Genomic DNA, 57,671 nt, shown 5'->3' with positions numbered 1-57,671 from the left:
CCTGGTTTTCTGCTTTTTCTGCCGATGCGTCTGCTTCTGCGGTTCCTGCATCCGCCATATCTTCCACAGTTTCTGCAGTGTCTATGGTTTCTACGGTTTCAGCCGCTTCAGCCATTTCTCCGGCATCGGCTGGGGCAGGTTCTTCGGCAGCCTCTTCCGGCTGCTCTGCCTCCGTCACGGTGGTTTCCGGTACTTCTTCGTCAGGTTCTTCTGCGGCGGTTTCAATCTCAGTCTCAGCTGTGTCAGCGGGCGCTTCTGCAGCTTCGGGCTGACCTTCCTCTGTTGGTGCTTCCGCGGCGGCTTCTTCGGCGGGCTCTGCTGCCGTAGAGTTGGCCTTGACGGCTTCCTGCAGGCGCTGGCTGAGTTTTTCCCCAGCTTCGGTCTTTGCTTCGCTTTCGGATGCTGCCTGCAGCATCTCTTCGGCTTCTTCCTCTTCCTCCGTCTCCAGGGTCAGCACTGCGCCGCCTGCGGCGGCCAGCTGTCTGTGCTCCCGTTTCAGCAGGTATTCATTGATGAGGGTCACCAAACCTGCAGCTACCAGCACCAGGGCGATGAGCTTGAAGTAATGGCCCTGATCCAGGAAGGGGGAGAGTATGATGGTGGCTCCGTTGACTCCAAAGGCCATCATGGCACAGAGCACCAGGGAAATCCATTTCAGCTCCAGACCGAAGAAGCGGCACAGCTTATATATGAGCAGTATGCTGACAGCCATGATAGCGGCTGTGACAACAAAAAAAGTCATAATGGCTCACTTCATTCCTTTTCCTATGAATCAAGGGGAAACTCCCTTGATTTATCCCATAACTCAACAATATTGTAGCGTTTTCAAGGGAGAATTGCAAGTCTACGAAAATGTCTGAATATACGCTTGGAGAAATTTGAAATTTTCTTTCATAAGCAGGGGGATTTTCGCCTGTCTTTATAGTATAATAAGAAGAAGAAAGGAAGATGTGCATGACAGTGGAAAGGGAGGCGCTCCTTAAAAGCGAGAACGGCCTGCATGTGCGTGTGGCCGCTATGCTGGTGCAGCAGGCAGAGGAGCTGGGCCGCCGCTTTGGGGTGCGGCTTTTTCTGCGCACGGAGAGCTCGCGGCCCCGGGAAATGAGCAATCTCATGAAGCTCATTGGCCTGAAGGTTTCCTCAGGGGACAAGGTCTTTGTGTCTGCGGAGGGACTCTCCCCGGATACGCCGCCAGAGCATTTGGAGCAGGCTGCGGATTCCATGCGGGAACTTTTGGAGAGCGATTTCGAGGAGCGGGGCGCTGAGAGGATCCATCAGGTGGACAGGCTGCTGCACGAAAACGCCCTCATGCAGCAGCGGCTGCAGATGATACTGGAGGCGGTGCAGGACGGCATCTGCGTGGTGGACAGCACCGGCGTCATTACTTACGTCAATCCCGCATATCTGCGCATCGTCCACAAGACCCCGGAAATGGTGGTGGGCACTAATGTCCACGAGACTGCTCCCGACGGCAACCGCTGCGGGGTGCTGAACTCCGGTATCGCCCGCATCGGCAGCATCAGCCATAAAAAGGACGGCACGACGCTTGTGGCCAATGTTACCCCTATCTTTGTAGAGGGGGAGATAGCAGGGGTGGTGTCCGTATCCAAGGATATCACGGAACTGCAGACTATGATGGAGCGTCTTTCACAGGTTTCTGCCCGGGCAGAGTATCTGGAGCAGGAGCTGCTGCGCACCAAGAAGACCGCTCAGGCTTTTGCCAATTACATAGGCAAGAGCGGCAAGGTGGTGGATGTGCTGGCTCTGGCCACCAAGGCGGCGGCTTCCTCAGCTACCGTGCTCATTCAGGGCGAAAGCGGGACTGGCAAGGAGGTCATTGCCGAGGGCATACATTATGCCAGCAGCCGCAGGCGCGCTCCTTATATAAGGGTCAATTGCGGTGCCATCCCCGGGGCCCTGCTGGAATCAGAGCTGTTCGGCCACGAGAAGGGGGCCTTTACCGGGGCAGTGAAGAAGAAGCTGGGCAAGTTCGAGCTGGCAGATGGAGGTACTATCTTCCTGGATGAAATCGGGGAGATGGACAAGAACATGCAGGTGAAGCTCCTGCGGGTGCTGCAGCAAAGGGAGTTCTACCGGGTAGGCGGCGAGGAGAATGTCCATGTGGACGTGCGCATTATCGCTGCGACCAATCGGAATCTGGAGCAGCTGGTGAAGGAGGGAGGCTTCCGGGAGGACCTCTACTACCGCCTGAATGTCATTCCTCTGGTTCTGCCTCCGCTCAGGGACAGGGTGGATGATATCCCCCTGCTGGTGGAGCATTTCATAGAGAAAATCAGCAAGGAGACGGGCAGGCCCGTGCAGGGCATCACCCCCGAGGCCATGACTCTCCTCATGCACTACAGCTGGCCTGGCAATGTGCGGGAACTGGAAAATGTCATCGAGCGTGTCATCACCCTGATGGACGGGGACCGCATAGAGACAGCTGCGCTGCCTTCCTATATCAAGGGAGACAGCAGGATAGCCGAACCGGCACAGGCTACGTCTTCTGCTGCGCCGCAACCAGTGGCAGGTGAGGAAGTCCGCACCTGGGAGGAGTATGAGAAGGAGATCATAGCTCATGCCCTGGATAAGGCCGGCAGCTTCAACGCGGCAGGAAAGCTGCTACGGATAAGTCATAAGACTGTAGCGGCCAAGGCCAGGAAGTATGGGTTGGTATAATTTACCAGGTTGGTATATTTTACCAGCGGACAATTCTGTTAGTAGGTAAAAATTACCAAAAAGATGTTAGTTCCACTTAAGTTTTTTCCCGCCTGCGTCTGTGCAGGCGGTGAAAATAGATGAATTTTCGGCCCTTTGCAGAAGTTGGCACGTTGCTTGCATATTTATTAGGCAAATGCTTCGGTGCGGGCTTCATCAGAGAGCCGAAAAGAAGCAGCAAACTGTAAGTTTTAAGAATGGAGAGATTTCAAAATGACTGAAGCAACTATCATGATCGAGAACAAGACCGGCATCCATGCACGTCCTGCATCCATCTTCGTGCAGACTGCAACCAAGTTCAAGTCCAAGGTTCAGATCAAGGCCAAGGGCAAGACTGTTGATGCCAAGAGCATTCTCATGATCATGAGCATGGGCCTTGTGAAGGGCACTGAGATGACCATTCTGGCTGATGGCCCGGATGAGGCTGAGGCAGTGAAGGCCCTGACCGACCTGGTGGCTTCCAAGTTCGGCGAGGAGTAATTTCAGAGGAATTGCTTCGGAGGCTCTCCCCAGAGATCCCGAGACAGGGGGCTCGGGGAGAGCCTTTATTTATGCCTTGCCCGTGAGGGGGAGGCTGTGCGGGAAACATTCCTAAATTTATGACATTGCTTTATTTTTAGTTATGTCTTTTTGATTACAGGGGGAAAAGAAAAATGGCAGTAACGATTCGTGGTAAGGGCGTTATCTCCGGTATCGCCGTGGGCAAGATCATGCTGGCAGGTCAGAACTTGGACGGCTACCTGGTGAACTATCAGCCGGGTTCTGTGGATGAAGAGAAGAACAAGGCCGAAGGCGCCCTCACTGCTGTAGCTGACATCCTTAGCGAGAGCGTAGAGCGCATGCAGAAGAACGAGGATCAGAAGGAGCAGGCTGCCATCATGGAAGCACACCGCATGATGGTGCAGGATCCTGCCCTCCATGACAGCATCATCAGCAAGATCGAGGAGCTGGGCAATGCTCCCCAGTCCGTGCTGAAGGCTGCTGAGGAGCAGGCTGCCATGTTCGAATCTATGGAGGATGAGTACTTCGCAGCCCGTGCCGTTGACCTCCGCGATGTGGGCAAGCGCATTGCCAAGTACATCCTGGGCGTCAAGGAGCCCGAGATTGGTGACGAGAAAGTCATCCTCTGCGGCCAGGAGGTAGAGCCCTCCGTCATCGCCGGCATGCCTACCGAGCAGATTGCAGGCGTGCTGCTGGGCGCTGGTTCCACCACCGCTCATGCCGTCATCATCGCCAAGGCTCGTGCTATCCCCACCGTGGTGGGCCTGGGCGAGAAGCTGGAGGCTATTTCCGATGGCGACCATGTCATCGTGGACGGCGAGCAGGGCGAGATTGTCATCAACCCCAACGAGGCTGAGCGCGCCAGCTACAACGAGAAGATCCAGAAGCAGAAGGAGCTGGCTGCCCACTATGCACAGCTCAAGGACCTGGAAGCTGTCACCACTGACGGCGTGAAGGTCGAGCTCATGGCCAACATCGGCTCCCACATGGACGTTGACAACGCCCTCACCTACGGCGCACAGGGCGTGGGCCTCTTCCGCTCCGAGTTCGTCTTCATGGGCCGTGAGGATATCCCCAACGAGGAAGATCAGTTCAAGGCTTACAAGGAAGCTATCGAGAAGTGCAAGGGCAACCTTTGCGTCATCCGCACCATGGATATCGGCGGCGACAAGCCCCTGCCGTACCTGAACATCCCCAAGGAGGAGAACCCCTTCCTGGGCTTCCGCGCCGTGCGTATCTCCCTGAAGCGCCGCGACCTCTTCCTGCCCCAGCTGAAGGCTATCCTGCGTGCAGGCGTTTACGGCAAGGCTGCCATCATGGTGCCTATGGTCATCAACGTGGCTGAGTTCAAGAAGGTCAAGGAGTTCATCGAGGAGGCCAAGCTGGAGCTGGAGCACGAGGGTAAGGCTTATTCCAACAGCGTGCAGGTTGGTATCATGGTTGAGACCCCGGCTGCTGCTGTCATGACCCCGGTCCTTGCCAAGTACGTGGACTTCTTCTCCATCGGCACCAACGACCTGGTGCAGTACACCCTGGCCTGCGACCGCGGCAACGCCAGCATCTCCGACCTCTACAACCACTTCAACCCCGCTGTGCTGAGCCTCATCCAGCGCACCATCACCAGTGCCCGCGAGAACGGCATCTGGGCCGGCATGTGCGGTGAGATGGCCAGCGACCCCAACGCCGCTGTGCTGCTCCTGGGCATGGGCATCAACGAGCTCTCCATGAGCGCTCCCTCCATTCCCCGCGTGAAGGAGAAGATCCGCTCCATCTCCTCCATCAAGGCCAAGGAAATCCTGGCTGACGTCATGAAGATGGAAGATGGCGACGAGATCAAGGCATATCTGGCCAAGGTTCTCTAAGAAATACTTTCCATATGAAATAAAGAATCCCGCCCGAGGCATTTGTACTTCGGGGGGGATTTTGCTTTGGGGAGTTGTTGACATAAAGCATGGTTCTGCTAGAATTGAAGCAAAGAGAGGATGTTCAGGCTGAAACGGGGTGAGACTATGAAGCAGCATTTTGTGATGCCTGTGGGGGTGGATGACTTCCGGCAGGTGCGGGAGAAATATTACTATGTGGACAAGACGGATTTTATCCGTAAGCTGATTGACGGCCATGCTCAGGCTACGCTGATAACCCGGCCCAGGCGTTTCGGCAAGACTCTGACTATGAGCATGCTTTACTACTTCTTTTCCAACAAAGATGCAGAGGCTAACCGTGTCCTGTTTGAGGGCAGTAGGGTAGAGCAAGCTGGTGAGCAGTATATGGCGGAGCAGGGAACGCGGCCAGTGGTGTTCATCAGTCTGAAGGATATCAAGGAAGATACATTTGAAGGCATGCTGGCAAGCTTCGCAAGTTCTATGCAAGGTATGTATCAGTCATTTCGGTGGCTGCTGGAAGGTGATGCCTTATATGCCGAGGAAAAAGAAGCATATAAAACAGTGCTGAACGGCAAGGCAGACAGGACTGAACTGCAATTTTCCCTGAAGCAATTGACGGCGTATCTTCATAGGTACTATGGCAAACAAGTTCTCGTGCTGATAGATGAATACGATGCCCCCATCCAATACGCTTGGGATTACGGCTATTATGACGAGGCCATTGTCTTTGTGAGGAACTATCTCAGCTCAGTGCTGAAGACCAATCCCCATCTGGACTTCGCCGTGCTGACAGGGGTGCTGAGGATTGCCAAGGAGAGCATTTTCAGTTCCCTTAATAATCTGGAAGTGGCAAGTGTAGCCTCTGGGGAATTTTTGGATGTCATGGGCTTTACTTATGAGGAAATCCAGAAGATGGCAGCAGATTTCAAAGTGGAAGACAAGCTGCCGGAAATAAAGACATGGTACGACGGTTACAACTTTGGTGGGCAGGAAATATACAATCCTTGGTCGGTTATATGCTATTTCAAGCAAAAGTGCCGTCCTGCTGCCTATTGGGTGAATACCTCCGGCAATGCTATCCTGAGGAAGATGCTTGAAAAGGCCACTGCAGCACAGATCAAGGCGCTGACAGATCTCCTGCATGGCAAAAAGATAACTGCCACCATTGATGAAGGAGTTATCTATGATGGCATCTACAAGAACAGCAATGCTCTCTTCTCCATGCTGCTGACCACCGGCTATCTCACCATGGTGGATTATCCCGATTATGCCGAGGGGGAAACCCGCTCTACTATGAGGATTCCCAACAGGGAAATTAGTTACCTTTTCAAGGGAGAGGTCATGGCACATCTGGAGAGTGTCACCCCTGATAATACCCTTTTGGGCCAATTGCTGGATAGCCTGCTCATGGGCAATGCCGAGGATTTTGCCGAAGGCTTATCAAATTATCTGCGGTTGATGGCAAGCTTTTATGATACGGCGGCCAGGGAAAGCTTCTATCATGGTTTGGTGCTGGGTCTGTTGGCTACCTTGATGCCCCGCTTCGAGGTGGTGTCCAACCGCGAATCCGGCTACGGCAGATTCGATGTAGCCATCTTCCCGTGCAAGAACCAGACCTCAGGCGCTCTGCTGGAGTTCAAGGTGGCAGAAAGTGAAGCGGAAATGCCGGAGCGGGCCAAAGAAGCCCTGGCGCAGATAGAGGTCAACCAGTATGCAGCTGAATTTGAGAGGCGCGGGGTAAAGAATTTTTGGCAGTATGGCATTGCCTTTTGGGGAAAGAAATGCCATATCGAAGCAAGAGGAAATTGAGTTCTACAGAGTGAAAGAATCCCGCCTGAAGCGATGGTGCTTAGGGCGGGATTTTTGGCAGGCAGGAATTTTCTTGTTTACGTAGAAATAGAATAACATGTTTTTCATGACAATTGCCTTGGAAGTTGGTACAATAGAGGCGGTTGTAAACATGTAATCTGTTATTCGGGAGGAATTTCATATATGAGCCTGATGGATAATATACGCAAAGTCACCCCCTATACTCCGGGGGAGCAGCCTCAGCGGAAGGTCATCAAATTGAATACCAATGAGTCACCCTACCCTCCTTCACCGCAGGTGGTGGAGGCCATCAGGGGCATCAAGGCATCGAAGCTGCGGCTATATCCTGACCCGGACTGCCGGGAGCTTCGTGAAGCTTTGGCGGAGGAGTATGGGCTGGAGCCGGAGCAGGTGTTCGTGGGCGTGGGGTCTGATGATGTGCTCTCCATGTGCTTCCTGACCTATTTTGCAGGGAAGAAGCCCATTCTCTTCAACGATATCACCTATTCCTTCTACGAGGTATGGGCTGACGTTTACCGCATCCCCTTCGAGACGGTGCCCCTGCGGGAGGATTTCTCCTTTGATCCTGCGGGCTTCATGAAGGAGAACGGTGGCATTGTCCTCTGCAATCCCAATGCCCCCACCAGCCTGGAAGGTGACATGGCGGATATTGAGAAAGTGGTGGCAGAGAATCAGGATTCTGTGGTCATCATTGACGAGGCCTATGTGGACTTCGGCGGCCGCACGGCCCTGCCGCTCTTGAAGAAGTACCCCAATGTGGTCATCGTGCGCACCATGTCCAAGTCCCGGGCCCTGGCAGGCCTGCGGGTGGGGTATGCCTTCGGCAGCAAAGAGCTTATCAAGGCGCTTCATGATGTGAAGTTCTCCGTGAACTCCTATACGCTGAATATGCCAGCTTTGGCCGCAGGCGTGGCCGCTGCCAATGACAGGGAGTATTTCGAGGAGACGGTGGACCGGGTGCTGGTGACCCGGGAGAAGACCAAGGAAGCCCTCAGAGGCTTTGGCTTCACGGTGCTGGAATCCCGCACCAATTTCCTCTTTGCCAAACCGCCTGCAGGCACTTCGGCAGAGTCCCTCTTTGAGAAGCTGAAGGAGAAGGATATCTACGTCCGCTTCTTCAACAAGCCCCGCTTGTCTGATTATCTGCGTATCACTGTCGGCACCGATGCCGAGATGGAGCAGTTCATCAAAGTATTGCAGGATGTGCTTTGAGGGCTATTTAGGCCTCCACCGTTTACGGGGGAGGTGGCAGCCGTAGGCTGACGGAAGGGGGGCGTCGAAGTCGTTTTTCGTCCTCTCATTCCACCTTCCCTGCGAGGGGGAAGGCTTTTACATCATCAACACCCGGTCTGTTGCTCAGGGCTTCAGGCCGGTTGTTTTATTTTGTGCATTTTTCTGCTGGCAAAGTTCATGTTCTGGGGGTATGATAGGGAGGAAAAGTTTAGGGAAGAGAGGAAAGATAATACATGATTGACTTGCTTGATGTCCATACCCATACCATTGCCAGTGTTCATGCCTACAGCTCCATCCGGGAGATGGCGGAAGCCGGCAAGCGCAAGGGGCTGAAGCTGTTGGGGATTTCTGACCACACTCCCTCCATGCCCGGCTGCTTCGGGGATTTTTACTTCTGCAATTTCAAGGTCATTCCCCGGGAGGCAGAGCAGGGTTATGGCATAGATATGGTCATGGGGGCGGAGCTGAACATCATCGACTATAGCGGCTCTACGGATTTGCGGGGGGAATTCCTTTCCCGCCTGGACTACGCCGTGGCCAGCCTGCACGACCCCTGCATCAAGCCCGGCACGAAGGAGGAGAACACCGCTGCCATCTTAGGTGCCATGCGGAATCCGAAAGTTAAAATTATCGGCCACCCGGACAATCCCAAATACCCGGTGGACTTTGAAGCTGTCGCCAGGGCTGCGGTGGAAAACCACGTGCTGCTGGAGCTGAACAACAGCTCCTACACCCCGGGAGGCTCCCGCAAGGGCTCCAGGGAATTGGCAGGGGAGCTCATGGAGGCGGCCAGGCGCCACGGTGCCATGATGATCATGGGCAGCGATGCCCATGTGGAGTTCGATGTGGGCAATCATGCCTATGCCCTGGAACTGGTGCAGCAGTACGGCTTCCCGGAGGAGCTCATCATCAATTCTTCCCCCGAAAAGTTCAAGGAATGGATTGAATCCTAAAGTTCCTTAGCAGGGATGGAGCTCCTGGGTGGCGAATACATAAGAGAGAAACGGAAGTAAAATCGGCATATTGTGACTTGAAGTGTTGGGCTGTTGTATGGTTTTCATATAACAGCCCTTTTTCTAAGGAGGTACTTCCATGCTGCAGGAATGTCATAAGAGATATTGGGAAAGCGACAGGCTGGACTTGATCGAGTCCGTGAAGAAGCTTCTCCGCAGGAAAAAGAAGGAGTCGGATGCAAGGCATGACAGCGCCATCTATATCCACATGCTCTTTCGCCTGATCAGTGCGGATACTGCACGGGAAATCCGGGAGGCTATTGCTGAAATCATGCCGGAGGCAGTGGTGACGGGCATGACGGAGACCCTCTATGTCAACGAGGATCTGGAGTCCATGCTGCGCATGAACATCACCTTCCTGCAGCACAGCAAGGTGCAGCTGCTGGAGTATCTGGGGCCTCCTGAGGGCTATGAGGAGGCAGGCAGGGAGATGGGGGAGAAGGTCCATAACCTGCCTCTGGTAAAGGCTGTAGGCATCTACAGTGCCGGCCTTTCCACGGATTTTCACAAGTTCGTTTCCAGCGTAGTCAGCGGCAATGAAGAGGTGCCGTTCTTTGGCGCCACGGCGGGCATGTTTGAGTTCAGCGCCGATGACAGCGAGAGGTTCAGCAATCTTTTTTTCTTCGACAAGTACAATGATACAGACCAGCAGTATGTGGTGGGGGAGAAGGTTTATTATCAGGGCACCCTGCTGGTGTTGTTCTCAGGCGAGGAACTTCACGTGAAGGTGGACTATATCTTTGGCTGGAAGCCTCTGGGCAAGGAAATGACCATCACTGAAACCTGCGGGCAAAACTGCATTTCCCGCATTGACAGCATGCGTCCTACGGAGGTTTTCCGCCGCTATCTGAAGGTGAACCCGGACGAGAACTTCCTCTACAATATCTACGAATTTCCCATGGCTGTCCAGCGCAATGGCTGCATCATGGGCAGGGTGGCGCCCCGCTATGACCATGAGGGGCGGATCTACTTCAGCAGCGACGTGTACGAGGGGGAGAAGGTGCGCCTCACCTACGCTGTCCATGACGATCTGGTGCAGGAGACAGAGATTGCCAGCGAGTATATGTGGGGCTTTGCCCCGGAGGTCATGTATCTGGTGATGTGCGGCAACCGTACCGTTTTTCTGAAGGATAAGGCCCGCCTGGAGGTGGATGCCTTTCGCCGTTTTGCCAGCAATCTCATCTGCAACTATGGCACTTCGGAAATCTACTGCCATCATGGCAGAGGGGGCATCCTGAACAGTGCCCTGATAGCTGTGGGCATGCGGGAGGGAGAGGCCTGGCTGAAGGTCTGCGCCGATACCAGCACCCATCGGGGACTCCATGATGTCATCCCCCTGTCCGAGCGTATGGCGGCCTTTCTGGATGCGGTGACTGAGGAGCTGAAGGAGAGCAATCGGGAACTGAAGGAAATGGCGGAGGCGGCAGAAGCTGCCAGCCGCGCCAAGAGCCAGTTCCTTTCCAACATGAGCCACGAAATCCGCACTCCCATCAATGCGGTGCTGGGCATGGATGAAATGATCATCCGGGAGGCCAAGGAGGAGAATATCCGGGAGTATGCGGAAAATATTCGCACGGCGGGTACGTCCTTGCTGGGCCTCATCAATGATATCCTGGACTTTTCCAAGATTGAAGCGGGGAAAATGGAGATCATTCCCGTGGAGTACACAGTGAGCTCCCTCCTCAACGACCTGGTGAATATGATTTCCCAGCGGGCGGAGAAGAAAGGGCTGGAGTTCAGAGTGGAAGCGGCAGAGGATGTGCCCAGCGTGCTGAAAGGGGACGAGATACGCCTGCGGCAGGTGGTCACCAATATTCTCACCAACGCCGTGAAATACACAGAAAAGGGCAGTGTCACCCTGCGCTTTGGCTGGGAAAAGACGGAGGAGCAGGAAATCTTTCTCTGCATTGCGGTGAAGGATACGGGCATCGGCATCAAGGCCGAGGATATCGAAAAGCTTTTCCACGCCTTCGAGCGCATCGAGGAGGAGCGGAACCGCAGCATCGAGGGCACGGGCCTGGGCATGAACATCACCCAGAGGCTGCTGGAGCTCATGGGCAGCAGGCTGGAGGTAGAGAGCCGGTATGGCGAAGGCTCCGAATTTTCCTTCAGGGTGAAGCAGCAGGTGGTGGACTGGTCCCCCATGGGTGACTATGAGCGGGCCTACTTGAACAGCATCCAGCAGAAGAAGGCCTATCGGGAGAGTTTCATTGCCCCGGAGGCAAGGCTTCTCATTGTAGATGATACCGCCATGAACCTCACAGTGGCCAAGGGGCTGCTGAAGGCCACCCGGGTGCAGATAGACACGGCTCTCAGCGGCTATGAGGCCCTGGACAAAGTCCGGGAAAAAGCATATCATCTGATCCTGCTGGACCACCGCATGCCGGGCCTTGACGGGGTGGAAACCCTGGCCCGCATGAGAGAGCTGGAAGAATCCCCCGGCTATCCCAACAAGGAAACCCCGGTCATCGTCCTCACCGCCAATGCTGTCAGCGGCGCCCGTGAAGAATACATGGCGGCAGGCTTTGACGACTATCTGACCAAGCCCATCGACAGCCAGCATCTGGAAGCCACTCTGCAGAAATACCTGCCCGGTGATTTGGTGCAGGCTGCAGAGGCTGCTCCCCCGCAGGAGGAAGAGGCTGAGCTGCCGGATTGGCTGCTGGCGGCTGGGGGCATAGATACTGAAGCGGGAGTGGCCCACTGCGGCTCAGTGGCAGCCTATATGGATGCCCTGCAGGTCTTTGCCGAATCCATCGAAGGGAACGCCCGGGAAATCGAGGGCTTCTATCAGGCGGAGGACTGGGGAAACTACACCACCAAAGTCCACGCCCTCAAGAGCACGGCCCGGGTCATTGGAGCCGGGGAACTTTCCGAGCGGGCCAGACGGCTGGAAGATGCGGGCAACAACCTCTACTGCGAGGAAATCAGGGAAGGCACGGAGCCGCTGCTGGAGCTTTACCGCAGCTTCCTCCCCAGCCTTGCCCCCCTGCTGCCCCAGGAAAAAGACGAGAGCGGCAAGCCGCCAATCAGCGGGGAAGAACTCTCCGAAGCCTGGCAGGCTATGGGTGAAGTGGTCATGAGCTTTGATTACGACAGCCTGCGTTTCATGCTGGAGGAGATGTCTTCTTACCAGCTGCCCCAGGAAGAGGCAGAAAGGCTCAGGCAGGTAAAGGAAGCCGCCCGCCTGCCGGACTGGGAGAAGCTCAAGGAAATTTTGGGTTAAGGGCCGGGGAGCAAAGGGAAAAGGCTGTTCTCTGGCGAATATTGCAAGTTAGCGGATAATGAGCGTGAATGAGGGCACAAGCCACAGTCTGGCTTGGCAGGCCATAGGAAGGATGGGAGCCATGGAGAAGAAAATACTCCTGATTCGCAAGGGCAAGTCCTTTATGCTGAATACCATAGTAAAGAACCTGACGGCGGAGGGCTATGAGCTGATTGAGTCAGAGCCCACCATGGAAGATATATGCGACCACAAGGGAGATACGGAGCTTATCCTCATGTTCCTGGGAGAATACGTGGATAGTGTCACCTCAGCCCTGGTATATCTGAAGGATATCTGCACCGAGGAAGACAAGCTCCTGGTGCTGGTGGGCACGGTGCCGGAGATTGACACCGTAACCCAGACTATACCTGCGGCTTTGGTTGCGGCTTCCTTCCCCCGCCCCTTTGACATGAAGAAGCTTACGGCGCAGCTGGACTGGCTGCTGGAGGCCAATGACGATCTGGCCAAGAGAAAGAGTATCCTGCTGGTGGATGATGACGGCACCTTCCTGAAGATGGTGAAGGACTGGCTTTCGGCCAAATACCGGGTGACCATCGTCACTTCCGGGGCCCAGGCCATGATGTACATTGCAGACAACACCCCGGACCTCATTTTGCTGGACTATGAGATGCCCGTGATTTCCGGCCCCCAGGTGCTGGAGATGATCAGGAGCGAAAGCAGGCTGGATGACCTGCCGGTGATTTTCCTCACGGGCAAGGGGGACAGGGAGAGCGTCATGAAGGTGCTGGCCCTGAAGCCTGACGGCTACCTGCTGAAATCCATGGAGCGCCCCAAGCTTATCGCGGCCATAGACGAATTCTTCGAAAAGCGGAAGTATCAGAAATTGCATGAGAGTAACGTAACCTAAAGCCCTGCCTGCCCCGTTTACGGGGAAGGGGGACCGTCGAAGACGGTGGAAGGGGGAAAGGGCATCCCCTGCACAAGAGGGGGGCATTTCCAATAAGGGAGGAAAGCTCATGATACAGGAATGCCATAAGCTGTATTGGGAGACGGACAGGCCTGCTTTCATCAGTTCGGTGAAGAAGCTCCTGCGGGAGAAGAGGGCGGAGTCCGAGGCCCGTGGTGATTCGGCAGTCTATATCCACCTGCTCTTCCGTCTCCTTTGCCAGGTGACTGCCAGCCAGACCCGGGCAGCCATTGAAGAGGTCTTTCCCGAGGCTGTGGTGACGGGCATGACGGAGACTATTTACGGCAGTTACAACGACGAGTCCATGCTCAAATTGAATATCAACTTCATGGAGTCAGCAGATGTGACCCTCCTGGAATACACCGGCTCCCCTGACCTTTATCAGGAAGCGGGAGTGGAACTGGGGCGGCGCATCCGCCGTATGCACGATGTGAAAGCTGTAGCGCTCTATTGTTCGGGGCTGTCCGTGGGGTTCTATCGTTTTGTCAGGAATCTGGCTAAGGGCAACGAGGATATTCCCATCTTCGGGGCTACCGCTGGCATGTTTGAGCTCAGTGCAGACGGCAATGCCAGGTTCAGCAATCTCTTTACCCTCAATGAAAAAAATGATGTGGAGCAGCAGTATGTCATCGGCAGCGGCATGTACCGGCAGGGCATTGTGCTGGCGGTGTTCACAGGCGTTGACCTCCATGTGAAGGCGGATTACGTCTTTGGCTGGAAGCCTTTGGGCAAGGAAATGACCATCACTGCCACCAGGGGAGAGAACTGCATTTCCCGCATCGATGACATACTCCCCGTGGAAGTCTATCACCGCTATCTGAACGTGATTCCCGATGAGAATTTCGTCTACAATATCTCCGAGTTCCCCCTGGCAATCAAGCGCAATGACTGCATCATCCCCAGAGTTCCCCCACGCTATGACGAAGATGGCTGCCTCTATTTCAGCGGTGATGTTTACATGGGGGAAAAAATCAGCCTCACCTACGCGGTGCATGATGATTTGCTGCAGGAAACGGAAGTGGCCAGCGAATATATGTGGGGCTTTGCACCGGAAGTGCTCTATATGGTGGCCTGCGGCAACCGCACTTTGTTCCTGAAGGAAAAGGCTCCCAAGGAGATTGAAAGCTATCGGCGCTTTGCCAGAAACCTCATCTGCAATTACGGCACCTCCGAGATTTACTGCTATCATGGCAAGGGGGGCATACTCAACAGTGCTCTGGTGGCAGTGGGCATGCGGGAGGGGCCGCCCAATCTGAAAATCAGCGAAAACAATATGTCCCAGCGCCAGGAACACCGCATCATCCCTCTGTCCGAGCGCATGGCTACCTTCCTGACTGCTGTCACGAAGGAACTGGCGGACAGCAATCGGGAACTGCAGGAAATGGCCCAGGCTGCCGAAGCCGCCAACACGGCCAAGAGCCAGTTCCTGTCCAATATGAGCCATGAAATCCGCACTCCTATCAACGCGGTGCTGGGCATGGACGAGATGATCCTCCGGGAGACGAAGGAGGACTTCACCCGGGAGTATGCGGAAAATATCCGTACAGCGGGCACGGCTCTCCTGGGTCTCATCAACGACATCCTGGATTTCTCCAAGATTGAGGCGGGGAAGATGGAAATCATCCCCGTGGAGTACGCCGTAAGCTCCATGCTCAATGACCTGGTGAATATGATACGCCAGCGGGCAGAGAAGAAAGGGCTGGCGCTCTTTGTGGAGGCGGCGGAGGATATGCCCAGCATCCTCAAGGGGGATGAGATACGCCTCCGGCAGGTGGTCACCAACATCCTCACCAATGCCGTGAAGTACACGGAAAGAGGCAGCGTCACCATGCGCTTTGGCTGGGAAAAGACAGGGGAGAATGAAATCTGCCTCTGCATAGCCGTGAAGGATACAGGCATCGGCATCAAGGAAAAGGACATGGAAAAGCTCTTCCATGCCTTCGAGCGCATCGAGGAGGAGCGGAATCGCAGCATCGAGGGCACGGGGCTGGGCATGAACATCACCCAGCGGCTGCTGGAGCTCATGGGCAGCCAGCTGGAAGTGAAGAGCAAGTACGGCCAGGGTTCGGAGTTCTCCTTCCAGGTGAAGCAGCAGGTGCTGAACTGGGCCCCCATGGGTGACTATGAGACGGCCTACCTCAACAGCATCAAGCAGAAGACGGCCTATCGGGAAAGCTTCATCGCTCCGGAGGCCAGGCTCCTTATCGTCGATGACACGGCCATGAATCTCACCGTGGCCAAGGGCCTGCTGAAGGCCACTCAGGTGCAGATCGACACGGCTCTGAGCGGCTATGAAGCGCTGGAGCGGGTGCAGGGCATGGAATATGACCTCATCCTGCTGGATCACCGCATGCCTGGCATGGATGGGGTGGAGACGCTTCACGCCATGAAGAAACTGGAGTATATTCCCGGCTACCCCAACAAGAACACTCCCGTCATCGTCCTCACGGCCAACGCCGTCAGCGGCGCCCGAGAGGAATACATGGAGGCAGGCTTTGACGATTACCTCAGCAAGCCCATAGATAGCCAGCAGCTGGAGGCCACCCTGCAGAAATACCTGCCCGGTGACAAGGTGCAGGCTGCAGAAGCAGCCCCGCCTCAGGAAGAGAAGTGCGAGCTGCCGGATTGGCTGCACGAGGTCAATGGCATAGACTGCAAGGCTGGCGTAGAGCACTGCGGCTCAGCTGAGGCCTATATAGATGCACTCACGGTCTTTGCCCAGTCTATCGAAGCAGCAGCCAACGAAATCGAACGCTTCTACAACCTGCAGGAGTGGGATAGCTACACCACCAAAGTCCACGCCCTCAAGAGCACGGCCAGGGTCATAGGCGCCAGCGAGCTTTCCGAAAAGGCCCTGAGGCTGGAAGATGCAGGGAACAACTGCTACTATGACGAAATCAAGGTGGGCACGCCCCCCTTGCTGGCCCTTTACAGGAGCTTCCTGCCGGAGCTTTCACCCCTGCTGCCCCAGGAGGAAGATGCAGGCAATAAGCCGCCTATTAGCCAAGAAGAACTGGCCGAGGCCTGGGAAGCCATGGGGGAAGTAGTGGGAAGCTTCGACTACGACAGCCTGAACTACATGCTGGAAGAATTATCTTCCTACCGCCTGCCTGAGGCAGAGACTGGGAAGCTGAAAGCCGTAAAAGAGGCTGCCCGTCTGCCGGATTGGGATAAGCTCAAGGAAATCTTAGGCTGAAACTTAATAAAAAGCAAAAAGTCCTGTCCTCGTGGGCAGGGCTTTACTTTTAGTGAAGAAACATAAAATTTTTTTTAAGGAAGTATTGCATAAAACCCAGCAAAGTGCTAGGCTATGACCATACCCGAAAGGAGGCACTTATCATGAATGTACTGAATGCAGAGCGCAGCGCCTGGACTGCGCGTGAAATCACCCTGACGGCCGTAATGACGGCGGCGGTGTTCCTGGCCACCTTCCTGCCCAAGATTCCCATTCCCCTGGGCTATGCCCATCTGGGAGATGCGGTCATCTTCCTGGCTCTTTGTCTGACGGCCCGTCGGGAAGCCCTCATCGCCGCCTGCCTGGGCTCCATGCTGGCCGACTTCATGGGAGGCTTCGCCCTGTGGATGGGGCCGACGCTGCTCATCAAATGGCTCATGGCCCTGACCTTCATTGAGATTGCCAATCCCAAAGCCGACCGCTTCCTCACCTCCCCCCGCACCCTCATAGCCCTGATCCTGGCCTGTCTGGTCATGGCTGCCGGCTACACCCTCTTCGGCGCCATCCTCTACAACAGCCTCACCGCAGGCCTGGCTTCAGCCCCGGGGCTGCTGGCCGAGGGCGTAGTGAACATCCTGGCCTTCTACGTTTTGGCAAAGCCGTTGGAGAAGGTGAGAGGGAAGTTCTAAAAATGGAAGCTATCCCTTACTGATTTACTTTCCCCTTAAATTTATCTATAATATAAGGGAAAAGCGAGGAGGTAAGGGGATGCGACAGTTCAATTATACAAAAATCCAGGAAATGACCTGGGATTCCGAGATTCTGGGTTATATTGCTGCCATCTACAAGGAAGCAGGGAAGCAGGAACTTTACCTAAGGCAACGGCCAGAAGAGTTGGAAAAGCTGGTGGAAATTGCCAAGATTCAAAGCACAGAGGCATCTAACGCCATTGAGGGGATAGTGACCACTAACACCCGCATCCGGCAGCTGGTGGAAGAAAAAACCACACCCAGGACCCGGGACGAGCAGGAAATAGCTGGCTATCGTGATGTGCTGAATATTATACATGAGAGCTTCGATGCCATTCCCATCACTCAGAACTTCATCCTACAGCTCCACAAGATCATGTACAGCCATATGGCAAATTCCATGGGGGGCCGTACCAAGAATGTGCAGAATTATATCAGTGCCACTTATCCGGACGGGCATACGGAAATACTGTTCACCCCGTTGACTCCCTATGAAACGCCGGAAGCGCTGGACAAAATTTGTGCAGAATACAACCGCGTGATTGGCAATGCGGAGGTAGAGCCGCTGATAGCCATTCCCATCTTCATCCACGACTTTCTCTGTATCCACCCATTCAATGATGGCAATGGGCGTATGAGCAGACTGCTGACCACCCTTCTTTTGTACCGCAGTGGGTTTTATGTTGGGAAATACATATCTCTTGAAGCTAAAATAGCCACGCGCAAAGATGGTTATTATGATGCGCTGCGGCAGTCGCAGCATGGCTGGCATGAGGGCAATGAAAATGTCGTTCCCTTCATAAAATATTTCTTGAGCACCATCATTGCTGCCTACAGGGATTTTGAAGACCGCTTTGCCCTGGTGGAGAAGAAACTCCCTGCTCTGGAAATGGTACGGAAGGCATCTATGCAGAAACTGGGACGCTTTTCCAAGCAGGATATTAGAGAGTTGTGCCCCTCCCTCAGTCTGAGTTCTGTGGAAGGTGCACTTCGCAAATTGGTTGAAGAAGGGTATTTGGACAGGGAAGGAACGGGACGGTCTACCCGGTATATACATCTAAGGTAAATGGGCTCAAGACTCCGTATAAGACGTTTTAGACATTTGATATAAGAAGCCCGGGCAGATGATTTGCCCGGGCTTTTTGAGTATGCGTGAGTTACATTGTCATACATTTCATGAGGTAGACAATTCAAGGGTTAAAGTCCCTGAGTATCTGGATTTTGCTTGGCTGGAGGGGATTGTCAATGCTGTAACTCATCGTGAGTATGCTATGAGTGGCAACTTCATAAAGGTCAGTATGTATGATGATAGGTTGGAAATAGAAAGCTCCGGCCGTCTTCCTAATCTGGTGACGTTGCAGAACATCAAGGAGACGAGATATTCTCGTAATCCACGCATTTCCAGTGTGATGACAGAATTTGGCTGGGTGCGGGAACTGAATGAAGGGGTAAATCGCATTTACAATGATATGGCAGAATTCTTTCTGGACGCCCCTGTCTATAGCGAGCCGGGAGAATCTCTAAGGCTGGTACTGAAGAATAATATAGTCATGCGTAGAATGCGCCAGGAATTATATGTGGTAAACAATGTAGGTATTTCTATGTGGAAGCAGTTGGATGATATAGAACAAGCCATTATGGCTTATATATTGAATCGTGGGACTGCTGGCCGTGCGCAGTTGGCGGCCTATGTTGGCAAGTCGGATAACACTGTCCGGACAAGGCTGAATGCCTTGATGGACAAGAATCTTATCAAGGCAAATGGCGGTACATATGATCCAAACCGTACTTATGAGGCTGGTGCGTTGCTGACAGACTGAGGCTTTTGCGAGGTTCAGATGGTCTTTTGCGAGGTTGATATGTTCTTCTGGAGATTTGCTGACATATGAAAAAATCCCGCGGGGGAGAGGGGCAGTGTTGTTGTCTTTTTCATGGTGAGCAGCCAGGGGCAGCGTGGCAGCAGGAGATATACCGAAAAAATATTAAGGGTGAAAACGGGAGATATTGGCAGTAAATGGGAGATATAAGGAGATAGGTTAAATAGACAGAATATTCGGGGAGGCAGAGCGCTTTTGGGGATTGTGGGGAAAGGTGCTTTACTATATACTGAATAATAGGTATGTCCTTTGATGACATTCATTTTTACGGAATTCACAATTGATGGATAAAGGGGAAGGAGATGAGGACACTGGGCAGGGCAGGAATGCGTATGAAATGGGGATTGTTGACTGGGCTTATGGTCATCATCAGCGCTGTGGCTTTTGTGGGATGCTCAAATAGCGGAAAAGCGCTGCAGGAGAATTTTAAGTTCAGGCATAAGATTGTGGCCTACGGCGTGATGGATCCGCAGATATCCGCTCAGCAAATCATTGCTGAGAAAAAGGGCTACTTCCGAGAGGAAGGCCTGGAGGTGGAAAACAGGCTGGTGCAGTCGGGAGGGGAGATTCCTGCACTCATCAAGAGCGGTGAGGCACAGGTGTCTTTTGAATCTCCTTACACGGTGATGACACTGGTTTCTGAAGGGGTGAAGGTCAAGGTTGTAGCTCCCATGGCAGATATTGGCGATACACAGTGCGTGGTGGCCAGAGCAGACTCAGGCATTGTAAACAGCAAGGACCTGGAGGACAAGCGCATTGGCATGGCAGATGGCTCTGGCATCCTGCTGGCCATTCGCAATATGTGTTATGAGCTCAAGGTGGATATGGACAGGATTACTTTCGTGTCCCTCAGTCCACGGGACCAGCTGCAAGCCATGGAAGCTGGCACAATTGATGCCATGGCCTGCTGGGAACCCTGGGTCAGCAACGCACAGGCAATGGGGGGGACGCTCCTGTTCAGCGGTCTGCAGTCCTATCTGGGGGACAGGCAGGGGGAGGTTGACTGGCTCAGTTTTTACACCACTATGCAGGTCACAGATGATTATTTGCATAAGCACACAGAGGACATAGAGGCCATGCTCAGGGCCCTGGACAAGGCCACAGTCTTTATCAACGAAAATCCCGAAGAAGCCGCTGATATCATCGCTATGGAGCTGAAGCTGGAAAAAGACCAGGTCAGGCGTATCATGGCGAAAAATCATTACAGTATGGCTATCGACAAGCATTTCAGATCTGCTTGTGAGGAAACGAGCAGCTTTATGCTGAAGATGGGCCAGCTGCATGATGTACCCATCTTTTGGGATTATGTGAACATTGATTATCTGAGAGCGACAAACAGGTCGCTGGTGATGATAAAATAAATGTGAGATTATGGATGTCGGACGATTGGCATATGGATAGGGCACAAAAAGTCCCGCCGTGTTGGCGGGACTTTTTTATCAAGAAAATGTTTGGGTATCTTTGGGTAAGGGGTAATCTTACTGGGGCAGATTCTCCGTGGAGAGGTCTTCGCCATTGCTTTCTATGACCTTCTTGTACCAGTAGAAGGACTTCTTGCGGGCGCGGTTCAGGGTGCCGTTGCCTTCGTTGTCCTTGTCTACATAGATGAAGCCGTAGCGCTTCTCCATTTCGCCGGTGCCGGCGGACACCAGGTCGATGGGGCCCCAGGGGCAGTAGCCCATGAGGTCTACGCCGTCTTCATCTACAGCCTTCTTCATCTCAGCGATGTGAGCCTTGAAGTAGGCGATGCGTGCGTCGTCTTCGATGAGGCCGTCGGCATTGGGGGTCTCGTGGAGGCCGATGCCGTTCTCTACGATCATCAGAGGCAGCTCATAGCGCTCCTGCAGGACGTTGAGCATATAGCGCAGGCCTACGGGGTCGATGGGCCAGCCCCAGTCGGACTCTTCGATGTAGGGGTTCTTCACGCCGTCAAAGAAGCCGCCCTGGAGGTTCTGTTTGCGCTCTGCCACGGAAGTGGTGGCATGGCTCATGTAGTAGCTGAAAGCGTAGTAGTCCACGGTGCCCTCAGCCAGAGCTTCCAGGTCTCCGTCTTCCATCTCCACCTTGTAGCCCTTGAGCTCCCACTCTTTCAGCACATAGTTGGGATAGTGGCCGCGCACCTGCACATCGCCGAAGAAGAAGCTCTTGTCCATTTCCTTGAGGGCTGCCATCTGGTCCATGGGACGGCAGGTCTCAGGATACACCGGGGTCATGGCCAGCATGCAGCCAATCTGGAAGTCCGGGTTGATCTTGTGGCCTTCGATGACGGCCTTGGCAGAAGCCACGAACTCGTGGTGTGCCACCTGGTACATGACAGCCTTCTTGTCCTCGCCCTCTTTGTAGAGCACGCCGCTGTTGGTGAAAGCGGTGAAGGGGACATTCAGCTCGCGCTGGTTGTTGATTTCGTTGAAGGTCATCCAGTACTTGACCTTATGCTTATAGCGCTCGAAGCAGACCGTGGCGAAGCGGACGAAGAAGTCCACCAGCTTGCGGTTCCTCCAGCCGCCGTACTCGGTGACCAGATGGTAAGGCATTTCGAAGTGGGACAGGGTGATGACCGGCTCCATGCCGTATTTGTGCATTTCGTCAAAGAGGTCATCGTAGAACTTCAGGCCCTCTTCATTGGGCTCGGTCTCGTCCCCTTTGGGGAAGATGCGGGTCCAGGCGATGGAGGTGCGGAAGCACTTGAAGCCCATTTCTGCCAGCAGGGCAATGTCCTCTTTATAGCGGTAGTAGAACTCGATGCCCTCATGGTTGGGGTAGTTCTTGCCGGGGAGCACGCCCTCGGTGATTTCACGGGGCACCCCGTGACGGCCTGCGGTCATAACATCGGCAACACTTACTCCTTTGCCGCCTTCCTGCCAGCCGCCTTCCAGCTGATGGGCAGCTACGGCGCCGCCCCATAAGAATCCTTTGGAAAAACTCATATTCAAATCTCCTTGTGTTGTCAAATTTATAGCCTTCCCCTTTGAGGGGAAGGCTTTGGGGTATTACTTCCCGAGTTCCTTGAACTTCTTATAGACCTCGATGAACTCCTGAGCGATGGTCTTGAAACCCTCGGCGCTCATGAGCTGATCTTCGGCGTGGAGGATCAGGAGGGAAAGGGTGCTGCCGGGGCCGCCTTCGGCTTCCTGCTGCAGCAGGCCTGCGTGGGCATTGTGGCCCTCCACGAAGACTTCGTCGCCTTCCTTGATAAGAGCCTCGGCGGCTTCAAAGTCGCCCTCCTTGGCTTTCTGGATGGCCTCGATGTAAGAGCTGCGGGCGGTGCCCACGGAGGAGATGATGTTAAATGCTACCAGTTCCAAACCTTCCACTTTTGCGTGTCCTCCTTCTTAGCCGATGAGCTTCTTGGCAGTTTCCAGCACGCCCTTGCCGTCCATGCGGCCATAGAGCTTCATGTCGATGGCTTCCACAGGGATGCCCGGGCAGGCAGCTTCCACCTTGCTCTTGGCAAAGCGGACCTGGGGGCCAAGGAGGATTACATCAGCGTCAGAAGCCTTGTCCTTGGCCTCAGCGGTGGGGTATGCGGCAATCTCGCACTCGAAATTCTCAGCGGTAGCAGCCTCCTGCATTTTCTTTACCAGCATAGAGGTGGACATACCAGCGGCGCAGAGAAGAATGATTTTTTTCATGATGATGCACTCCTTTTATACGATAAGTAACTTATGGTTTGATGGTTTTAGTTGTTCGCAGATGCGGGAGAAACGTTGCTGTCAGAGGCTTCTTCTGCTTCCTCCCCCTGTTCCTCTTTGTAGAAAGCGTTATCCTGTGCCTTCACGAAGGGGAAGTAGATGGCGGTGGCGGCGGCCAGGCCCAAAATCTGCACTACAGCACCCTGCCAGCCGTTCATGAGGAAGCCGGCGATGATGGGGGGCGTGGTCCAGGGCACCTGGATGGCGCTGAAGGGAGCCATGAAGCCGATGGCGATGGCGCCGTAGCAAATCAGCATGACAGCCAGCTGAGCCAGGCAGAAGGGAACCAGCATGTAGGGGTTGAACACGATGGGGAGACCGAAGATGATGGGCTCGTTGATGTTGAACAGGCCGGGTACGGTGCCCAGGCGGGTGATGGTCTTCATCTGCTGGGAACGTGCCACCAGGTAGCTGGCAATCAAGAGGCCGAAGGTGGCGCCGCAGCCGCCGGGTTTCATCATGGTATCGGTGATCTGGATGGTGAGGATATGAGCATCGGGGTTGCCCAGGAGGCTCAGGCCTGCATCAAGGATTTTCTGGTTATCCAGAGAGTTGGCAATCATCAGGGGGTTCAGGATGCCGCCCACCACGTTGGGGCCGTGGATGCCAGCCCAGAAGAGGACAGTCATCAGGAGGGAGAAGACGGTGCCGCCTACTACCGTATCAGACAGGCCCTGTAAAGGAGTCTGAATCACGGCGAAAATCAGCTCCGGGAAAGTGGTGGCTCCCATGAAGTGGCAGAGGCCGTAAATCACAGAAGCTGCCGTAAAGAGGATGACGCCGGGGGTCAGGGCCTCAAAAGCGCGGGCCACGCCGCCGGGAACAGCGTCCGGCATCTTGATGCCGATGTGGTTCTTCTCGCACCAGCAGAAGACTGCGGAGGTGAAGAAGGAAATCAGGATGGCGGTGATGACGCCGTTGCTGCCGCCCCAGAGCTTGGGGATGACATTATCTGCCATGCCGCCGCCTTCCACGGCCACGGAGGCAGGCATCACGATGATGAAAGCGGCCAGGGCCAGGATGGAAGCCATGATGGCGTCGCACCCTTCGGCCTCTACATATTTGTAGGTGATGGCCAGCACCGCGATGATGCCCAGGATGTTGAAAGTACCGCCGGCTACGGCGTTCAAGGGGGCAGTCCAATGGGGGCCGAACAGCCCGGCCATGAACTCGGGGTAGCCCGGGATAGGCAAATTGGCAATCAGCAGGAACAGGGAGCCGCAGATGGTGAAGGGGGTGGTCATGATAAAACCGTCCCTCAAGGCGGCTACCGCTTTGTACTCGGCGAAGCGAGCCATGAATTCGACAAATTTGTCGAACATCTCTTGTTTCGTCATTGAGGTAAGCCTCTCTTTCTCAAAAGCATTGATCCTAAATCCAAAACTATGATTTCCCTGCTCCCCCTCGCGCGCCGGGGGAGTGTTTTCCTTGGTATGGTCACAATATAGCATATAGATTTTGCATGTTCAAGGGATTCAGACAGTTCTGGAATGGCGTTTCAAAAGTAATGAAAAAATCCGAAACAGGATAAAACGCTGTTTCGGAAACCGTTTTCTTTATTGCTTTAATCTTGTTTTACTATAGAACTCCGTGAATCAAGCTCGTAGCGACGCTCTGCAAAAGCAGAGCTAGTCCCTTTAGGGAGGCGCAGTCTGAGCTTAGTGCACTATTGTTACCAGAGCCGGTCCTTGGAGTCGGGGCGGCCGATGTAACCCTCGAAGGCATCATAGAAATCCTCTATTTCCCCAAAGTGCCGGGCGATAAGCAAGCCCACCAGCACATCGAAGTAGTAGCGCACTCCCACGCTGAAGATATTGCCGCCGAAGTCCAGATACTCAAGAGAATTGGCCACATAGAGGAATTCATCGCAGAAGGCAGCGATGGGAGCATCTTTTGCCCGGGTCAGGAGGGCGGTGGGCACATGGCGCTCCTTGAGGATCTTGGCGGTGCGCATGAGCCGCTTGTTCTCCCCGGAACGGCTGATAAGGATGGCAAAGTGGCTCTTGTCGGAAATCATGGCCTGGGAGAGCTGGGTGTTCATGGCGTTGTGGGCCAGGGCCGTTTTCTTCACCTGCAGCAGATTGTAGACGGCTGTTTCCGCCAGGGCGTAGTTCTGGTCATAGGCGTAGATGTCGATGACGGAAGCTTTTTCCATCATACGGGCAATCCTCTCCAGCTGGGCTATATCCATTTCGTTGCGGGTTTCCTCTATGGCTTCTATTTCCAAAGCCGCCATCTTCCGCACGATATCCCCCACGGAATCCTTGTCCGTGATGGGGCGGCTGGCCATGGAGGAAAAGGTCTGGTCAGTGGTGGCGCGGCTCATCTCGCTCATGAAGCGTATCTTGAACTCATTGTACCCCTTCAGCCCCAGTTTCTGGCAAAGCCGGAACACTGCCGCCGGGCTGGTGAAGGTGCGCTCCGCCAGCTCTCTGATGGAACTGGTGGCTATTTCCTGGGGATTCTTCAGCATATAGTCAATGACGGACTGCTCCGTAGGGGAGAAACGCTCCGCTTCCTGCATGGCTTTCAGTAGTCGCATGGGGCCTCCTTATTTTATACGTCATATATGAAAAGGGACATTTGGCTGTGGGCCAAATGTCTCTTTGGGTGAAAGCTTTGGGAATCCCCAAAGCCTGGTCTTCTGTTTGGTGGAGACGGAGGGGATCGAACCCTTGACCCTCAGATTGCGAACCTGATGCTCTCCCAGCTGAGCTACGCCCCCATGTGCAGTACACGGGAAATATTATAGCACCCTTGCCGGGAAAATTCCAGTGAAAATCTTGAAATGTTCTAATTTTCTGTTTGAATTTCCCGCCTGCTATGATAAAATTTACTTAACGGATTGAGTGTTTTTCTTAAGGAAAGGGCGTGGGCATTATGTCGGATATGGGAATACCTGCCGGGGGAGGCTTTGGTTCTCCTTATGGGAACTACGGCGGTTACGGTGGTTATGGCAACGATATGGGCTATGGCACGGGCTATGGCAACGGTTACGGCAGGACTGAAGGTGCCGGGGGCTATGGGGCTGAGGACAGCGGTTATGCCGGCGTGGAAGACACCGCTGAGGAGAAGACCATAGACAATGGGGAGTGTGAGACCTGCAAGCGGCGCAAGTACCAGGATGGCTCGGACGAGATGGTGTCCTTCAAGGCGGCAGGGCATATAGATCCTGACAATGCGGCCTCCGTGGTCATGAGCCACGAGCAGGAGCATGTGTCCAATGCCTACCAGAAGGCCGACATGGAGGGCGGCGAAGTGGTGCGGGCAAATGTGAGACTGAAGACTGACATTTGTCCGGAGTGTGGCCGCACCTTCATATCTGGCGGTGTAACAAGCACCCAGATACGCTACGTGAACGAGACCAACCCTTACCAGCAGGATTTGAAGTCCTCGGATGTGAGCAAGTACAGGGGCGCCAATGTGGATATAGATGCAGGGTGAGGATGCGTGATGAGCCGGGGGCGGTGCCCCCGGCTTTTCTGTCAGCTTCCAACTGCAGTGGAAAATTTTCTGCGGGAAGGGCTGAAAAAGAAGGAAAATGTCTTTCTTATGGCGAAATGAGTAGAATCCCCCATAGGGGCTTATTCTGCCCTGAAGGGAATCAGCGGCAGCACCGTTTGGCTATGGAAACATAATTAAAATTTATACTGAAATTCTTTTTACATTATCTATAGCTATTTTAAAATTTTCAGTGTATAATGGAAAATAATGTGACTTATGTTGCCATGGCAACGTTTTAGCAAACAGGGTCTCTAATAGCTGATTTGAGCCATCGGTGTGGGGATCTAGCTTTTATTTTAAGGAGGTAACAAAGTGGACAAAAGGGAGAGTTTGTGGGATCTTTATCTCAGAAAAGGCATGAGCCGCCGCAGCTTCCTGAAAGCTTGCGTGGCACTCACCACCTTGATGGGCCTGACCACGGACCAGGTATCGAAGGTGGTAGAAGCTGCCGAAACGAAACCGCTGCCAGTGGTGGTCTGGATCCACGGTCATGAGTGCACGGGCTGCGATGAGTCCTTCATCCGTTCTGCAGCACCTCTGGCCAGTGATGTGGTGCTTTCCCACATTGACCTGGAGTACGACCATCTGCTTTCTGCTGCCTGCGGTGAGCCCTTCGAGCGTCATCTGGACGAGATCATCCAGAAGTACAAAGGCCAGTACATCCTGGCAGTGGAGGGTGCTGCCTGCACCAAGGACAATGGCGTTTACTGCATGTCCGGCGGGCATACCTTCACCCATCTCTTGAAGAAAGCCAGTGCCAATGCGGCAGCCGTCATAGCTTACGGCACCTGCGCTGCTTATGGCGGCATCCAGGCTGCCAAGCCAAACCCCACCGGTTCTTCCGGTATCGGGCCTTTCTGCGGCTCCACCCCGGTAGTGAATGTGCCGGGCTGCCCGCCTATCCCCGAGGTCATGACCGGCGTCATCATGCACGTGGCTATGTTTGGTACCGTACCGCCTCTTGATGGCGAGGGCCGTCCCAAGCAGTTCTTTGGCAACCGCATCCACGATACCTGCTACCGCCGTCCCTTCTTCGATGCGGCCATGTTCGCTGACTCCTACGATGATGCGGGCGCCAAGGCCGGCTGGTGTCTTTACAAGCTGGGCTGCCGCGGTCCCGAGACTTACAGCTCCTGCGGCAATATCCGCTGGTTCGAGGGCCTTTCCTATCCCATCCAGTCCGGTGCTGCCTGCATAGGCTGTGCCAACGCCACCTTCTGGGATGACGGCTCCTTCAGCGAGCGCCTGCCCCAGTATGGCAAGCTGGGCAATGCGGACAAGATCGGCGCTGTCATGGGCGCAGCAGCTGTGGTGGGCGTCGCTGCCCATGCTGCAGCCTCTGTGGTGCAGAAGAGTCAGCGTGAAGCGGCCGAGGCCGAGAAGAAAGAGAGCAGGTGAGACTGAATGAAACATGTAGTTGTAGATCCGATTACTCGTATAGAAGGACACCTTCGTGTGGAAGTCACAGTTGATGAGGGCAGCGGCAAGGTGACAGATGCCCTTTCCTCTGGTACTGCCTGGCGCGGCCTGGAACTGGTGATGAAAGACCGTGATCCCCGTGATGCCTGGGCGTATATCCAGCGTATCTGCGGCGTCTGCACCACGGCTCATGCTTTGGGTGCTGTCCGTGCAGTAGAGGATGCACTGGGCATCCGCATTCCCCGCAATGCCAACTATATCCGCAACATCATGGCTGCAACCCTTACGGTGCAGGACCATATCGTGCATTTCTACCATCTGCACGCCCTGGACTGGGTGAGCCCGGTGGATGCCCTGGCTGCTGATCCTGTGGCTACGGCTAACCTGCAGAATAACCTGCTGGCAACTTACAAGTTGCCTTTCCGTGCTCCCAATACCTACAATAGTGAGGCTTATGAGCATGATTTCCCCGCAGCTACGCCCCAGTATTTCCAGCAGATCAAGGACAAGGTAAAGAGCATCGTGGACAGCGGCCAGCTGGGCATCTTTGCCGCCCAGTGGTGGGATCATCCGGATTACAAGATCCTGCCCCCGGAGGTACATCTCCTGGCTGTGGCTCATTATCTGGAGATGCTGGACAAGCAGCGTGAGCTGGTTACCCCCCATGTCATCTTCGGCGGCAAGAACCCGCATCCCCATTATGTGGTAGGCGGCATGCCCTGCTCCATTTCCATGAATGACGGCAACGCTCCCGTGAACGCTGCCCGTCTGGCTGTGGTGGACCGTGCCATCAACCTGGGCCGCACCCTGGTCAATAACTATTACCTGCCGGATCTTCTTGCTATCGGCAACATCTATGTGAAGGCTGGCAGGGTAGACGGCGGCGGCCTGGCCAAGACCCGTGTCATGAGCTTTGGCTGCTATCCCATGGAGTCTTACACCGGTACCAGCAGCGGCGGTTACTTCGAAGGCCTCCTGGTGCGCTCCAACGGCGTGGTGGAGAACTTCGGCGCCGGCGTGGCCAATGCCAAGTTCTCCGAGATTGTGGCTGAGGACCTCACCGCTCCCGAGACCATCACCGAGGGCGTGGAACACGCCTGGTACGAATATCCTGATGCTCAGGGAAAGGATCTCCATCCCTGGGAGGGTGTCACCAAGGCCAAGTACACCGGCCCGAAAGAAGGTACCGGCACCGAGTGGAAGACCCTGGACGAAAATGGCAAGTATTCCTGGCTCAAGACGCCGAAATGGAAGGGCAAGGTCTGCGAGGTCGGTCCTCTGGCCAAGTACATCGTCATCTACACTAAGGCCAAGCAGGGGCTCCTGGGCGAGCTGACCTGGGCTGAACAGATGATGGTTGACCAGATTGAGGCAGTTTCCAAGGTACTTGGCCTGGCTCCGGAAGTCTGGCTGCCCACCATGGTGGGACGTACCGCTTGCCGTGGCCTGGATTGCCAGGTGGCTGCTGAGATCAACAAGTTCTTCTTTGACAAGCTTATTGCCAACCTCAAGGCCGGTGATACCCAGGTTGCCAACATGGAGAAGTGGGATCCCGCCAGCTGGCCGAAGGAATGCAAGGGCGTGGGCCTCTACGAGGCACCCCGTGGGGCTCTTTCCCACTGGATCCACATCAAGGACGGCAAGACGGAGAATTACCAGTGCCTGGTGCCCACCACCTGGAACTCCTGCCCCCGCGACAGCAAGGCAGGACAGGGTGCTTATGAGCTGGCTATGATGGATACCCATGTGGCCATCCCGGACAAGCCTCTGGAAATCGCCAAGGTCATCCGTTCCTTCGATCCCTGCATGGCCTGCGCTACCCATATGTACAACACCAAGGGCGAGCGCATCGCGGCTATCACCACGGACCCCTATTCCGGCACCAAGGTAGAGAACTGAGCTACCGGACAAGACCGGAGAAAGGAGTCGTGACATGAAAGAAGTAAAGCGCAAAGAGTTCTACGTGTTCAGTCCCTTCTTGCGCATATTCCATTGGATCATGGTCGTCATGATCGTGGTTCTCTTCTGCACGGGCATCATCATTGCCACCCCCATGCAGTCCATCAATCTGGAGCCTACCTACTCCGTGACTTATGTGGATTTGGTGAGAGATATTCACTTTGTAGCCGCGTTCATCTTTGCAGCCTCCTTTGTGCTGAGGATCTACGGCTTCATCATCAACAAGGGCGACCGTCTCTTCCCCCACTTCTGGAAAGGCTATTTCTATCGCCAGACCGTGGAAGTGGCTCTCCACTACATGTTCCTGAAGTTCGAGCATTCCTCTTTCCTGAGGAATCCTCTGGCCCGTGGCTCCTACGCCTTCCTCTATGTGCTGGTAGCCATTGAGTTCATCACAGGCTTTGCCATGTACTATCTGGTGAATCCCAACAGCCTCCTGGGTGCCATGAGCAACTGGGTGCTGGTGGTCTGCGGCGGTGAGATGATGATGCACATCATCCATCACTATGTGGCCTGGGCTATCATCCTCTTTGCGGTAGGCCATCTCTACATGGTCATCCGCGCAGAGTTCATGGAAGGCGAGTCCGAGGTCAGCTCCATGTTCTCGGGCTACAAGTTCCTCATCCATGAGCCGAAAGATGCCAGCGACTCCGACCAGAGCGGCGAGAAGCACCTCATCTGATATGCCCCCCAGGGGGTCGCAGGAATTGCCTTTGGGTGATAGAATTGAAGCAGTGAATGCAGTTTAGTTGAACATAGAACGGAGATGAATCCCATGTGCAAAGAATGCGGCTGCGGTGAGGCTAATGGCAACACCAGGATGCAGTTCACCGTCCACGGCTATACGGAGGACAGCGCCAAGGAGTGCGAAAAGGCTCTCCTGGGCCTGCCGGGCGTCATGTACGTCCACATCCACGCCCACGACGGGGAAACTACGGTGGATTATGCGCCGAGCAAGACAAAGCTGAAGGATATCCTCAAGGTCTTTGAGGAGAAGAATCTGGAAGCTGACATCTGATAGAAACTCAAAAGGTGAGCGCCTTCCTGCCAGCGTTGGCGGGGAGGCGCTTTTCATTGCTGTGCATACTGGAGGGGTGGCCATGCACGAAATGTCCCTGGCAGAAGGGATTCTGAAGATTGCGCTGGAATATGCCAAAGAGAATGAAGCTCAGAAGGTAGAGGAGATAGGCCTTATCATCGGCGAGATGAGCGGGGTGGTCATAGACTCCCTGGAATTCGGCTTCAAGATGCTGGCAGAGGGCACTGTAGCCGAAGGGGCGAAGCTCAAGGTGAAGGAAACGCCCCTTATGGGCCGCTGCACCAAATGCGGCGAGGAAATGCACGTGGAGCACTACGACTTCTGGTGCCCCAAATGCCGGGACGGCGTGCTGGAAATCATCTCCGGCCGGGAGATGCAGGTGGAATATCTGGAGGTAGAATAGCGAATGGAAATCCAGGTCATGAAGAATATCTTGGGCGAAAACGACAGGGTGGCAGCAGAGAATCAGGCCATGTTTGCCGAAAAAGGCGTCTATGTGCTGAATCTCATGGGCTCTCCTGGGGCAGGGAAGACTTCTCTGCTGGAAAAGACCATGGAGAAGCTCAGGGACAAAGTGAAGATGGCGGTCATTGAAGGCGACCTCTACACCAGCAAGGATGCGGAGCGCATTGACCGCTACGGCGTGCCGGTCATCCAGATCAATACCGCAGGGGGGTGCCATCTGGATGCCCCCATGGTGCAGAAGGTGGCAAAGCAGTTGGATTTAAACAGCCTTGAATTGCTCATAGTGGAAAATGTGGGGAATCTGGTATGTCCTGCGGAGTTTGCTGTGGGGGAGAATGAGAAGGCAGTGGTGCTGTCTATTACTGAAGGGGCGGACAAGCCTATGAAGTATCCGCTGATTTTCAAGGAGTCGGCTATTGCGTTGCTGAATAAAGTAGATTTGCTGCCTTATTGCGATTTTGATATGGAGGGGGCTAAGGAGGATATTGATACGCTGCATCCCGGGATGAAGGTTGTTGAGATTTCTTGTTCGAAGGGCGACGGGGTGGACGAATGGTGTCAGTGGTTGCTCTCTAAGGTTAATAAGTGAATCCTCGTTAGGTGCGTTTGTTCATTTCTTTGGCGCAAAGAAACGAACCAAAGAAACAGCGGACTGAAATCACATCCTATGATTTCCGCGTCCGCGGGGCCCATCCATGGGCCCTGGGGGTTCGGGAGTTCGTGTAGTTAGAGTGGTTTCGTGGATTATATATCTTGCCTGCCCCGTGAAACGGGGAAGGGGGACCACCGAAGGTGGTGGAAGGGGCGTTAGCATGGGTGAATTTGGTTTAACCGAAGCTGAAGTTACAGAAGAACTTGCCAAAGTCCTTCATCAATCTGATATAACAGTATTAGGCATCGGCAATGTAGTCCTGCGGGACGAGGGGTTTGGTGTTCGTGTTGCTGAATACCTTGACAAGAATTACATCTTCCCGGACAATGTGCAGATTGTGGATGGGGGCGTCCTGGGCATAGAGCTGATGCAGTTTGTCACGGATACGCAAAAGCTCCTGATCATTGATTCCATCAATGGCGGGGCAGAAGCGGGGACAACTTTCAGATTTGCCAATGATGAAGTATTGGCTCATTTCCAGGATAAGCTGTCTGCCCATGAGGTGGGCATACAGGATGTGCTGGCGGCTCTGGAGGTTACAGGGCGAAAGATTCCCGAGGTGGTGGTGATAGGGGCGCAGCCCTTTGACCTTTCTGCCGGGGTGGAGCTTTCTGCCGGTATGGCAGGGCTTTTGGAGCCTATGGCAGAGCAGGCCTTGAAGGAATTGGCTGCCTGGGGCGTGGTGCCGGAGGAGCGCTTCGGAGAGATTGAGCAGGACTTATCTGTAGTGGCAGAAGAATTAGTGAGGAAAGAGGCAGAAAAGCCTTCCCCTCAAGGGGAAGGCAAAACATAAATAATAGGGGGCGTGCGTATGTGTTTAGCTGTTCCTGCTAAACTTTTAGAAGTTGATGGTGCATTGGGCAAAGTGGAGCTTTCCGGGGTGACCCGGGAGGTGAGCCTGATGCTCCTGCCGGAGGCCAAGGTGGGGGATCATGTGCTGGTGCATGCGGGCTTTGCCATGCAGATTGTGGACGAGAAGGAATTTGAGGAAACTAATGCCCTGCTGGCAGAGATGCACGGGGGACCAAGGACGGTGAATGAGCTTGGCAGCTGAACTTAGCCGCGAGGAGCAGCGGAAACTGGCAGGGGAGCTGGTGGCTGAGATTGGGCGGCTGGCAGACAAGGCCGGGCGCCATCTGCGCTTCATGGAGGTATGCGGCACCCATACCGTCTCCATTTTCCGGGCAGGCATCCGCCAGCTGTTGCCGGAGTCCGTGGAGCTGGTGTCCGGGCCGGGCTGTCCTGTCTGCGTGACCCCGGACGAGTACATGGACAAGGCCATCGCCTATGCCTGCCGTGAGGACTGCATCATCACCACCTTCGGGGATATGCTGAAGGTGCCGGGGACGGAGTCAAGCCTGGGAGAGGCCAAAACCGCGGGGGCGGATATCCGTATTGTCTACTCCCCCCTGGACAGCCTGCAGGTGGCTCGGGAGAACCCGGACAAGAAGGTCATCTTCCTGGCCGTGGGCTTTGAGACTACCGCTCCTACGGCGGCAGCCACGGTACTGGCGGCGAAGCAGGCGGGGCTCACGAATCTCTATATGCTGTCTGCCCAAAAGTTGGTGCCCCCTGCCCTGCGGCTGCTGATTGACGACCCGGAGGTGCTGGTGGACGGCTTTATCCTGCCGGGGCATGTTTCCGTGGTGACGGGGACGGAGGTCTTTAAGTTCCTGGAAAGTGAATACCATATCCCCGGAGTGGTAACGGGCTTTGAGCCCCTGCAGATCTTGCGTTCTCTTTACCGCCTGACCAGGCAGGTGGCAGAGGGCGTGGCGAAGGTGGAAAATGAGTACGGCAGCGTGGTGAAGCCTGAGGGCAATCCAACTTCCATGGCCGTCACCAATAAAGTCTACGAGCCTGTGGCCGCCAAGTGGCGGGGCATCGGGGAAATCCCCGCCTCTGGCCTGAAGATGCGGGATGCTTACAAGTCCTTTGATATCGAGGAAGTATTGCCCCTGCCTGTGGCGGAACTGCCCCAGCCCAGGAAGACTGGCTGCCGCTGCGGCGAGGTCTTGAAGGGCATCGTGACACCCCATGAATGCCCCCTCTTTGGCAAGGCCTGCGTGCCCACCCATGCCATCGGACCCTGCATGGTGTCGGTGGAGGGTGTCTGTGCCGCCTGGTATAAATACGGGAAGGGATTATTTACTTATGGCAATAAATAGTGAACACGAATACATCACCCTGGCCCATGGTGCTGGGGGAAAAATCAGCCAGGAGCTTATGGAGGAGGTTATCCTGCCGGAGTTCGGCAACCCCATCCTCAATGAGATGCACGACGGGGCGCGTTTGAACCTTTCCGGCAAGCTGGCCTTCACCACTGATTCTTATGTGGTGCAGCCCCTGTTCTTCAACGGCGGCAATATAGGCAAGCTGGCGGTCTGCGGCACCGTAAATGACCTGGCCATGACCGGGGCTGTGCCAAAGTACATTTCTGCCGGGGTGATACTGGAGGAAGGCTTCCCCGTGGAGGACCTGCGTAAAATCGCCCATACCATGAGGGAAATGGCTGAGGAGGCGGGCATTGCCATCGTTACTGGCGACACCAAGGTGGTGGAGCGGGGCAAGTGCGACGGCATCTATATCAATACGGCAGGCATTGGGGAGCTTATCGAAGGAGTGGAGATTTCTCCCAAGAAGGTGCAGCCGGGCATGAAGGTTCTGCTCTCTGGCTTCCTGGGGGACCATGCGGCTACCATTCTGGCAGGACGCCACGGCCTTGAGCTGCCGGAGACGGTGAAGACGGACTGCGCCCCGCTGGCAGGCATGACCCAGGCCTTGCTCAAGGCTGCCCCCCGTACGGCAGTGCTCCGTGACCCCACCCGTGGCGGCGTGGCTGCAGTGCTCAACGAGATTGCCAGCGCCAGCAAATGCGGCATCATCATCGAAGAAGAAGATATACCCATACGGGAAGAAGTCCAGGGTGTCTGTGATATGCTGGGCTTTGACCCTCTCTATCTGGCCAACGAGGGCAAGTGCGTGGCCTTTGTGCCGGCTGAGGAGGCGGAGGCGGCACTCTCTGCCATGAAGGAAAGCCCCTATGGCAGGGAGGCCCGCATCATCGGCGAGACCACCGCTGAGGCACCGGGACAGGTGGCCCTGAGGACGGCTATCGGGGGCTTGCGCGTGGTGGATATGCCCTTGGGGAATCTGGTGCCCAGGATTTGCTAAGGAACAACTTTTCCTTGCTTTTTATAAGGATTCGTTGTAACATATTGTATGGGAGGCACATTGTCCTTGTGGCAATGTGTGGCAGAAGGTATAGAGGCGCGAAAGCGGGGACGTTCGGTTGTCCCCGCTTTTGTGTATTCAATTTTTCTTGTCAACATAGTATAATAGTCCTAGTGTTTGTAATTTATGAGTTGTAAGGAGCAGTATGAAGACCAGTATACTATATGCACTGATGGGCCCTAGGGGCGCAGGCAAGAGCACTTTGGTAAAGATGGCCATGGATATGGGCATAAATTATATTCCCGCCTACACTACGGAATGGCTGCACGGGAGATCACGGCGGGGGCGGCTTCTGAACCGCATGGAGCCGGAGGAGTTCAGCCGGGAGAGATTCTTTGCCCAGACAGGCTGGCGGGGGTATCAGTACGGCTGGCATAAGCAGGATATCCTTGATGCCATGGCTGAGTATCGTTGCAATCTGATTTTGCTGAATGAAGATGCTGTGCCCAGTTTCAGGGCCCTGCTCAGGAGAAATCTGGTGGTGATCCACCTGATGGCGGATTACACCGCCCTCATAGAGCGCATGACTGCTGAAAAAGTCTCCCCGGAGCAGATTCAGGAGGAACTGAGGTATATCGAGGAAAACAAAATCCTGGACGGCTGGAAGCAGGCTGATTACATCATCAAGAACATGGGCAGCAAGGAGACAGCTTTCCAGCAGCTCCTGGCTATCATGGGACTGACCCAGCCATTGCCGCAGGAAAAGTTCATAGAGCAGCTTAAGGATTAAAGGAAACACTGATTAATTCGGTCGCCCATCTTGACGCACCTTGTCTGCCCTCCCTGCGTTGACAAATCCTCGACATAGCCCCGCTATGCCTCCGGTTTGTCGCCTTGGGAAGGACAAACAATCTGCGCCAATCTGAACGACTTCATTTAATCAGCGTTTCCTAAAAAAGGGCGGGCGCACATCAGTGCGCCCGCCTTTCTCATGGTACGGAGGGAGACTCAGAACGGTTAGCAGGCAGATTTTTTGCCCGCTGATCTTTTTGGCTCCGGCAGCAGGAAGGTAGCTGCTGCACAGGCAACGGAAATCAGGAAGATCACCAACATCACGGCGGCAAGGCCGTAGTTATCTGCATACCACCCCAGGGAGGGGACGACCATGCCGCCCAGGCTGAAAGACAGCCCCAAAGTCACACCCGAGGCAAAGCCCAGGCTCTTGGCCAGATAACTCTGCCCCAGTACCACGAAGGCAGCATAGGAGCCCTGCATGGCAAAGCTCATGGGAATCAGCATGGCATATACCGCCCAGATATTTTGGGGAAATACCACCACCGCCAGGCAGGGCACCATGAGCAAGGCGCCATAGCGCACGGTGCTCACATAGCCCTTTTTGTCTGCCAGCCAGCCGCCCGCCAGGGTGGCCACGATGCCGCTGATGGAGATGATGGAGAGGGTAGCGCTGCCTACGGCATTGCTGGCGCCCAAGGCCTGTATGCAGAACAGGGGCAGGAAACTGCTGATGGAGGCATACAGGGTGGAGCGGAAAAGGATGACGATAAAGAGGCGGGAAAAAGCTGGCCAGTCATTTTCCCTGGCCGGGGCACCGGCTTCCCCTTTCCCGGTCGTGCCAGAGAGCTGGCGCTGTGATTCGCGCCTGATAGACGGGGCGGCGAGGGCAACCATGCCTGCCGTGAACAGGGAAGCAAGGGCGTAAAAAGCTGTGCCCTTCATGCCGAAACAGGTGATGAGGAAAACTGCCAGGAGTGGTCCCAGGCCAAAGCCCCCATTGCCGCCCACGCTGAAGATGCTCATGCCCTGCCCTTTTTTCTTCCCTGCAATGGCATTCACATTGCGGGCTGCTTCCGGGTGGAAGATGGCACTGCCGATGCCCATGCAGGTGACGGCGGCAAAGATGAGCCAGTAGTCAGTGACAAAGCCTGTCAGCCCAATGCCCATGCCTGCCATAAGTATGCCCAGCACCATAAACCACTGCCGCGATCCTTTATCCGCCAGATGCCCAAAGAGTGGCTGGATGACAGAGGAAAGGCAGGAAGAAGCAAACATCAGTCCCGCAACAGAAGTATAATCCATGCCATACTCAGTAACAAAGAAAGGCAGCAAAGCAGGCAGCGACCCCGAATTTATATCAACACTAAGATGCCCTGCCGAAAGCATATAGAGATATTTCTTGTTCACAAAAACTCCTTTCGCATAAATTCGAACCCAAGAACTCCCGAGCCCCGAGTTCCAAAACCCAAAAACTCCCGCCCCCCCGAACCCCAGGGCCCAAGGATGGGCCCCGCGGACGCGGAAATCACACGATGTGATTTCAGTCCGGTAAACATGCCACCGGCATGTTTACCTTTTGGTTCGTTTTCTTTGCGCCAAAGAAAATGAACAGCCGAAACTTAACAAGTAAGAAAAAAGGCTACAAAGAGCGCAAACTGCACTCTTCATAGCCCCAAGGTATTTTCCCTTAGAACAACACCTTAGCAAGGTGCGTATACTCAGGATCCAGCTTCTTCTTATTGGTAACCGCATCATGCAGATTGATGGTCACCACATGGCCCTTGCTGAAGCCGAAGACGATATCGGACAGGCCGGAAATCAGGGCCAGGGCTGCCTGCTCGCCCAGCTGGCTGGCGCGCACGCGGTCGATGACCGTGGGAGAACCCCCACGCTGGATGTGACCCAGCACGGAAACGCGGGTATCGATGCCTGTCTTCTCGGCAATGAAGGAGCCAACCTCCTGGGCATTGCCGGCACCCTCTGCCAGCACTACCAGGATGTAGCGCTTGCCTGCATCATAGGCGGCTTTCATGTCAGAGCAGATAGCATCCAGGTCGTACTTCTCCTCAGGGATGAGAATGTACTCAGCGCCACCGGAGATGCCGGCCACGGTAGCCAGCCAGCCGGAGTTGCGGCCCATAACCTCAAGGACGATGACGCGGCGGTGCGCGCTGGCGGTGTCGCGGAGCTTGTTGATGGCATCGATGATGGTGTTGGCAGCGGTGTCGCAGCCGATGGTATAGTCAGAGCCCCAGACATCGTTGTCGATGGTGCCAGGCAGGCCTACGATGGGCAGGCCCGTTTCCTCGGACAGCAGGGAAGCGCCGCGGAGCGACCCGTCACCGCCGATGACGCAGAGACCCTGGATGCCGCGGTCTACCAGATGCTGATAGCCCATCATGCGGCCCTCGGGAGTCTTCCAACGCTTGCAGCGGGCAGTGCCCAGGAAGGTGCCGCCGCGCTGGATGATGTCGCCCACGTTCTTGGACTCCATCTTGAACATATCCTCTTCCAGCAGGCCATGGTAACCGTTGTTGATACCCCAGACCTCGACACCCTCGTAGAGAGCGGTACGGACTACGGCGCGGGCGGCCGCGTTCATTCCCGGGCTGTCTCCGCCGCTGGTCATTACTGCAATACTCTTCAGCATTGAAAAAATCCCCCTCAAATCCTATAGAAAAATTAAAGAAATTTTGCTTAGCAAATGTGCGTATATGACAGGTTTGAACCCATCAGCTTTATAATATCATAAACAAAGAGGATTTACTAGGAAATAATTGGAAGGAGGAGGGAGGGTGGCCTCCCCCTTGACAGTTGGACGCTCATCATGATAAATTTTAACTATCAGCTGTGTGACTGACGGTAGGGGAATACCCCAGGGGAGCACAGCCTAAGAAGCCGACCGTCTGGGCATAGCCTGGAGTAGTGTCGGCTTTTTTGTTATCTTGCCTCCACCGCTTGCGGGGGAGGGGGACCGGCGAAGCCGGTGGAAGGGGGGCTTCGAAGCCGATATGCGACCTCTGGCCCCCCTTCCGTCAGCCTTCGGCTGCCACCTTCCCCGCAAGCGGGGCAGGCAAGGCCTTGAATTTATGAACGTTACTAAATGAGCGAGAAGGAGAGTATTATGGCACAGGAAATGGAACTCAAGTATGGCTGCAACCCTAATCAGAAACCTGCCAAGGTCTTTATGGAGAATGGGGAACTGCCCTTCAAGGTGCTCAATGGCCGTCCTGGTTACATCAACCTTTTGGACGCTCTGAACAGCTGGCAGCTGGTGCGGGAACTCAAGGAGGCTTCGGGCCTGCCTGCGGCAGCTTCCTTCAAGCATGTCAGCCCTGCCGGGGCGGCTGTGGCTGTGCCCCTTTCCCCTGAGCTGGAGAAGGCTTATTTCGTGGAAGGGGTGGAGCTGAGCCCTGTGGCTACGGCCTATATCCGTGCCCGTGGCGCTGACCGCATGTCCTCTTACGGTGACTTTGTGGCCCTTTCCGATGAGTGCGATGCCCAGACGGCTTCCTTCCTGAAGAGGGAGGTTTCCGACGGTATCATTGCGCCTTCCTACTCCGAGGAAGCGCTGGAAATCCTCAAGTCCAAGCGCAAGGGCACTTACCTGGTGCTGCAGATGGATGCAGCCTATCAGCCTGAGCCTGTGGAGCGCAAGCAGGTCTTTGGGGTGACCTTCGAGCAGGGAAGGAATGAGGTAAAGCTCACTTCCGAATGCCTGGCTGAGCGTCCCACTAAGAACAAGGAGATTCCCGCTGGGGCAGAGCGTGACCTTCTCATTGCTCTCATTACCCTCAAATACACCCAGTCCAACTCCGTCTGCTACGCCAAGGACGGCCAGGCCATCGGCATCGGCGCCGGCCAGCAGTCCCGTGTCCACTGCACCCGTCTGGCTGGCAACAAGGCTGATGTGTGGTATCTGCGCCAGGCACCTCAGGTGCAGAATCTTCCCTTCCGTGAGGATGTGCGCCGCCCGGACAGGGACAACGCCATTGATGTCTACGTGGGCGAGGAATGGCAGGACCTGCTGGAAACTGATGCCTGGAAGAATATCTTCACCGAAAAGCCTCCTGTTTTCACACGTGAGGAAAAAGCTGCCTGGCTGAAGACTCTCAAGGGTGTATCCCTGGGCTCCGATGCTTTCTTCCCCTTCGGTGACAACGTGGAGCGTGCCCACAAGAGCGGCGTGGATTACATTGCCCAGGCCGGCGGCTCCATTCGTGATGACAATGTCATCGAAACCTGCGACAAATACGGCATTGCCATGGCTATGACCCATATCCGCTTATTCCACCATTAAGATTCCTAAATGGAAGCAGGAAAACACGAATCCTTGACGAAATATACATCGTAGTACAACATAAACTGCAACAGTTTTATCAATATATCCAGTCGGCAATGGCCTGTCGGCGCAGGAGGTGCTTTAGATGTATTTTTACTGCGAGAAATGCAAAAAGAAATATCCTATCAACAGCCATTCTTACCAGTGCGAGTGTGGCGGCATGTTCAAGCTGCACAGGGACCCGGGGGAGGACTATGCGGATAAGATTTCTCTGGGCGAAGTAGTGACGCCCCTGGTTCATTTCCAGTCAGGAAAGCTTGATTTCCTGCTGAAGTTGGAGGGCACTCAGCCTACCGGTTCCTTCAAAGACCGCGGGGCAAGGCGTCTCATCAACGAAATCAACAATGTGGGCATTGAAAAGATTGCCCTGGACTCCGCTGGCAATGCCGGGGCTGCCATTGCTGCCTACGCGGCAGCAGCTGGCATGGACTGCGAGGTCTATGTGCCGGATGATACTTCCCAGGAAATCCTCCATCAGATTGAGTCCTATGGCGCTTCCATCAAGAAGGTGAAGGATGGCCGCATGCGGGCCTGCTCCGTGGTGAAGGAGAACCTGGGGGATGCCTACTATGCTTCCCATGTGTACAACCCCCTCTTCGTGGAGGGCGTGAAGTCCATGGCCAAGGAAATCTACAAGCAGCTGGGCGAGCATGTGCCTGACTATATTTTCGTGCCCGTGGGCAACGGCTCACTCTTGATGGGCCTTTACTATGGCTTCCTCGAATTGGGCCGCCTGCCCCAGATCGTGGGCGTCCAGAGCGAGAAGTGCGCGCCCATCTACGAGGCTTTCCACGGCCTGGAGCCACAGCCCAAGGCTGCTTCCATCGCCCGCGCCATCCGCATCGAGCGTCCCAAGCGGGGGCTTTCCATCCTCAAGGCGCTGAAGAACTGCCATGGCGATATGATGGCAGTGAAGGACGAGGAAATCCTGGAGGCCCAGAAGCGCCTGGGCAAGGCTGGCATCTATGTGGAGCTGTCTGCGGCTTCGGCCCTGGCTGCTGCCGAGCGTTTCTTCCAGGCTGGCAAGCCGGATAACTACCGCGTGGTGATACCCCTTACCGCCACGGGGTTGAAGAGGTAAGTCATGCTTTACGGTATCATCGACATAGGTTCCAATACCATCCGCATGGCCATCTACTTAATAGAAGGGGACCGCATCGAGTTCCTCATGAAGCAGAAGCACACGGTGGGTCTGGCGGCCTATGTCCATGACGGGGTCATGGCGCCGGAAGGCATAGGGCGTGCTATTGAGGTGCTGCAGGAATTCAAGGCTTTTCTGTACAGCTTCAATATCACCCAGGTCTACGCCTTCACCACGGCGGCCCTCAGGAATGCCAAGAACAGCGAAGCTGCGGTGGGGACTATCGAGCGGGCCGTGGGTCTGCCTATCCGGGTCATCAGCGGTGATGAGGAGGCTACCTATGATTTCGTGGGAGCTCTCCATGGCATTCCTGCCGAAGACGGTCTGCTGATTGACATCGGCGGCGGCAGCACGGAGATTGTGTCCTACAAGGCCAAGGAAATCCGCAAGAAAGTCAGTCTGCCCATTGGCTCCCTGCTGTTTCACTCCAAGTATGTGCAGGGCATCCTGCCCAATATCACCGAGTGCCTGGAAATGTATAGGGAGGCTGAAGCTACCATCGGGGCGGTGACGGCCTTTGCAGATGTCAGGGAAGCGGCCCTCATCGGCATCGGCGGTTCCTTCAAGGGCGGTTGCGCCCTCTACAACGAGCTCTTCAACCAGCCCAGGGTGAACAAGCGCATGGAAGCCCGGAGGCTTTCCACGCTGATAGGCACCTTCCTGCGGGACCACGGCATCACCCAGGAAATGGCCATCATGCTCATGAAGGCTGTGCCGGAAAGGCTGAAGACCGTCATTCCAGGGCTGATTATAGCAGACGTTCTTGCCCGCAGGTTCCAGTGCAGGGAAATCACCTACAGCGACTCCGGGGTTAGGGAAGGGTTCATCTATAGCGAGATAGTGCATAAGAATAAAAGATTTGAATAAGAAAATGCCTGTCACCCAATTGGGCGGCAGGCATTTTTCACGATTTATCTGCCCCCATGGCAAAATGCTTCAATTGATGGTATAATTAAATGCTAAGTTTTTTTAGCATGACTATGTTAGTTGATTCTTCATATATTTGATTTTGAGGTGAGAAAGTGGATTTTGGTCAAGGCAAGATTGTGCCGGTAGATCTGGGGCACCAGATGAAGACGGCCTATATCGACTACGCCATGAGCGTTATCGTGGCCCGTGCCCTGCCTGATGTCAGGGACGGCCTGAAGCCTGTGCACCGCCGTATCCTGTACGCCATGCAGGAGGCAGGCATGGGGTCAACCAAGCCCTACAAGAAATCGGCTCGTATCGTCGGTGAAGTCCTGGGTAAATATCACCCCCATGGCGACTCTTCCGTTTATGATGCCATCGTGCGCATGGCGCAGGATTTCTCCATGCGCTACATGCTGGCTGACGGCCACGGCAACTTTGGTTCCGTGGACGGTGACCCCGCTGCTGCTATGCGTTACACTGAGGTGCGCATGGCCAAGATTGCCGAGGTCATGCTTCAGGATATCGATAAGGATACCGTGGAGTTCGTGCCCAACTATGATGAATCCCTGAAGGAGCCTTCCGTGCTGCCGGCCAAGTTCCCGCAGCTCCTGGTGAACGGCACCTCCGGCATCGCCGTGGGAATGGCCACCAATATCCCGCCCCACAACTTGGGGGAGGTCATTGACGGCACCCTGATGCTCATTGACAACCCTGACGCCGAGATTGAAGAACTCATGAGCGTCATCAAGGGACCGGACTTCCCCACGGGGGGCCTGGTGCTGGGCCATGAGGGCATCCGCTCTGCTTACATGACCGGTCGTGGCATCATCAAGATGCGGGCCAAGGCTCATATCGAGACCCAGTCCAACGGCAAGCCCCGCATCATTGTGACGGAGCTGCCCTATCAGGTGAACAAGGCACGCCTCATCGAAAAGATTGCCGAGCTGGTGCGTGACAAGAGCGTGGAAGGCATCACGGCCCTCAACGATGAGTCTGACCGCAGCGGCATGCGCATTGTCATCGACCTGCGCAAGGATGCCAATGCCAATGTGGTGCTGAATCAGCTTTACAAGCACACCCAGCTCCAGGACAGCTTCGGCGTAATCATGCTGGCTTTGGTGGACGGCAAGCCTCAGGTGCTGAACCTGAAGGAAGTGCTCCACTACTATATCAAGCATCAGGAAGATGTTATCACCAGACGTACTCGCTACGAATTGGCCAAAGCCGAGGCTCGCGCTCACATTTTGGAAGGCTTGACCATCGCTCTGGACAATCTCGATGCAGTCATTACCACCATTCGCGAGAGCCGCACGGCAGAGATTGCCAAGGAAGCTCTCATGTCCGGCTTCAAGCTTTCCGACAAGCAGGCTCAGGCCATTCTTGACCTGCGTCTCCAGCGCCTCACCGGTCTGGAGCGGGAGAAGATTGAGGAGGAGTACAAGGACACCTTGAAGGCCATTGAGGAGTTCAAGGCTATCCTGGCTGACGAAAAGAAGGTCCTCGCCATCATCAAGGACGAGCTTCGCGCAGTGAAAGAGAAGTACGGCGACGAGCGCCGCACCAAGCTCACAGTGGACACCTCCGAGATTGATGTGGAAGACCTGATTGCCGAGGAAGATGTGGTCATCACCCTTTCCCACAATGACTACATTAAGCGCATGCCCCTGGCCACTTACAAGAACCAGAAGCGCGGCGGTGTGGGCATCAAGGGCATGGCCACCAAGGAAGCGGATTTTGTGGAGGATATCCTCATCACCACCACCCACCACACCATCCTCTTCTTCACCAGCCGTGGCCGGGTGTTCCAGCTGAAGGCTTATGAGATTCCCGAGTCCAGCCGTCAGGCCAAGGGCACGGCTCTCATCAACCTGCTGCAGTTGGAGAGTGAGGAGAAAATCCAGGCCATCATCCAGGTGAAGGGTGTAGGCGATGACCAGTTCCTCTTCATGGCTACCCGCAAGGGCATCGTGAAGAAGACTGCTGTGTCCGAGTTTGCCAATATTCGCAAGGTGGGCCTCATTGCCCTGAAGCTGGATGACGATGATGTGCTCATCGGCGTGAAAGCTACGGATGGGGAAAGCAACCTAATGCTGGGCACCAAGCAGGGCCTGGCTATCTCCTTCTCCGAGGATGATGTGCGTGCTATGGGCCGCGCAGCCCGGGGCGTGAAGGGCATCAGCCTGCGTGAGGGTGATGAGGTGGTAGGCATGGATCTTCTGCGCCGCAATGCAGAAGTCCTCACCGTCACCCAGGAAGGCTTCGGCAAGCGCACCAGCGTGGACGAGTACCGTACCCAGACCCGCGGCGGCAAGGGCCTCATCAACCTCAAGGTCACGGACAAGACCGGCCCGGTGGTGGGCATCAAGGTGGTCCATGACCAGCAGGAGCTCATGCTCATTACGGCAGGCGGCATTGTCATCCGCATGAACGTTTCTGATATCTCCGTGTACGGCAGAAGTTCCCAGGGCGTGAAGCTCATGTCCACGGGCGAAGAGGACCAGGTGGTTTCTCTGGCTACGGTGGAGCAGAAAAACGAATAAATGGTAAAGTTAAGGGTCTGTTGCATAAGTGATGAAGCACTCATGCAACAGACCCCTTTTGCTATGCAGTGAAGCTTGCTCTATGCGGCTTCATGGTCTATACTCGTTTAACGATAATCAGGAGATTGCAAGGGACTGATGGTGGTGTTCCGGGATGGGATAGTGGTTGGCACCGCAAGCAAGTATAGAGAAATTTTAGAATAGCAGGAATTGCCGAAGAAGTGTAGAATTTAATAAACCAATATAGTGTTGGTAGCTGTTGCGACCGCACATTGACTTATGTTTGGTGCTTCTTTGATGTTTTTCGTATTTGAAATGAGAAAGAGGCTTGACAACCATGCCGTATAGAGCTATTCTTTGCACAGCACAGCACAGCACAGCACAGCACAGCACAGCACAGCACAGCACAGCACAGCACAGCACAGCACAGGTTAACTGCGCTCTTTTTTCCTGCAATAAAACCGCATATAACATTCGCGATGGATAACCGTCGGGCTTGACAGGGACTGCTATGCCCTCTGTCAGGTTCGGCGGTTTTGTTATTGTCTATGGGGAGGCGATTACGACAGGCTGGGGGGGACGCAAAAAGTCGAAAGACTGCGGCATAGAAAACGATATGCTAAAGGATATTTTGAAACTGAGGAAGGAGGGAAAGAGATGAAGAAATTTTTAACATTAACAATGATTTTTAGTGTTATGGTCTTTAGTCTGGCGGTATGCACTAAAGCATCCGCAGCTGCTTCAGCTGCTCCCGATTATTCCCAAAAGGCCAGCTGGTGCAGGTTGCCCAATATCATTACCAAGGATATTGACACGTTCTACATTTACTCGACATCGTATGTCGAAACCAGCTTCAAGGAGGGCGCTCCCGATTATGCGTCCCTTGATACTCCGGAGATGGTGGAACGGGCACAGAGTGAATACGTGGCTCATGCCACCGTATATGAGGACTCCACCAACGTGTTTGCCCCGTACTATCGCCAAGCCGGCATGCGGTATGCCGGGGAAGTCGCTGCTAAGAGCGGAAACGGCGAGGCAGCACTTTTAGGCATGCCCTATGAGGATATTACCGCCGCTCTCGACTATTACTTTGAGAACTACAACGAGGGACGTCCCTTCATCATCGCCGGACACAGCCAAGGATCGACCATGACTTTGCTGGTACTGAAGAAATACTTCAAGGAGCATCCCGATTACTATAAGCGTATGGTGGCAGCCTACGCCATCGGCTACGCCGTTACGAAAGATTACCTTGCGGCTAACCCTCATCTGAAGTTTGCCACTGGCGAGAGTGATACAGGCGTTATTGTCAGTTGGAATACCGAAGGCAAGCAGAATGTGGAGGAAAACGCCAAAAACGTCGTGGTGTTGCCGGGCGCAATCAGCATCAACCCGCTGAACTGGAAGCTCGACGAAACATACGCTCCAGCAAGTGAGAACCTGGGTTCTCTTATAGAGAATGAGAAAACCGGCATGGGAAAGATCGGCGACATTGGAGCTGACGCACAGATCAATCTCGCCCGTGGCGTGATTGTGACCAACGCCAAAGCCGCCCCCGTCCCCGCCCCTCTGACCGCGTTCTTCGGACCGGCCAGCTTCCATGACAATGACTACACTTTCTATTATAACAACATCAAGGACAACGTGGCCAAACGCATTGCCGCCTATAAGGCAGGCCACTGATGACGGCAAGGCGATACATACTGCTGTGGTGAAAAATAAGGAGGTATGGTGAATGAACAGATATTTTTTCAGGAAAGCACTTTTGGCGTTTCTGGCAGGCGTGCTGATTACACTCATTGCATCAGGTGCAAATGCAGTTTCTGCCGCATCGAAGTTTTCCCAGGAAGAGCTGGCATACATGCCTGCGGTACAGCTCATAGAACTGTTCCAAAAAGGTGAAACAACGCCTAGCGAAGTCCTGGAAGCACAGATCAGCCGTGTAAAGAAGTACAATGGCGAATACAACGTATCACGCCGGGATTTGGTAAATGAGCTTGACACGTTCAATGCCGGCAAGGTCAATGCCATCACCTTCGACAACTTTGACGAGGCCAGAAAACTGGCAAAGGAGGCCGACGAACGCTACCGGAACGGCTCTGCACGCAGGCTTGAAGGGATTACCGTCGGCATCAAGGACGAGAATGAAGTCAAGGGATGGCGCGTTGATGCCGCATCCATTATCCTGAAGGATCGCGAGCCCAGCGACGCTGACGGAGCCATGATTCAGAAACTCCGCAAAGAGGGTGCGATATTTGTCTTCCAGACGACGGTACCCGAGCAGTACCTCAGCCCCATGACCTGGTCGCGCCTCTACGGCGTCAGCCGCAATCCGTGGAATCTCTACTACGGTACCGGCGGATCTTCTGGTGGTTCGGGCGCAGCACTGGCTGCTGGCTTCTGCACCCTGGCCACCGGCTCCGACATGGGCGGCTCCATCCGCATTCCCTCTTCCATGAACGGGGTGTACGGCTTCAAGCCGCCCTTTGGCCGCGTCTCTACGTCGGAAAACGTTTATGAAACCTTAGGACCCATGGCTCGCACTTTTGCCGACATGACGCTCATGCAGGATGTCATTGCCGGTCCCAGCCCGAAGATTCATTCCTCGATTCGCCCCAAGCTGGACTATCCCCAGAAATACGCTCCGATTCAGGGGCAGAAGGTTGCCGTCGCTTACTGCAAGAACTGGCTCCCCGGCGGCCTGAGCCAGGAATCCAACCATGCCATGGATGCTACGGTCACGGCGCTGAAGAAGGCCGGCGCCCAGGTTGAACTGGTAGAACTCGACATCAATGCCGAAGGTTTCATGCCCACCTACTTCAAGGGGCTCATGTCCACAAGCATGTACGCCATCTTTGACGGTTTGGATCAGCATCGCGACAAGTTCAGCTCCTACGTGAAGAATCTGGAGGCGTATGCAGGCAAGCTGACTCCCCAGGATCAGGTTAACGCAGAAATGATGCTTGTGAAGCTGCACCAGGACGTTCAGCAGAAGGTCTTCGAGAAGGGCTGCATCGCTCTGGTCATGCCCACCCTGGCAACGCCTCATTTTCCCGCTGACCTTGAAGCGACACCTGATAAAGTTGCCCAGGTGAACGGGAAAACCTATTCCAGCACCAACCTTATGCTGACACCGATTTGGAATCTTGCCAGCAGATACCCGGTTGTGGATATGCCAGTGGAACTGTCCGACAAAAACGTTCCCGTGGGCGTGCAGATTGTTGGAAACACCTATGATGATCTGAATGCCTTCCGTGTGGCATACGCCCTGTCAAAAACTATTGCTCCTCTCTATAAGGATGGACGTTTCCCGGACTTCAGGAATGAAAAATAGTATTGCTCTCTTGTCAGGTTTGTTGATTATGGCCTTTGCCACAGTATGTTATGCCGAGTCCTGCCAAATGGCTTACTAGGTAAAATTGTCACAAAATAACAGGCATAAGAAAAGCTCCCGTTGCCGGGAGCTTTTCTTATGCCGCGAACTGGTAGTATAGGGAGACGAGGAAGAGCGCTACGGCAATGCCGATGGTGACGAGGCCGACGCGGGCCACGTAGACCATTTTCTCTTCGCTGATTTTGGCATGGCGCTGGACGTAGTTGCAGCTCATGCTGATGCCCAGCAGGATGTACATGGCGCGGCTGATATTGTTCATGTAGTCCCAGCCGAAGGCGGTCATGACGATGATGAAGGCGATGACAGCCAGCAGCAGGTAATCCTTGCCTACGGGCTTCTCCTTGGGAGCGGTCTTCTTTTCTTTGGGATGGAGCTTCTGCTGAAGTTTCTTGTATTGTTTGGACATAGTTTACCCCTTCCTGTGGTTAGTCTGTCAATTACATAATATATATCATATCATACTTTGTTGGCAAGGCTTGCATTTTCCTCTCAATGTGAGAAAATAGTATAGATTGTTTCCTCTATTGTGAAGGAGGCGTAGTATGATTAAGTTAGTAGTGACTGATCTGGACGGGACTCTGCTGCCTACGGGCACAGAGATATCCCCTGAAAATATCGAGGCGGCAAAAAAAGCCGTGGAAGCTGGCGTGACGGTTACTATCGCAACGGGGCGCATGTATCGTGCGGCTCTGCCGGTGGCTAAGAACCTTGGGGTAGATGCTCCCATCATCACCTATAATGGTGCTCTTATCCGCACTGTATCCGGCAAGACCCTGTACTCCAGCTACCTGGCCCCGGAGCTTATCCGGGAGGTGCTGGAATTTGTGGAAGCGCAGGGCTGGTATATCCAGACTTACTCTGAGGACAAGCTTTACTATCCTGAGAAGTGCGTTTACTCCGACCGCTATGAGGCGGCCCAGCTGGTGCAGGGTGAGGCCGTGGGCTGGCAGGGGCTGAAGGAGCGCACTGAGGAAGTGACGAAGCTCCTCTGCGTTACTGACAGCGGAGACGAAACGGAGGCGCGCATTGCCATCCTCAGGGAGCGTTTCGGTGACAGGCTGGCCATCGTGCGTTCCAATGCCAATTATGCTGAAATCGTCAACAAGGGCGTGTCCAAGGGTGAGGGGCTGAAGAAACTGGCAGAGCTTCTGGGGGTGACTATCCCTGAGACCATGGCCCTGGGGGATGCGGAGAATGACCTTTCCATCTTGAAGGAAGCAGGCCTTTCCGTGGCTATGGGCAATGCGGTGCCGGCGGTGAAGGAACTCTGCGATGTGGAAACCGGCACCTGTGAGGAAAACGGCTGGGCGCAGGCTGTTGATGAATACGTTTTGAAGGGGCGGTGAGACTCATGGCTGACGAGGAAAAGATGCTGGAGGAAAAACTGGAAACAGAGCCGGGCAAGGACACGAAAGCGGCAGATTTCCGCTTCGTGATTGTCACGGGCATGAGCGGCGGCGGCAAGACCCAGGCCTGCCGCTATCTGGAGGATCTGGGCTACTTTGTCATCGACAACCTTCCTCCTGTCTTCATCCCTAAATTCGTGGAGCTGGCCAAGCAGTCCGGGGGACATGTGGGCAAGGTGGTGCTGGTGGTGGATACCCGCAGCCGGGAGTTCTTTGACCAGTTTGTCCATATCCTGGACGATATGGACAAGGACGACCTGCCCTACGAGGTGCTTTTCATGGATGCGTCGGATGCCTGCATCATCCGCAGGTACAAGGAGACCCGCCGCCGTCACCCCATGGCCCCTTCCTCCCGCATCAGCGAGGGCATTGCCAAGGAAAGGGAAAGGCTGGCGCCCATCAGGGCCAAGGCCACCTTTGTCATAGATACCAGCGAGCTGAAGAAGGTGGAGCTGCGCGATAAGGTGCACCGCCTTTTCGGGGCCGGGGAAAGCGGGGAAATGAATATCAACGTGCTTTCCTTCGGCTTCAAATTCGGCATGCCCCTGGATGCGGATATGGTACTGGATGTGCGCTTCCTGCCCAATCCCTTCTACCTTGACTCCATGCGCCACAAGAGTGGCGCTGTGCCTGAGGTGGCTGATTATATTGCGGGCTTCCCTGTGACACAGGAGTTCATGGCCAAGCTTGACGATATGGTGGAATTCCTGGTGCCCCAGTACCAGAAAGAGGGCAAGGGCCAGCTGGTCATAGCTATCGGCTGCACCGGCGGCATGCACAGGAGCGTCTTCATCGCCAAACATATCTATGATTTGCTGACGGAGAAGGGATTGCCTGCCCGTCTGGAGCACAGGGACCTGATGAAAAACGATGTGCGTGAGCACGTGCGTGAGGAGTGCTGACCATGCATTTACTGAAATGGCTGTACCCCGGCATGCGCTTCAAGCGCTGGCTGGCCTTGTTCGCCGGCGGGGTCATGCTTGTCAGCCTGGGACTGGCCCTGGTGTTCAACTACAAGTATCTGGATGCCGTGGAAGAAGCCATCTTCCGGGCTGTGTACTTCTGGCGGGGCAGCTATAATTATGCTTTTACCACTTTGATTGGCCTGGCGGTGGTGACCATAGGCTTTGTGCTGATGCTCTTTGCCACCCGGCACCTCATCCGCTCGGTCATCATGGTGCTGCTGCCGGACAGCAGTGAGCGTCTGGTGGATATCATCTATGAGAAACGCCGTCTGGGCAAAGGGCCCAATGTGGCGGTGGTGGGGGGCGGTCATGGCCTGTCTGTGCTCCTGCGGGGCATGAAGGGGCTTACCAGCAATGTCACCGCCGTGGTGACGGTGGCTGATGATGGCGGCTCCTCCGGACGCCTCAGAGAAGATCTGGGCATTGTGCCCCCGGGGGATTTGCGCAACTGCCTGGTGGCTCTGGCGGATACGGAGCCGTTGATGGAAAAACTCTTCCAGTATCGCTTCAAGGGCAAGAGCGAGCTGGCAGGCCATTCCTTCGGCAACCTTTTTATCGCTGCCATGAATGAAGTGACGGGAGATATCGAGCAGGCCCTCAAGGAATCCTCCAAGGTCCTGGCGGTGAAGGGCAATGTCCTGCCTGCTTCCACTGCCCATGTAAGGCTGGATGCCGTCATGGAAGATGGCACAGTAGTGGAAGGGGAGTCCAATATCCCCGAGGCGCACAAGCGCATCAAGCGGGTGCGGCTCTTCCCGGAACACGTGGCCCCGGTGGAATCCTCCCTGGAGGCACTGAAGAAAGCCGATGCCATCATCCTGGGCCCCGGTTCCCTCTACACCAGCATCATGCCCAACCTGCTGGTGGATGAGGTGGCGGAGACCATCAGGAAAAGCAAGGCCATCAAGATTTACATCTGCAATGTCATGACCCAGCCCGGTGAGACTGATGGCTACACAGCCTCCATGCACGCCAAGGCCATCATTGACCATGCAGGCCCGGGCATCATTGACTACATGATAGTCAACGACACGGAGATTTCCGAAGAGATGCTGGGTGAGTACGCCCAGCAGGGTGCTTTCCCCGTGGAAGTAGACGGGGAAGCTATCAACGCCCTGGGAATAGGCTATGACAGAGCAGACATCATCAATGAGGCTGATGTGATAAGGCACAATCCCGAAAAACTCAGCCACGCGGTGATGAAACTGATATACGAAATGACGGGAAGGTAAGATGCCATCATTTGCAACTGAAGTAAAAAATGAGCTGGCCCGTCTCAACTACGATACTTCCTGCTGCCGCACGGCAGAGCTGGCGGCCCTCCTGCGCATGGGCTCCAATCTGACCTTTGGTCTGCGCCGCACCTTCGGGCTGAATTTCACCACGGAGAATGCGGCGGTGGCCCGCAAAGTGCTGCAGCTTCTGAAGGCCGAGGGGGGCGGCATCAAGACGGAAATCACCGTCAGCCGCTCCAAAAGGCTCAAGAAGAACAACAGCTACACAGTGCTGGTGCCTCCTGCGCCGGAGGTGGCGGGACTGCTGGAACATCTGGGCTTTCTCCACGAGGAGAGCCTGAACATGGACACGGATATCGCCATCCTGAAGAAGAACTGCTGCCGCATAGCTTACCTCAGAGGAGCTTTTTTGGGAGGCGGCAGTGTCAACCGGCCCGAGTCAGCCTATCATCTGGAACTGGTGACAGGCAGCTTTGCTCTGGCACAGCTGCTTTTCCAGCTATTGAAAAAGATGGATTTTCCCGTGGGTCTTACAGACAGGAAGGACAGCTACATCATCTACCTCAAGGAAGGCGATGCGGTGATAGACTTCCTGGGCCTGCTGGAGGCAGAGGACGCGGTGGAGGCCTTCGAGGTGGCCCGCAATGTCAAGGAAGTCCGGGAGCAGGTGAACCGTCTGGTGAACTGCGAGACGGCGAATCTGCAAAAGGCAGTGGATGCTGCCGGCCGTCAGCTGGCAGAAATTGAAGGGCTGAAGCAGGGAGGTATGTGGGAGAAGCTGCCGAAGAAGCTCAAAGAGGCGGCAGAGGCAAGGCTTGCCAATCCTGAGGCGAGCCTTGCCGAACTGGCAGAAATCATGGGCATCACCAAGTCAGGAGCCAGCCATCGCATGAGAAAACTAAGGGAATTGGCCAGTGCCATAGAAAATAACGAGGATGATTGAGGTTTGAAGATAGCAAGATATGAGAAAAAGCCCAGCCTGGGCGCAAGAGTTCTCAAGGCTTTTAAGAGGGCGTTCCTTGTCCTTTGCCTGGGGGCGGGACTTTTGGCAGGCTGGCTTTATCTGCAGCCGGCCCCGGAGGGATTTCCCATCCTGGAATATCACATGATAAAGGACAAGGCTGCAGCTGATGAATACGAGTATGCTGTGCCGGTGGAGGATTTCAAAGCGCAGCTGGATTATCTGAAGGCAGAAGGCTATGAGACCATCACCCTGCAGGAGTACATGAGGGCCAGGAAGGGGAAGGTTGTCCTGCCCAAGAAGCCCATTGTGCTGACCTTTGATGATGGCTATGAGGATAACTACACCACCTTGCTGCCTATGCTGGAGGAGCGGGGCATGAAGGGGACTGTCTATATGGTCACCAATGATATAGGCCGCCCGGGGTATCTCACCTGGGACCAGCTGCGTGACATGCAGAACCGCTGCATAGAGCTGGGCAGCCATACAGCCAACCATCAGCCTATGACGGAGCTTTCTGCCCAGATGAGGCAGGACGAACTGCGCCTGTCCAAGCTTTTGATGGAGTGGAACGGCCTCAAGACCATCTATGCCTTTTCCTATCCCAATGGGGCTTACGATGATGAGCTGCCGGGCCTCTTGAAGGAGAATGAGTATCTGACAGCTGTCACTGGAGATGCAGGCCTCAACGATATGAAGACCAATCCCTATTTGCTGCACAGGATCAATATTCCTCATCCCAGGCTGGGGTTGTGGGAGTTCAAGGCAAGGCTGCTCAAGGGGGAGATTTTAGCCCGGCTGGGATGGAACAAGCATATAGAGTAAGAGACTGAGAGTTAGAAAGAAAGGGCAAGATTCAGAAATGACCTTGAAGGGTAAGATTCTGGCAGGGCTGCTTTGCTGTGCGCTGGCAGGCCTGCCTATGGGGGCAGAGGCGCGCCATCACAAGGCGGAGAAGAATACTACGGTAGTGCGTACCGAGCGCACTCTTCCTGCCAAAGACTGGCGCCAGGAGGTAATCATGGAAAAGATGCGGGCAGGGACTCCTGCGGGGGCAGAGAAGTCACGAGAGGAAGCTCCCAGGGCGGTGAAACGCTCCAATACCATGCACCGGTGGGAGGTAACTTCCAAAGACAGCGGGGGCACCCTGCTGTTTTCCGACAGCCCGGAGTATGTGGACAGGCCGGGCATCCTTTACCAGGATACAGTACAGGGGAGAGTCCGGGTGCTTTACTATCATCTGAACAATACCCAGGTGCCTCAGAAGGTGGCTGTGGTGCTGGAGAATGCCAACCACAAGGAGAAGGCCAATACTGTGCGGGTGACCCGCGGGGGCACTGCATGGCCCAGCCAGGACTACCTCTGGGTGGGCAAGACTACCCAGACCCAGTATTTTGGGGAAGCCAGGGATGACCTGATCCTGGTGATGAAGGATAAGAAGCGTCTTTTGCAGTCCAGCATGGATGAGATTGTCCTGCAGCCCGGACAACTGGTGTACGGGGTGTATGACTTCACGGCCGATCATCCCGTGAAGACCTCTGTCATCATGTATCCTGCCAATGTGAATCCCCTTACCTTCATAGACCGCGCCAAAGTCCTGCCCAGGGACTCTGTGGCCCTGCGTGGCACCTTCCAGGGCATGGACAGGGAGATTACCTCTGCCAGGGAGTATGACCCGGAGAGGGATGGCAATGTGTATGTCATGCTGGCCGACAACAAGCTGGATACGTACAAAGTGGGCGTGGATGCCACTGACGGTGCCAAGACGGTGAATTACGGCAATTATGGCGTGCTCTATAAGATAGCTATACCTGTGAAAGGGGAGTCCTCCAGGGTGCAGTATTACCTGTCGCCCTTAGGGGGCACTTATGCCGGTGCCGTGACTGTGCGCCGCGACCACAGCCCCCGTACGAAGCTTATAGAGACGCCTAAGGGGCGCACATACTTTGGTGACCAGACCCAGCCTGAGCCCGAGCAGGTTTCCAAGGCCCGGGAGGAAGGTCTGGCTATCTTTGGCAGCAATATGGAACTGGCAGATCTGGGCAGATACGACAATAGCGTGCCCACCTACTTCGAGTTCTCTCCCCCTGGAGCGTCCAATCTCCCCGCCTGCCTTATCCTGGTACCCGGTGAGAAATAGCAGAATCAGCAGAGCTTTTTCTTGTGAGGAAAGGCTCTTTTTCTATCTCTGCAAAAAAACAAAACTTTTTTCAAAAAAGGTGTTGACATATCCTCCAACTGCGTGTATCATAATACAAGTCGCTGACAGAGAGCGCAAGCGTAGAAATGAGCTTCTTAAGTTTTGAAAGCCTTGACTGGCGGATAACAAAAACTTGAAAAAGAAATTCAAAAAAGTGCTTGACAGCCTGAAAGAGACAAGATATAATAAACAAGTCGCTTCGGTGAGGCGGCCTTGAGAAAACAAGTTGTTCCTTGAAAACTAAACAATGCAAAATGAATCATGCAACATGATTCAAGCCAGATGTTAGTTAAACCTTTTGGTTTGAAATAAAACATCGATTGGTATGAACAACATAGCAATCGGCAATTTCTTTAACAAATGAGAGCTTGATTAAGTTCTTCAATATTTATTGGAGAGTTTGATCCTGGCTCAGGACGAACGCTGGCGGCGTGCTTAACACATGCAAGTCGAACGGGACTGATTGAAAGCTTGCTTTTGAAAAGTCTAGTGGCAAACGGGTGAGTAACGCGTAGGCAACCTGCCTCTAAGATGGGGACAACAGTCCGAAAGGACTGCTAATACCGAATGTTGTGAGTTTTTCGCATGAAAGACTCATTAAAGATGGCCTCTACTTGTAAGCTATCACTTAGAGATGGGCCTGCGTCTGATTAGCTAGTTGGCGGGGTAACGGCCCACCAAGGCGACGATCAGTAGCCGGTCTGAGAGGATGAACGGCCACATTGGGACTGAGACACGGCCCAGACTCCTACGGGAGGCAGCAGTGGGGAATCTTCCGCAATGGGCGAAAGCCTGACGGAGCAACGCCGCGTGAGTGAAGAAGGTCTTCGGATCGTAAAGCTCTGTCGAAGGGGACGAACGTGGGTTCTATCAACAACGGAACCTAATGACGGTACCTTTCAAGAAAGCCACGGCTAACTACGTGCCAGCAGCCGCGGTAATACGTAGGTGGCGAGCGTTGTCCGGAATCATTGGGCGTAAAGGGAGCGCAGGCGGGAAATCAAGTCCATCTTAAAAGTTCGGGGCTCAACCCCGTGATGGGATGGAAACTGGTTTTCTTGAGTGCAGGAGAGGAAAGCGGAATTCCTAGTGTAGCGGTGAAATGCGTAGATATTAGGAGGAACACCAGTGGCGAAGGCGGCTTTCTGGACTGTAACTGACGCTGAGGCTCGAAAGCGTGGGGAGCGAACAGGATTAGATACCCTGGTAGTCCACGCCGTAAACGATGAGTGCTAGGTGTAGGAGGTATCGACCCCTCCTGTGCCGGAGTTAACGCAATAAGCACTCCGCCTGGGGAGTACGGTCGCAAGACTGAAACTCAAAGGAATTGACGGGGGCCCGCACAAGCGGTGGAGTATGTGGTTTAATTCGACGCAACGCGAAGAACCTTACCAGGGCTTGACATTGAGTGAAAGGGCTAGAGATAGCTCCCTCTCTTCGGAGACACGAAAACAGGTGGTGCATGGCTGTCGTCAGCTCGTGTCGTGAGATGTTGGGTTAAGTCCCGCAACGAGCGCAACCCCTATCATTTGTTGCCAGCACGTCAAGGTGGGAACTCAAATGAGACTGCCGCGGACAACGCGGAGGAAGGCGGGGATGACGTCAAGTCATCATGCCCCTTATGTCCTGGGCTACACACGTACTACAATGGGATGGACAGAGAGCAGCGAACCCGCGAGGGCAAGCGAACCCCATAAACCATCTCCCAGTTCGGATTGCAGGCTGCAACCCGCCTGCATGAAGTCGGAATCGCTAGTAATCGCTGGTCAGCATACAGCGGTGAATACGTTCCCGGGCCTTGTACACACCGCCCGTCACACCACGGAAGTCATTCACACCCGAAGCCGGTGGGTTAACCGCAAGGAAACAGCCGTCTAAGGTGGGGGCGATGACTGGGGTGAAGTCGTAACAAGGTAGCCGTATCGGAAGGTGCGGCTGGATCACCTCCTTTCTAAGGATTACAATTCCTAGGTCGTGGCATTTGGCTTTTGCATTGTCTAGTTTTGAAGGTACAACCTTCAAACTTAATAACCATAATGGGGGCGTAGCTCAGCTGGGAGAGCACCTGCCTTGCAAGCAGGGGGTCAGGAGTTCGATTCTCCTCGTCTCCACCATTATGGGCCTATAGCTCAGCTGGTTAGAGCGCACGCCTGATAAGCGTGAGGTCAGTAGTTCAAGTCTACTTAGGCCCACCATTAAAATTGATCTTTGAAAACTACACAGAAGAATGAAATGTATCAATTTCAACCAAGGTAACAATTGGTTTGAACGAACATTTTAGGATTCAAAAGCATAGACATCTGAAACAGATGAACTTAGTTGCTTTTAACTTTTAAGTTAAGCTACCAAGGGCATATGGTGGATGCCTAGGCGTTCCGAGTCGATGAAGGACGCGATAAGCTGCGATAAGCTGAGGCGAGCTGCAAGTAAGCTTTGACCCTCAGATTTCCGAATGGGGCAACCCAGTGCGAGTTATGTTGCACTATCCGAAAGGAAGACACACCTGGTGAACTGAAACATCTAAGTAGCCAGAGGAAAAGTAATCAAAAGAGATTCCCCCAGTAGCGGCGAGCGAAAAGGGAAGAGCCCAAACCGGGAGACTTCGGTCACCCGGGGTTGAGGACCGGCATCAAGGGAAGAATTTCTAGCTGAAGCTTCTGGGAAGGAGCGGCACAGAAGGTGAAACCCCCGTAAGTGAAAGAGA

Annotated in this window: 46 protein-coding genes, 3 tRNA genes, 2 rRNA genes and 1 riboswitch (2 of these 52 cut by a window edge); of the genes, 41 read left to right on the top strand and 10 right to left on the bottom strand. The window is 54.6% G+C overall.

Annotated elements, in window-relative coordinates:
- Nucleotides 1–742, bottom strand: partial view of a hypothetical protein gene (locus tag P159_RS19115; RefSeq protein WP_051650104.1) — the 5' portion only. The gene continues 614 nt to the left of window position 1, outside the view; 742 of the gene's 1,356 nt are visible here — the first part of the coding sequence; it begins with the start codon at nt 740–742; the stop codon falls past the left edge of the window.
- Between the two features lie 212 nt (nt 743–954).
- Here P159_RS19115 and P159_RS0104405 point away from each other — a divergent pair, with 212 nt between their 5' ends.
- The 13 genes from P159_RS0104405 (at nt 955) to P159_RS0104345 (ending at nt 20,533) form a co-directional block, all read left to right on the top strand.
- A complete protein-coding gene (locus P159_RS0104405) occupies nt 955–2,679 on the top strand; it encodes a sigma 54-interacting transcriptional regulator (RefSeq protein WP_029541791.1) in 1,725 nt (574 codons plus the stop codon).
- Nucleotides 2,680–2,931: 252 nt separating this feature from the next.
- Nucleotides 2,932–3,198, top strand: a complete 267-nt coding sequence (locus P159_RS0104400) for an HPr family phosphocarrier protein (protein ID WP_029541788.1) — start codon at nt 2,932–2,934, stop codon at nt 3,196–3,198.
- A 173-nt stretch (nt 3,199–3,371) separates the two neighbouring features.
- Nucleotides 3,372–5,081 (top strand): phosphoenolpyruvate--protein phosphotransferase, encoded by a 1,710-nt coding sequence (ptsP, locus tag P159_RS0104395; protein ID WP_029541786.1) that lies wholly within the window; start codon nt 3,372–3,374, stop codon nt 5,079–5,081.
- Between the two features lie 147 nt (nt 5,082–5,228).
- Nucleotides 5,229–6,911, top strand: a complete 1,683-nt coding sequence (locus tag P159_RS0104390) for an AAA family ATPase (protein ID WP_221174045.1) — start codon at nt 5,229–5,231, stop codon at nt 6,909–6,911.
- Between the two features lie 183 nt (nt 6,912–7,094).
- A complete protein-coding gene (gene hisC, locus P159_RS0104385; RefSeq protein WP_029541782.1) occupies nt 7,095–8,144 on the top strand; it encodes a histidinol-phosphate transaminase in 1,050 nt (349 codons plus the stop codon).
- A gap of 254 nt (nt 8,145–8,398) precedes the next feature.
- The gene (locus P159_RS0104380) at nt 8,399–9,118 is read left to right on the top strand and encodes a phosphatase (protein ID WP_029541781.1); all 720 of its coding nucleotides are present in this window, start codon (nt 8,399–8,401) and stop codon (nt 9,116–9,118) included.
- Nucleotides 9,119–9,257: 139 nt separating this feature from the next.
- Complete coding sequence (locus P159_RS19110; RefSeq protein WP_051650102.1) at nt 9,258–12,404, top strand: ATP-binding protein; 3,147 nt, start codon at nt 9,258–9,260, stop codon at nt 12,402–12,404.
- 121 nt (nt 12,405–12,525) lie between these two features.
- Entirely contained in the window at nt 12,526–13,311 is a 786-nt protein-coding gene (locus tag P159_RS0104370; protein WP_029541778.1) for a response regulator, read from the top strand.
- Nucleotides 13,312–13,420: 109 nt separating this feature from the next.
- Nucleotides 13,421–16,567 (top strand): ATP-binding protein, encoded by a 3,147-nt coding sequence (locus tag P159_RS19105; protein ID WP_051650100.1) that lies wholly within the window; start codon nt 13,421–13,423, stop codon nt 16,565–16,567.
- Between the two features lie 143 nt (nt 16,568–16,710).
- Nucleotides 16,711–17,235 carry an ECF transporter S component gene (locus tag P159_RS0104360; protein WP_029541774.1) on the top strand — a complete coding sequence of 175 codons (525 nt, stop codon included), beginning with the start codon at nt 16,711–16,713 and terminating at the stop codon, nt 17,233–17,235.
- Between the two features lie 79 nt (nt 17,236–17,314).
- Nucleotides 17,315–18,361, top strand: coding sequence for a Fic family protein (locus tag P159_RS0104355; RefSeq protein WP_029541772.1), 1,047 nt, complete (start codon nt 17,315–17,317; stop codon nt 18,359–18,361).
- A gap of 82 nt (nt 18,362–18,443) precedes the next feature.
- A complete protein-coding gene (locus tag P159_RS0104350) occupies nt 18,444–19,115 on the top strand; it encodes an ATP-binding protein (RefSeq protein ID WP_318253492.1) in 672 nt (223 codons plus the stop codon).
- A gap of 389 nt (nt 19,116–19,504) precedes the next feature.
- Nucleotides 19,505–20,533 (top strand): ABC transporter substrate-binding protein, encoded by a 1,029-nt coding sequence (locus P159_RS0104345; protein ID WP_051650133.1) that lies wholly within the window; start codon nt 19,505–19,507, stop codon nt 20,531–20,533.
- Between the two features lie 117 nt (nt 20,534–20,650).
- On the opposite strand, the gene P159_RS0104340 is transcribed toward P159_RS0104345, so the two are convergent.
- The 6 genes from P159_RS0104340 to P159_RS0104315 form a co-directional block, all read right to left on the bottom strand.
- Complete coding sequence (locus P159_RS0104340) at nt 20,651–22,099, bottom strand: 6-phospho-beta-glucosidase (protein ID WP_029541767.1); 1,449 nt, start codon at nt 22,097–22,099, stop codon at nt 20,651–20,653.
- Nucleotides 22,100–22,162: 63 nt separating this feature from the next.
- Nucleotides 22,163–22,486: a PTS lactose/cellobiose transporter subunit IIA gene (locus P159_RS0104335; RefSeq protein ID WP_029541764.1), complete on the bottom strand. Its 324-nt coding sequence runs from the start codon at nt 22,484–22,486 to the stop codon at nt 22,163–22,165.
- An 18-nt stretch (nt 22,487–22,504) separates the two neighbouring features.
- Complete coding sequence (locus P159_RS0104330) at nt 22,505–22,804, bottom strand: PTS sugar transporter subunit IIB (protein ID WP_029541762.1); 300 nt, start codon at nt 22,802–22,804, stop codon at nt 22,505–22,507.
- 47 nt (nt 22,805–22,851) lie between these two features.
- Nucleotides 22,852–24,201: a PTS transporter subunit EIIC gene (locus tag P159_RS0104325; RefSeq protein ID WP_029541760.1), complete on the bottom strand. Its 1,350-nt coding sequence runs from the start codon at nt 24,199–24,201 to the stop codon at nt 22,852–22,854.
- A gap of 335 nt (nt 24,202–24,536) precedes the next feature.
- A complete protein-coding gene (locus tag P159_RS0104320; protein WP_080705898.1) occupies nt 24,537–25,406 on the bottom strand; it encodes a MurR/RpiR family transcriptional regulator in 870 nt (289 codons plus the stop codon).
- 107 nt (nt 25,407–25,513) lie between these two features.
- A tRNA-Ala gene (locus P159_RS0104315) sits at nt 25,514–25,589 on the bottom strand.
- 155 nt (nt 25,590–25,744) lie between these two features.
- On the opposite strand from P159_RS0104315, the gene P159_RS18365 reads away from it, so the two are divergent.
- The 12 genes from P159_RS18365 to P159_RS0104250 all read left to right on the top strand — a co-directional run bounded on the left by P159_RS18365 (nt 25,745) and on the right by P159_RS0104250 (nt 35,866).
- A complete protein-coding gene (locus P159_RS18365; RefSeq protein WP_037376866.1) occupies nt 25,745–26,308 on the top strand; it encodes a hypothetical protein in 564 nt (187 codons plus the stop codon).
- A gap of 372 nt (nt 26,309–26,680) precedes the next feature.
- Nucleotides 26,681–27,766, top strand: a complete 1,086-nt coding sequence (locus P159_RS0104300; RefSeq protein ID WP_029541752.1) for a hydrogenase small subunit — start codon at nt 26,681–26,683, stop codon at nt 27,764–27,766.
- A 6-nt stretch (nt 27,767–27,772) separates the two neighbouring features.
- Complete coding sequence (locus tag P159_RS0104295) at nt 27,773–29,686, top strand: nickel-dependent hydrogenase large subunit (RefSeq protein ID WP_029541750.1); 1,914 nt, start codon at nt 27,773–27,775, stop codon at nt 29,684–29,686.
- A gap of 34 nt (nt 29,687–29,720) precedes the next feature.
- Nucleotides 29,721–30,428, top strand: a complete 708-nt coding sequence (gene cybH / locus P159_RS0104290) for a Ni/Fe-hydrogenase, b-type cytochrome subunit (protein WP_029541748.1) — start codon at nt 29,721–29,723, stop codon at nt 30,426–30,428.
- Nucleotides 30,429–30,521: 93 nt separating this feature from the next.
- Nucleotides 30,522–30,764 (top strand): hypothetical protein, encoded by a 243-nt coding sequence (locus tag P159_RS0104285; protein WP_029541745.1) that lies wholly within the window; start codon nt 30,522–30,524, stop codon nt 30,762–30,764.
- Between the two features lie 82 nt (nt 30,765–30,846).
- On the top strand, nt 30,847–31,188 hold the full coding sequence (gene hypA / locus P159_RS0104280) for a hydrogenase maturation nickel metallochaperone HypA (RefSeq protein WP_029541742.1): 342 nt from the start codon (nt 30,847–30,849) through the stop codon (nt 31,186–31,188).
- A 3-nt stretch (nt 31,189–31,191) separates the two neighbouring features.
- Nucleotides 31,192–31,839 carry a hydrogenase nickel incorporation protein HypB gene (gene hypB, locus P159_RS0104275; RefSeq protein ID WP_029541739.1) on the top strand — a complete coding sequence of 216 codons (648 nt, stop codon included), beginning with the start codon at nt 31,192–31,194 and terminating at the stop codon, nt 31,837–31,839.
- A 223-nt stretch (nt 31,840–32,062) separates the two neighbouring features.
- Nucleotides 32,063–32,695 (top strand): HyaD/HybD family hydrogenase maturation endopeptidase, encoded by a 633-nt coding sequence (locus P159_RS0104270; protein ID WP_029541737.1) that lies wholly within the window; start codon nt 32,063–32,065, stop codon nt 32,693–32,695.
- 18 nt (nt 32,696–32,713) lie between these two features.
- Entirely contained in the window at nt 32,714–32,956 is a 243-nt protein-coding gene (locus P159_RS0104265; protein WP_029541735.1) for a HypC/HybG/HupF family hydrogenase formation chaperone, read from the top strand.
- Nucleotides 32,940–34,070: a hydrogenase formation protein HypD gene (gene hypD, locus P159_RS0104260; RefSeq protein WP_029541733.1), complete on the top strand. Its 1,131-nt coding sequence runs from the start codon at nt 32,940–32,942 to the stop codon at nt 34,068–34,070. The genes P159_RS0104265 and hypD overlap by 17 nt, the downstream gene beginning before the upstream one ends.
- The gene (gene hypE / locus P159_RS0104255; protein ID WP_029541730.1) at nt 34,057–35,076 is read left to right on the top strand and encodes a hydrogenase expression/formation protein HypE; all 1,020 of its coding nucleotides are present in this window, start codon (nt 34,057–34,059) and stop codon (nt 35,074–35,076) included. The genes hypD and hypE overlap by 14 nt, the downstream gene beginning before the upstream one ends.
- A gap of 205 nt (nt 35,077–35,281) precedes the next feature.
- Nucleotides 35,282–35,866, top strand: a complete 585-nt coding sequence (locus tag P159_RS0104250; protein WP_185753599.1) for a hypothetical protein — start codon at nt 35,282–35,284, stop codon at nt 35,864–35,866.
- Nucleotides 35,867–36,093: 227 nt separating this feature from the next.
- Here the strand turns inward: P159_RS0104250 and P159_RS0104245 are convergent, their stop codons facing one another.
- Nucleotides 36,094–37,278, bottom strand: a complete 1,185-nt coding sequence (locus tag P159_RS0104245; RefSeq protein WP_029541726.1) for an MFS transporter — start codon at nt 37,276–37,278, stop codon at nt 36,094–36,096.
- A 280-nt stretch (nt 37,279–37,558) separates the two neighbouring features.
- Nucleotides 37,559–38,521, bottom strand: a complete 963-nt coding sequence (gene pfkA, locus P159_RS0104240) for a 6-phosphofructokinase (RefSeq protein WP_029541724.1) — start codon at nt 38,519–38,521, stop codon at nt 37,559–37,561.
- Nucleotides 38,522–38,713: 192 nt separating this feature from the next.
- A riboswitch (ZMP/ZTP riboswitch) is annotated at nt 38,714–38,790 on the top strand.
- A gap of 205 nt (nt 38,791–38,995) precedes the next feature.
- On the opposite strand from pfkA, the gene P159_RS0104235 reads away from it, so the two are divergent.
- The 6 genes from P159_RS0104235 to P159_RS0104205 all read left to right on the top strand — a co-directional run bounded on the left by P159_RS0104235 (nt 38,996) and on the right by P159_RS0104205 (nt 48,140).
- Nucleotides 38,996–40,171, top strand: coding sequence for a phosphoribosylaminoimidazolecarboxamide formyltransferase (locus tag P159_RS0104235; protein ID WP_029541722.1), 1,176 nt, complete (start codon nt 38,996–38,998; stop codon nt 40,169–40,171).
- A gap of 127 nt (nt 40,172–40,298) precedes the next feature.
- Nucleotides 40,299–41,294 (top strand): pyridoxal-phosphate dependent enzyme, encoded by a 996-nt coding sequence (locus tag P159_RS0104230; RefSeq protein WP_029541721.1) that lies wholly within the window; start codon nt 40,299–40,301, stop codon nt 41,292–41,294.
- 3 nt (nt 41,295–41,297) lie between these two features.
- Nucleotides 41,298–42,221: an exopolyphosphatase gene (locus P159_RS0104225; protein ID WP_029541719.1), complete on the top strand. Its 924-nt coding sequence runs from the start codon at nt 41,298–41,300 to the stop codon at nt 42,219–42,221.
- Between the two features lie 155 nt (nt 42,222–42,376).
- Complete coding sequence (gene gyrA / locus P159_RS0104220; protein WP_029541718.1) at nt 42,377–44,806, top strand: DNA gyrase subunit A; 2,430 nt, start codon at nt 42,377–42,379, stop codon at nt 44,804–44,806.
- Between the two features lie 783 nt (nt 44,807–45,589).
- Nucleotides 45,590–46,489: a DUF3089 domain-containing protein gene (locus P159_RS0104210; protein WP_185753598.1), complete on the top strand. Its 900-nt coding sequence runs from the start codon at nt 45,590–45,592 to the stop codon at nt 46,487–46,489.
- A 52-nt stretch (nt 46,490–46,541) separates the two neighbouring features.
- Nucleotides 46,542–48,140 (top strand): amidase, encoded by a 1,599-nt coding sequence (locus tag P159_RS0104205; RefSeq protein WP_029541713.1) that lies wholly within the window; start codon nt 46,542–46,544, stop codon nt 48,138–48,140.
- A 136-nt stretch (nt 48,141–48,276) separates the two neighbouring features.
- Here the strand turns inward: P159_RS0104205 and P159_RS0104200 are convergent, their stop codons facing one another.
- Nucleotides 48,277–48,606: a hypothetical protein gene (locus P159_RS0104200; RefSeq protein WP_029541711.1), complete on the bottom strand. Its 330-nt coding sequence runs from the start codon at nt 48,604–48,606 to the stop codon at nt 48,277–48,279.
- A 136-nt stretch (nt 48,607–48,742) separates the two neighbouring features.
- On the opposite strand from P159_RS0104200, the gene P159_RS0104195 reads away from it, so the two are divergent.
- The 10 genes from P159_RS0104195 to P159_RS0104150 form a co-directional block, all read left to right on the top strand.
- Nucleotides 48,743–49,546, top strand: a complete 804-nt coding sequence (locus P159_RS0104195) for a Cof-type HAD-IIB family hydrolase (RefSeq protein ID WP_029541708.1) — start codon at nt 48,743–48,745, stop codon at nt 49,544–49,546.
- Between the two features lie 23 nt (nt 49,547–49,569).
- On the top strand, nt 49,570–50,508 hold the full coding sequence (rapZ, locus tag P159_RS0104190) for an RNase adapter RapZ (protein WP_051650132.1): 939 nt from the start codon (nt 49,570–49,572) through the stop codon (nt 50,506–50,508).
- A 2-nt stretch (nt 50,509–50,510) separates the two neighbouring features.
- On the top strand, nt 50,511–51,803 hold the full coding sequence (locus P159_RS0104185) for a YvcK family protein (protein ID WP_029541703.1): 1,293 nt from the start codon (nt 50,511–50,513) through the stop codon (nt 51,801–51,803).
- Between the two features lies 1 nt (nt 51,804).
- Nucleotides 51,805–52,749, top strand: a complete 945-nt coding sequence (gene whiA / locus P159_RS0104180) for a DNA-binding protein WhiA (RefSeq protein ID WP_029541702.1) — start codon at nt 51,805–51,807, stop codon at nt 52,747–52,749.
- An 87-nt stretch (nt 52,750–52,836) separates the two neighbouring features.
- Nucleotides 52,837–53,592: a polysaccharide deacetylase family protein gene (locus P159_RS0104175; RefSeq protein ID WP_051650131.1), complete on the top strand. Its 756-nt coding sequence runs from the start codon at nt 52,837–52,839 to the stop codon at nt 53,590–53,592.
- 37 nt (nt 53,593–53,629) lie between these two features.
- Entirely contained in the window at nt 53,630–54,907 is a 1,278-nt protein-coding gene (locus P159_RS0104170) for a hypothetical protein (protein ID WP_029541698.1), read from the top strand.
- Between the two features lie 448 nt (nt 54,908–55,355).
- Nucleotides 55,356–56,918, top strand: a 16S ribosomal RNA gene (locus P159_RS18360).
- 87 nt (nt 56,919–57,005) lie between these two features.
- Nucleotides 57,006–57,081: transfer RNA gene (locus tag P159_RS0104160), tRNA-Ala, on the top strand.
- Nucleotides 57,082–57,085: 4 nt separating this feature from the next.
- A tRNA-Ile gene (locus P159_RS0104155) sits at nt 57,086–57,162 on the top strand.
- Between the two features lie 140 nt (nt 57,163–57,302).
- A 23S ribosomal RNA gene (locus P159_RS0104150) occupies nt 57,303–57,671 on the top strand; it runs 2,544 nt beyond the window's last position.
- Together the 16S and 23S rRNA genes with 2 tRNA genes alongside form the textbook arrangement of a ribosomal RNA operon.

The organism is Selenomonas sp. AB3002, assembly GCF_000702545.1.
GTDB classification, from domain to species: domain Bacteria; phylum Bacillota; class Negativicutes; order Selenomonadales; family Selenomonadaceae; genus Selenomonas_B; species Selenomonas_B ruminantium_A.
This window is presented reverse-complemented; position numbering and strand designations above follow the sequence as displayed.

Excerpts from the sequence above, each read along its gene's own strand:
- P159_RS0104405 (WP_029541791.1), top strand. The coding sequence starts at position 955 with ATGACAGTGGAAAGGGAGGCGCTCCTTAAAAGCGAGAACGGCCTGCAT.
- P159_RS0104400 (WP_029541788.1), top strand. The coding sequence starts at position 2,932 with ATGACTGAAGCAACTATCATGATCGAGAACAAGACCGGCATCCATGCA.
- ptsP (WP_029541786.1), top strand. The coding sequence starts at position 3,372 with ATGGCAGTAACGATTCGTGGTAAGGGCGTTATCTCCGGTATCGCCGTG.
- P159_RS0104390 (WP_221174045.1), top strand. The coding sequence starts at position 5,229 with ATGAAGCAGCATTTTGTGATGCCTGTGGGGGTGGATGACTTCCGGCAG.
- hisC (WP_029541782.1), top strand. The coding sequence starts at position 7,095 with ATGAGCCTGATGGATAATATACGCAAAGTCACCCCCTATACTCCGGGG.
- P159_RS0104380 (WP_029541781.1), top strand. The coding sequence starts at position 8,399 with ATGATTGACTTGCTTGATGTCCATACCCATACCATTGCCAGTGTTCAT.
- P159_RS19110 (WP_051650102.1), top strand. The coding sequence starts at position 9,258 with ATGCTGCAGGAATGTCATAAGAGATATTGGGAAAGCGACAGGCTGGAC.
- P159_RS0104370 (WP_029541778.1), top strand. The coding sequence starts at position 12,526 with ATGGAGAAGAAAATACTCCTGATTCGCAAGGGCAAGTCCTTTATGCTG.
- P159_RS19105 (WP_051650100.1), top strand. The coding sequence starts at position 13,421 with ATGATACAGGAATGCCATAAGCTGTATTGGGAGACGGACAGGCCTGCT.
- P159_RS0104360 (WP_029541774.1), top strand. The coding sequence starts at position 16,711 with ATGAATGTACTGAATGCAGAGCGCAGCGCCTGGACTGCGCGTGAAATC.
- P159_RS0104355 (WP_029541772.1), top strand. The coding sequence starts at position 17,315 with ATGCGACAGTTCAATTATACAAAAATCCAGGAAATGACCTGGGATTCC.
- P159_RS0104350 (WP_318253492.1), top strand. The coding sequence starts at position 18,444 with ATGCGTGAGTTACATTGTCATACATTTCATGAGGTAGACAATTCAAGG.
- P159_RS0104345 (WP_051650133.1), top strand. The coding sequence starts at position 19,505 with ATGAAATGGGGATTGTTGACTGGGCTTATGGTCATCATCAGCGCTGTG.
- P159_RS0104340 (WP_029541767.1), bottom strand. The coding sequence starts at position 22,099 with ATGAGTTTTTCCAAAGGATTCTTATGGGGCGGCGCCGTAGCTGCCCAT.
- P159_RS0104330 (WP_029541762.1), bottom strand. The coding sequence starts at position 22,804 with ATGAAAAAAATCATTCTTCTCTGCGCCGCTGGTATGTCCACCTCTATG.
- P159_RS0104325 (WP_029541760.1), bottom strand. The coding sequence starts at position 24,201 with ATGACGAAACAAGAGATGTTCGACAAATTTGTCGAATTCATGGCTCGC.
- P159_RS0104320 (WP_080705898.1), bottom strand. The coding sequence starts at position 25,406 with ATGCGACTACTGAAAGCCATGCAGGAAGCGGAGCGTTTCTCCCCTACG.
- P159_RS18365 (WP_037376866.1), top strand. The coding sequence starts at position 25,745 with ATGTCGGATATGGGAATACCTGCCGGGGGAGGCTTTGGTTCTCCTTAT.
- P159_RS0104295 (WP_029541750.1), top strand. The coding sequence starts at position 27,773 with ATGAAACATGTAGTTGTAGATCCGATTACTCGTATAGAAGGACACCTT.
- cybH (WP_029541748.1), top strand. The coding sequence starts at position 29,721 with ATGAAAGAAGTAAAGCGCAAAGAGTTCTACGTGTTCAGTCCCTTCTTG.
- P159_RS0104285 (WP_029541745.1), top strand. The coding sequence starts at position 30,522 with ATGTGCAAAGAATGCGGCTGCGGTGAGGCTAATGGCAACACCAGGATG.
- hypA (WP_029541742.1), top strand. The coding sequence starts at position 30,847 with ATGCACGAAATGTCCCTGGCAGAAGGGATTCTGAAGATTGCGCTGGAA.
- hypB (WP_029541739.1), top strand. The coding sequence starts at position 31,192 with ATGGAAATCCAGGTCATGAAGAATATCTTGGGCGAAAACGACAGGGTG.
- P159_RS0104270 (WP_029541737.1), top strand. The coding sequence starts at position 32,063 with ATGGGTGAATTTGGTTTAACCGAAGCTGAAGTTACAGAAGAACTTGCC.
- P159_RS0104265 (WP_029541735.1), top strand. The coding sequence starts at position 32,714 with ATGTGTTTAGCTGTTCCTGCTAAACTTTTAGAAGTTGATGGTGCATTG.
- hypD (WP_029541733.1), top strand. The coding sequence starts at position 32,940 with ATGAGCTTGGCAGCTGAACTTAGCCGCGAGGAGCAGCGGAAACTGGCA.
- hypE (WP_029541730.1), top strand. The coding sequence starts at position 34,057 with ATGGCAATAAATAGTGAACACGAATACATCACCCTGGCCCATGGTGCT.
- P159_RS0104250 (WP_185753599.1), top strand. The coding sequence starts at position 35,282 with ATGAAGACCAGTATACTATATGCACTGATGGGCCCTAGGGGCGCAGGC.
- pfkA (WP_029541724.1), bottom strand. The coding sequence starts at position 38,521 with ATGCTGAAGAGTATTGCAGTAATGACCAGCGGCGGAGACAGCCCGGGA.
- P159_RS0104235 (WP_029541722.1), top strand. The coding sequence starts at position 38,996 with ATGGCACAGGAAATGGAACTCAAGTATGGCTGCAACCCTAATCAGAAA.
- P159_RS0104230 (WP_029541721.1), top strand. The coding sequence starts at position 40,299 with ATGTATTTTTACTGCGAGAAATGCAAAAAGAAATATCCTATCAACAGC.
- P159_RS0104225 (WP_029541719.1), top strand. The coding sequence starts at position 41,298 with ATGCTTTACGGTATCATCGACATAGGTTCCAATACCATCCGCATGGCC.
- P159_RS0104205 (WP_029541713.1), top strand. The coding sequence starts at position 46,542 with ATGAACAGATATTTTTTCAGGAAAGCACTTTTGGCGTTTCTGGCAGGC.
- P159_RS0104200 (WP_029541711.1), bottom strand. The coding sequence starts at position 48,606 with ATGTCCAAACAATACAAGAAACTTCAGCAGAAGCTCCATCCCAAAGAA.
- P159_RS0104195 (WP_029541708.1), top strand. The coding sequence starts at position 48,743 with ATGATTAAGTTAGTAGTGACTGATCTGGACGGGACTCTGCTGCCTACG.
- rapZ (WP_051650132.1), top strand. The coding sequence starts at position 49,570 with ATGCTGGAGGAAAAACTGGAAACAGAGCCGGGCAAGGACACGAAAGCG.
- P159_RS0104185 (WP_029541703.1), top strand. The coding sequence starts at position 50,511 with ATGCATTTACTGAAATGGCTGTACCCCGGCATGCGCTTCAAGCGCTGG.
- whiA (WP_029541702.1), top strand. The coding sequence starts at position 51,805 with ATGCCATCATTTGCAACTGAAGTAAAAAATGAGCTGGCCCGTCTCAAC.
- P159_RS0104170 (WP_029541698.1), top strand. The coding sequence starts at position 53,630 with ATGACCTTGAAGGGTAAGATTCTGGCAGGGCTGCTTTGCTGTGCGCTG.